The organism is Betaproteobacteria bacterium, from assembly GCA_016720065.1.
Taxonomy (GTDB): Bacteria; Pseudomonadota; Gammaproteobacteria; order Burkholderiales; family Rhodocyclaceae; genus SSSZ01.
Genome location: JADJXY010000002.1, coordinates 1 through 55,446 on the forward strand (window position 1 = coordinate 1; position 55,446 = coordinate 55,446).

Sequence of the window (55,446 nt, forward strand, 5' to 3'; positions counted from 1 at the left end):
TCGAGGGTGAGGAAGAGGCAGATCTGGGGCTGCTGCTGGCCGTGCAGGACGTCGCGGTAGGCTTCGCGCAGGGCGTGGGCGAGAACCTTGTTTGCGTACGAAGCGGCCAGTGGCTCGACGAAGAGGTACTGTCCGTCCTTTGGCCTCGGAGGCGCGGTGGAGCCCATGACCGTGCCGACGAGGGCCAGGGGCATCGCCGGCTCCGGGCTGCAAGCGGCGCCCTTGCCGCGCCGGGAGAATCTTGCGGCCGAGGATGTCGGAGATGTGCTCCTGATCGGCCGGCGGCAGTTGCAGGCTGGTGCGGCCGGTGGCTGAGGTCAGCTGGCCACCTGGGCGGGTGAGGGCCACGTTGCTCACCGCCCTCGGCGCAGTGGGCGAATCGTGGTGCTCGGCCTTGAGGAAACTTGCGCCGGGCCGGAGTGTTGAAATAGAGGTCGCGCATTTCGACGACCGTGCCGGCCACGAGGGCGGCGGTTCCGGGTGGCGCCGGGCGTGCCGGGCCAGCTTCCAGGCGTGGGTGGCGTCGCGCTCGCGGCTGGTGAGGCTGAGGCGGGCGACGGAGGCCACTGAGGCCAGGGCTTCGCCGCGGAAACCGAGGTGCCCACCCGCTCCAGGTCTTCCAGGGAGGCGATCTTGGAGGTGGCGTGACGGGTGAGGGCCAGGGCCAGTTCGTCCCGGGCGATGCCGCGCCGTCGTCGGTGACGTGGATGAGTTTGACGCCCCCTTCTTCCAGGGCCACCTGAACGACCATGCCGCCGGCGTCGAGGCTGTTTTCCAGGGAGTTCCTGGAGCACCGAGGCCGGGCCGCTCGACAACTTGCCGGCAGCGATCTGGCTGACCAGCAGGTCGGGAAGCGGGCGGATGGCGGGCATGGGCGGATTATACCTGGGGTAGAATGGGCGCTTTTGGGGCAGGGAGCAGGGGCGGAGCAACACCCCGGCCTCCGCAATGCCCTCCACGCTCCCTTTCCTCTCTGCCTCGTTCCCACCCACCCCCTATGGAAATCCTCGCCCAGTTCCTCGACATCGTCCTGCACCTGGACAAGCATCTGGCCCTGTGGTGCAGCAGTACGGGCTGTGGATTTACGCCATTCTCTTCATCATCATCTTTTCCGAAACCGGCTTCGTCGTCTTTCCTTCCTGCCGGGCGATTCGCTCCTCTTCGTGGCCGGCGCGCTGGCGGCCATCGGCGAGGGGGCATGGATATCGGCGTGCTGATGGCGGTTCTTCTCGCTGGCGGCCGTCGCCGGCAATACGGTCAATTACCAGATCGGCCGCATTGGGGCCAAGGGTCTTCCAGTGGCAGGGGTCGCGGCTCTTCAACCGCGACGCCATGGTCAGAGACCCACGCCTTCTACGAGAAGCACGGCGGCAAGACCCCGGTGATCTCGCGTTTCCTGCCGCTCTTTCGCACCTTCGCGCCCTTTGTCGCCGGCGTCGGCGAAATGACTTACGGCCGCTTTACGCTCTTCAACGTCATCGGGGCGGTGAGCTGGGTGGTGTCCCTCTGCCTCCTGGGCTACTGGTTCGGCAATTTCCCTGGATCAGAAGAATCTCTCCCTGGTGATCATCGCCATCATCGTCTTTTCCTGGTGCCCATCGTCATCGGCTACGTGAAAGGCCGGCAGGCGGCCAAGGTCCATGGCTGAAGGGGAGCGGAGCGGCGGGCATTCGGCGGGGGTGTGATGCGCCTGTTCGTCGTCCTGTTGGCGCTCGTCCTGGCCGGCTGCGCCACCAGGTGGGGGCGACGGCCACCGGGAAACCCAGTTCGACGCCCAAGTATCTGGCCAAGAGCGAGATCGACCGCATCGCTGACGCGGGCCGCGATGAAGTCTACGTAAGCCTGATGCTCCTCGCCGACAAGCTCTACCGCCGTAACCCGCGGGAATGGAAGAAGGTCGGAATGGCCAGCCGCGAGGCCGCCCTGGCGCGCCTGAAGGTGCGCTCGGTACCGCCGCCGGAACTGGAAGGGCGCCGGGAGGGTGCTGCGGCGCTTCAGGCCTTCCGCGAGGAGTACGCCGGGGATCGGGTGGCCGCCCTCATGTTCGGCCTGCTCACCATGGCCGACGAGGCGTTCGAACACAAGGAGGAATTTTCCTCCTCGACAGCCTGGACGAGCAGAAGCTTTACAACTTTGCCCGCAATCTGGAAATCGCGGTGTGGAAACTTGGCTCGGCACGGGACGCGGCCGGGGAGCCGATGCTGCTGTCCAACGAACTCGATCCCGCCAACCGCAATCTCTCTTTCGAGCGGGAATTCGGCCGCAGCATCGGCCTGCTGGACTTCCTGTCCCGGGTCATGGCCGACCGCAATGGCCGTACCGTGACGCGCTTCACCCAGTCGGTGGCGACCGCCATCTTCCTCCCCGTGGGGTTTTTGAAATGAAACAGATCGTCGTCCTTATCTCCGGCCGGGGCAGCAATATGGAAGCCCTCGTCCGCGCCCGGGACCGGGGGGAACTGCCTGGCAGGATCGCTGCCGTCATCAGTAACCGGCCCCAGGCCGCCGGCCTGGAAACCGCTGCCCGGGCCGGTATCGCCACGGACTGCGTCGATCACCGAGCCTTCGCCGGCCGCGAGGAATTCGACCTGGCCCTGGCGGAGTGCATCGATCGTCACCAGCCCGATCTGGTCGTGCTGGCCGGCTTCATGCGCATCCTGGGCGAAGGCTTCGTGCGGCGCTACGCGGGGCGCCTGGTCAATATCCATCCCTCGCTTCTGCCGGCCTTTCCGGGACTCCATACCCATCGCCGAGCCCTGGAGGAGGGGGTGCGGGTGCACATGGGTGCACGGTGCATTTCGTCACTCCGGCCCTGGATCACGGACCCATCGTCATCCAGGCCGCCGTCCCGGTCCTGGACGATGACGACGAGGATCGTCTCGCGGCGAGGGTGCTGGCCCAGGAACACCGCATCTATCCCCTGGCCGTGCGCTGGTTCGTCGAAGGGCGGCTCACGGTGGTCGATGGCCGGGTGCGCGTGGCCGGGGGCAGGCGGAGAGCGCTGCCCTGGTGTCCCCTTCCTTGCCCGAGCTGCGGTGAATACGGTGCTCACTGCCGTTCCGCCACCCCTATTCTCATAGGCGCTGAAATCGCATGCCTTTCGCGTTCCTGGCTGCCTTGATCGGTTCTCTTTCCATCCATGCCGCCGCCCTGTTTCTGCCGGAGGTCGATCTGGCGCCGGGAGCGGAGCCCCCGCCCCTGACAGCGGAAATCGTCCCTCCGCCCAAGCCGATCGACCCGCCCGCCCCCAGGCGGTGGAGGCGCCTCGACCCAAGAGCCCCCGCCCCGCCGGCCGACCCCGGCCCGTCACACAGCCTGTAACACCGCCCGAGGTGCCGGGAGCAGTGAGCCAGCACGCTGCGGAAGCCGCTTCGCCGCCGCTTGCGGAGCCGACGGTCCAGGCAACTCCCCCGGCCGCCACGCCGGAAGTGCCCGTCGTGCCTGTCCTCGCGGCCAGCGGACGCATCCGCTTCGCCGTCTATCGCGGGGAGCGGGGATTCGAGGTCGGGCGGGCGGAGCACGCCTGGGAATTTGCCGAGGGCCGCTATCGTCTGAGCACCCTGACCGAAACCTCGGGTCTCGCCGCCCTGTTCCGCCCCGTACGGGTGGAACTGGAAAGCCGCGGCGTCCTGACCGCCCGGGGACTGCGGCCCGAACGCTTCGAGACGCGGCGCAACGGCGCGGCGACGCGGGAAAATGCCGCCTTCGACTGGAGCGCCGGGGAGGTGATCCTGGAGCGGGACGGTCGGCGCCTCGCCGTGAGTGAGGGCGCGCAGGATCTGGCATCCTTTCCCTACCAGTTCGCCTACCTGGCGGGCCTGGAGAAGGGCCACGTCCTGACCGTGGTCAGCGGCCGCAAGCTGGAGCGCTACGCCTTCGACGCTCTGGGTGAAGAGGAGGTGACCGTACCGGCGGGCACTTTCCGAACCCTGCACCTCAAGGTCCTGGGCGAGTCGGTGACCGAACTCTGGTTGGCGCCCGAGCGCGGTTTCGTTCCGGTCAAGATTCGCCACATCGACAAGAAGGGCGACTCCTACGAGGAGCACGCCGTCGAACTGGGAAGCCCATGAAAGCCCGTTTCACTCCCCCTCTTCGCCCACGCCATAGCGCTTCTCGCCGAGGTCCTGCGTTTCGAGCACCCCGCCGATGGCGTCGTTTCGCGCTACTTCCGCGAGCACCGGCAACTCGGCCACGCCGACCGCGCCTTCGTCGCCGAGGCGGTCTTCGCCGTCCTGCGTCGGCGCCGCAGTCTGGAAGCGCGCTGTCGGGGAGAGGCCACGCCGCGGCGTCTCCTGCTGGCTGCCCTGGTCACGGTCTTCGGCTGGAACCGCCGTCAATTGGAGCAGGTGCTGCGGGCCGCCGAAGCCGATTGGCTGGGCGAGGCCAAGGCGCTGGACGAAGCTTCGCTACCGGCCGCGGTGCGGGCCGACCTGCCGGACTGGCTGTACGAGGCCCTGCAGGGTCAGTACGGCGAAGAGGCCACCCAGACCCTGGCAGCGGCGCTCAATCAGCCGGCACCCCTGGACCTGCGGGTCAACACCCTGAAGGCGGAGCGCGAAGCCGTTCTCGCCCGCCTGGACGCCGACGGCATCGGCGCCCGGCCAGGCGCATTGTCGCCCTGGGCCGTGCGCCTCGCAGACAAACCGGCCCTCGCCCGGCACCCGCTCTTTCTGGAAGGCGCGGTCGAGGTCCAGGACGAGGGCAGCCAGCTTCTCGGCTTGCTGCTCGCGCCGCGGCGGGGGGAGATGGTGGTCGATTTCTGTGCCGGAGCGGGGGGCAAGACCCTGCTCCTGGGCGCCCTCATGAAGAACACCGGCCGCCTCTACGCCTTCGATGTTTCCGAGCGCCGGCTGGCCAATCTGAAGCCGCGCCTCGCCCGATCAGGCCTCTCCAACGTGCATCCGGTGCGCATCGAGCACGAGCGCGACGCCCGGGTGCGCCGTCTGGCGGGAAAGGTTGACCGGGTGCTGGTCGATGCGCCTTGTTCCGGACTCGGCACCCTGCGGCGCAATCCCGACCTCAAGTGGCGCCAGGACGCGGGGGCGGTGGCGGAACTTGGGCTCAAGCAGGCCGCCATTCTGAAATCCGCGGCGAGCCTGCTGCGTCCCGGCGGGCGCCTTGTTTACGCGACCTGCAGCCTGCTCCAGGCGGAAAACGACGCCATCGTCGATGCCTTCCTCCTTGAGCACCCGGACTTCCGCCCGGTGGCGGCGGACGAGATCCTTGCCCGGCAGGGCATCGGACTGCCCGGAGAACGACTCCGGCTCCTGCCGCAGATTCACGCCTGTGACGGCTTTTTCGCCGCCGTGCTGGAGAAGGCGCCATGAACGAAATGCAAGCCCTGCGCCTCCTTTCGGACTTGTGGGCGGATTTGCGCGATCCCGATTTCGTCTGGCAGGTCGTCGCCCTGTTCGTCTCCCTGGGCGTCGCCGCACTCGTCGCCCGGGCCTGGCGCAGCCGCGGGGTGAGCGCCCGCAGGCGCTGCACGCGGCGGGTTCCCGGCTGGCATTTCCCCTCACCGCCATGGCCCTGGCCGGGGTGGCCCAGATCGGGCTGCGCGGGGTCATCCACGTCAATCTGCTCAAGGTCGCCGTGCCTCTCCTGGGGTCCATGGCCCTGGTGCGCGGCATCGTCTATGTCCTGCGCCGCAGCTTTCCCGAAGCTGCCTGGCTCGCCGCCTGGGAAAGAATGCTGGCCTTCCTCATCTGGGGATGGCTCGCCCTGTATATCACCGACCTCGCGCCCACCGTCATCCATGGCCTGGAGCAGGTCAGTCTCTCGGTAGGACGCACATCCCTCAATCTGTGGATGATCCTGCACGGCCTGGTGACGGTCTTCCTCACCGTCGTCGCCGCCCTGTGGATCGGCGGCGTGGTCGAGAGCCGGCTGATGGGATTCGGCGACCTCGACAGCAGCCTGCGCATCGTCGCCGTAAGGGTGGTGAAGGCGCTCCTGACTGTCTTTGCCCTGCTGCTCAGCCTGACCCTGGTGGGTATCGACATGACGGCCCTCTCGGTCTTCACCGGGGCGCTGGGCGTCGGTCTTGGCCTCGGGCTCCAGAAGATCGCCAGCAATTACGTGGCGGGCTTCATCATCCTGCTCGACCGTTCGATTCGCATCGGCAATCCCATCCAGACCGACGCCAACACCGGCGGCGTGGTCACCAAGATCACCACCCGCTACACGGTCCTGCGCAGCGGCGGCGGCACCGAGTTCATCGTCCCCAATGAAGTTCTGGTCAGTAACATCGTGCAGAACCAGACCTACTCCGACACGCAGGTCCGTCTCTCCACGACGGTAGGCGTCGCCTACGGCAGCGACCTCGATCAGGTCAGGGAAATCCTGGTGGGGGTCGCCGCGGCCCATCCCCGCGTTTTGCCGGACCCGGCACCCGGCGTCGCCCTGCTGCGCTTCGGCGAAAGCAGCCTGGACCTTGAACTGGGCTTCTGGATCGACGACCCGGAAGAAGGTACCGGGAACATCCGCTCGGAAATCAACTTCGCCATTTGGCGGGCCTTCCGCGATGCGGGAATCGACATCCCCTTCCCCCAGCGGGAAGTGCGCTTGCTGCAATAGGGTCGACCGAGGTTTTCTGCTTGCGACCGCAGGGCAAAAAAACCCCGCCGAAGCGGGGTAACAGGGAGGTCTCGAAAAGGGGATTTCGAGAGGAGGGTAATCGTTCAGCGTCGGCGGCGACGCAGGATGGCCCGGGCGGCATAGAGGGCGACGCCCGTCGCGATGCCTGCGGCGACGGCGCGGAGCAGTTCCGCGTTACCGTCGGCGAGCCAGTCGAGGCCGCTTACGCCGAGAAAGACGCCGAGGCTTTCGCTGATCGGCAGGCTGTCGCTGAAGGACATGTCAGAGGACTTTCCGGAGCTCGGCGGCGATTTGTCCTGCATTGCCGGACTCTTGCTCAAACAGGTAACGCCGGGCGGCGTCGAGAAATTCCTGGCGGTTTTGGTCGTTCATGTTGTTTTTCTCTGGGGAAAGCGATTTGCGATGGATGGCATTCTAGGGATGGCCGGGCAAGCGGTCTGTGGCGATTGCGTGGGGAGGCCGTAACCGGCCTTGATGCGCTGTGACCGACTGTGACGGTCAGCCCGGTTGCCGCTGTGGCCAGCTCAGGGTGAGCCGTGCTCCCCCAGGGCGAGACGTCCGACCGGGCCGTACCGCCATGCAGCTCCATCACGCGTCGCGCAATGGCCAGCCCCAGCCCGTAACCTCCCGTGGATCGGTCGCGGGACCGGTCGAGGCGGGTAAAGGCAGAGAAGACGTGTTCCCGGTCTTCGGCAGGAATGCCGATGCCGTCGTCGTCGACGTGGATGGACAACATCGAGTCAGCCCGTTCCAGGCGAACGGCCACCCGTTCCTTGGCGTACTTGAAGGCGTTGCGCAACAGGTTGCGCAGGGCGTAAGGGCAGGCCTTACGGTCGATGTCGGCGGAAAAATCCTCCGGCAGGTCGGCCAGATCGAGGAGACTTCCAGGTGGCGACCCAGGACGCGCATGGTTTCCACCTGCCCGCTCAGCCAGTCGGCCATCGGGACGTGGGTGAAATGAGGGCGGGGGCTTCTCGTTCGAGGCGCGCGTAGGTGAGGCTGGTGTCGATGAGGTTGTCGAGTTCGTCGAGGTCGCCCTCCATCATGGCCCACAGGCGATCCCGCTCGTCGGCCGAATCGGTCTCCGAGAGCATTTCCAGGGCAAAGCGCAGGCGGGCGATGGGGGTGCGCAGTTCGTGGGATATGCCGGAAGAAAGTTCCTTGTGGGTGGCGATGAGCTGCTGGATGCGCTCCGCCATGCCGTTCAGGGTATAGGCGAGGGGGGCGAACAACTGGCTGCGGGCAGTGGGGGCCCGGGCCTCCAGGTTGCCGTCGCCGAAATCCCGGGCCGTCTGCCGCAGGGCCTCCAGGTCGCGCCAGACGGGACGAATCCAGAACCACAGCGCGACGGCGAAGATCAGGCCGGTCAGGCTCCAGGTGAGAAGTCGCAGGCGCAGATCCAAGGGGATGCGCTCCGGGATTTCCTGATTGCGTCCTGCCGCCAGGGGGCCAACCACGAGTACCTTGCTGGTGTTGCCCAGGCGGTGATACATCACGTCGCCGTCGTGGTCGATGGCAATGTCCCCGGCATCGAGCTTCAGGACCTGGGAGGCGGTGAGGACACGGTCGAGGGAAATGCGCTCGACGATGTCCAGATGGTAGGAAAATTTTTCGTCGAGGATCTTGATCTGCTTTTCCCAGTTGTTGCGGGAGTGCCGGAAAAGCTCGTTCTCGATCAGGGTGATGGTGCCCCGCATGAAGCGCCGCGCGTAGTCGTCGGTGATGCCCCGCTGGGCGGTGGAGATGACGAAATCGGCGGTGAAGGCGATGGCGACGAAGGAACCCATCGCCAGCAGGTAGAAATTGAAGAAGAGCTTGGAAAGACTGTAGCGACCGCCCCGCCAGCGCGGCATCGAGACCCGGAACAGCGAGCGCATCGGGCTCGGTCCGGGGCTGCGCTCAGTTCCAGTCATGCTTGCTGAACAGGTAGCCCTTTCCCCGCACGGTCTTGATCCGGGTGGGGTTTTCGGGATCGTCGTTGAGCTTTTTGCGCAGACGGGAGATGCGGGCGTCGATGGAACGGTCGAGACCGTCGAAGCCGATGCCGCGGAGTTCCTGCAGGAGATCGTCGCGGGAAAGCACGTTGCCTGCGTGGCAGGCGAGGAGCCAGAGGAGGTCGAACTCGGCCGTGGTCAGGTCGATGGATTGCTCCCCCAGGGTGGCGGTGCGGGTAGCCTGGCTGATGCGGAACTGGCCGAAAATCTTTTCCTCGCCACTGCCGGGCGCTGCTTCGGGGGCGGCCGGGAGGCGGCGCAGGAGCGCCTTGATGCGGGCCAGCAGCACCCGCGGCTGGACAGGCTTGGCGATGTAATCGTCAGCCCCCATTTCGAGACCCAGAATCTGGTCGAAATCCTCGTCCCGGGCAGTGAGCATGAGAATCACGCCGCGGTAGGCGTGGCGCACGGCGCGGCAGACCTCGAAGCCGTCCTTGCCCGGGAGCATGACGTCCAGGATGACGAGGTCGGGCTGCTCCGCCAGGATGCGGGTCTCGGCGGTGTCGCCCCGGCCTTCGATGGCGACATCAAAATCGTTGCGGGTGAGGTATTCGGAGGTCAGTCCGGCGAGGCGTTCGTCGTCTTCGACGAGGAGGATGCGAGCAATCATGGCGCCTAGTGTAGCGTTCCCTGGGGCCTGCTTCAAAACCCTCATGGGCGCGGGGTATCCGGAGCATCGGCCATGCCTTAGAATGGTTCGTCGGATTTTGCTGGAGCTTGTGTGGATTTCCTGTTTTCCGGGGTGTTCGATCTGCCCTGGTGGGCCTACTGTCTGGTGGCCCTCGGCCTCACCCATGTGACCATTGCGGCGGTCACCATTTTTCTGCATCGCTGCCAGGCGCACCGGGCTTTGGAACTGGGGCCGCTGCCTTCGCATTTTTTCCGTTTCTGGCTGTGGCTGACCACCGGCATGATTACGCGAGAGTGGGCTGCCATCCACCGCAAGCACCACGCCAAATGCGAGACCCCGGACGACCCCCATAGCCCCCAGGTTCTGGGCCTCAATCGGGTGCTTTGGGCAGGGGTGTTCCTCTATGTGCGGGAATCCCACAATCGCGAAACTGTCGCCCGCTACGGCCACGGCACGCCCGACGACTGGCTGGAGCACAGACTCTATACCCCCTGGCACAAGTTTGGTGTCGTCCTCATGGCGATGATCGATCTGGCCCTGTTCGGCTTCCTGCCAGGGATTTCGATCTGGGCGGTCCAGATGGTCTGGATTCCGTTCTGGGCCGCCGGGGTCATCAATGGCGTAGGGCATTTCTGGGGGGTATCGCAATTTCGGCTGCGCCGATGCCTCGACCAATATCCTGCCCTGGGGCATCCTGATCGGGGGCGAGGAACTGCACAACAACCATCATGCCTACGCCACCTCCGCCAAGCTTTCCAGTCGCTGGTACGAATTCGACATCGGCTGGTTCTACATCCGTCTGCTGGCCCTGCTTGGCCAGGCCCGGGTGAAAAAGGTGGCGCCCCTGCCGCGCCTGGGTGTACCGCGGGCCGAGGTGGACCTGGATACGCTCCAGGCAGTCATCGCCTGCCGCTACGATGTTTTGGCGCGCTACGCCCGTTCCTTGGCCGAAGTCTACCGTCAGGAAATCGAGGGTTTGGCCGACCGGGCTCAATTCAAGGGCCTGAAGCGCTGGTTGGACGTAGATGCCGGTGCCGTACCTGCGGAGTGGCGCGGGCGTCTGGACGCCCTGCTGGCACGGAGCCAGTCCCTGGCGACGCTCTACGCCATGCGGGAGGAGTTGGCCCAGGTCTGGAGCCGGACCAACGCCAGCGCGGAGCAACTGGTAGGTGCTTTGCAAGCCTGGTGCCAAAAGGCTGACGCTTCGAGCATTGCCCAGCTCAGGGAGCTTTCCGTGAGGGTACGCAGCTATGCGCCGGTGTGATTGGGCGGTCCTGACGCAGGTGCCGACGCGGGCCTGGTTCGCGACGCTGGCCCTGGGCGCCTTCGGGCTGGTGGCGGTGGGAATGGAACTGCAGACGCTCCTGCGGCTGGCGCCTTGTCCTTTGTGCATCTTCCAGCGCCTGCTCTATCTGGTGATCGGCGTGCTTGGGCTGGCGGGGTTTCTCCTGCCCGGACTGCGCTTGCTGTGGTGTGGCGTCGTCGTCCTGGCGGGCCTGGGCGGTGCCGGTGTCGCGGCTTACCAGAGCTGGATGCAGGCCTTCCCTCATCTGGCGACCGAATGCGGTTTCACCGATCCGACGGCCATAGAGCGTCTGGTCGACACCCTGGGGATGGCCTGGCCGGGACTCTTCTTGGCGACGGGCTTTTGTACCAGCCGCGATTGGGAGTTCCTGGGGCTTTCCATGGCCAACTGGTCCTTTTTCGTCTTTCTGGGCATGGCAGGATTTGCCCTGGTCCTGATGCGCTACGGCAGGAGCGGGCAATAAAAAACCCGCCTATGGGGCGGGTTTTCAGTGGGGCAGCAAGGCCTTACTTCAGTTTTACTTCCTTGAAGGCCACATGCTTGCGGACCTTGGGGTCGTACTTCACGAACTCCAGCTTCTCAGGCGTCGTGCGCTTGTTCTTGGAGGTGGTGTAGAAGTAGCCGGTGCCGGCCGTGGATTCCAGCTTGATTTTTTCGCGACCGCCTTTAGCCATTTCGCTCTTCCTTTATCTATCAGACTTCGCCACGGGCACGCAGATCGGCCAGGACGACGTCGATGCCGTTCTTGTCGATGATGCGCAGGCCGGCGTTGGAAACGCGCAGGCGGATGAAGCGGTTTTCACTTTCGACCCAGAACCGGCGGTATTGCAGATTGGGCAGGAAGCGGCGCTTCGTTTTGTTGTTGGCGTGGGAAACGTTGTTCCCAACCATCGGGCTCTTGCCCGTCACTTGGCAGACTCGCGCCATGAGGGTGCTCCAGTTCCGGTAATTCGTTAGAGGAAAGCCCGCGATTTTAGCGGAGCACCAGGGGCATAAGCAAGTTTTTTGTTCTTGTCAAAGGAGTCCCCGCTCTGAGAAAGAGAGGGGATTACCCGTTCCGGCCACGATGAAGTGGTCGAGAACCTTGACCTCGACCAGGGCGAGGGCGTCCTTCAGGTTGCGGGTGATGGCCTCATCGGCCCGTGACGGTTCGGCGACGCCCGAGGGGTGGTTGTGGGCCAGGATGACCGCGGCGGCATTGTGGCGCAGGGCAGCCTTTACCACCTCCCGGGGATAGACCGAGGTGCCGGTGAGGCTGCCGCGGAAGAGTTCCTCGCTGGCGATCAGGCGATTCTGGGCGTCGAGCCACAGGGCCACGAAGGCCTCGTGGGGGCGTCCGGCGAGGTGGAGTCGCAGCCAGTCCCGCACCGCGCCGGGGGAGGTGAAGGCGTCCCGGGCGACCAGTTCCTGGGCCAGGGCGCGGCGGGCAAGTTCGAAACTGGCTTTCAACTGGGCTGCCTTGGCGGTGCCGATGCCGGAAACCTTGGCCAGGTCGTCGAGAGGAGCCTCGACCAGTTTCTCCAGGCGCCCGCCGTAGCGTTGCAGAAGATCCCGGGCGAGGTCGACGGCGCTTTTTCCCCGCACTCCGACCCGCAGGTAGATGGCGAGGAGTTCCGCGTCGGAAAGGGCGCCGGGACCGAGGCGGAGCAGGCGTTCCCGGGGCGGTCGCCCTCGGGCCAGTCGGTGATGGCCATGGGATTTCCAGTAGAATGGTCCGCATCGCATTCTACTGGCAAGACAATGGAATTGCATGGCAAGCGCATCGTTCTTGGGGTGACCGGCGGCATCGCGGCCTACAAGGCGGCGGAACTGGTCCGCCTGCTGGTCAAGGTGGGGGCTGAGGTGCAGGTGGCCATGACCGAGGCGGCGACCCACTTCGTCACGACCACCACCTTTCAGGCGCTCTCCGGGCGGCCGGTGTTCGTCGATCAGTGGGACGACCGCCGTGCCAAAGGCATGGCCCATATCGACCTTTCCCGGCAGGCCGACTGCATCGTCGTGGCGCCGGCTTCGGCGGATTTCCTGGCGCGCATCGCCCACGGCCTGGCCGACGACCTGCTCGCCACCCTGGTGTTGGCTCGGGACTGCCCCCTTCTTGTGGCGCCGGCCATGAACCGGCAGATGTGGGAAAACCCGGCGACCCGCCGCAATGTGGCGACCCTGGCCGGCGATGGCGTCGCCATCCTGGGCCCCGCTTGCGGCGAGCAGGCCTGTGGCGAGGTCGGCGAGGGCCGCATGGTCGAAGCCGAAGAAATCTTCCAGGCCCTGGTGGCCTTCTTCACCCCCAAGGTGCTCGCCGGCCGGCGGGTGCTTCTGACGGCGGGGCCGACGTTCGAGGCCATCGACGCCGTGCGCGGCATCACCAATCTCTCCTCCGGGCGCATGGGCTACGCGGTGGCCCAGGCGGCACAGCGGGCGGGGGCGGCGGTGACCCTGGTTTCCGGTCCGGTGGAACTGGCTTCGCCGGCGGGGGTCGAGCGCATCGCCGTGCGCAGCGCCCTCGACATGCACCGGGAAGTGATGGCCCGGGCGGCAGGCTGCGACATTTTCATCGGCGTCGCCGCGGTGGCCGACTACCGCCCCGCGGCGCCGGCCGGGTACAAATTGAAGAAGGACGCGGGCGGAGCGCCGCCGGTGGAACTGCTCGAAAACCCCGACATCCTGGCCGAGGTCGCCGCCTTGACGAATCCGCCCTTCTGCGTGGGCTTCGCGGCCGAGAGCGGCAACCTGGAGGAGTACGCCCGGAAGAAGCGGGAGAAGAAGAAAATCCCCCTCATTGCCGCCAATCTGATCCAGGATGGCTTCGGCGGTGACGACAACCGGCTGGTCCTGCTGGATGACGCGGGAGTCCATCCCCTCGCCCCCGGTCCCAAGGCGCTCCTGGCGCGGCAATTGGTGGAACACATTGCTCAACTTCTGGAAAAACGCTGATGCATCGTATCGACGTCCGCATTCTTGATCCCCGTCTGAAGGATTCGCCCCCCCACTACGCCACCCCGGGCTCGGCCGGACTCGATCTGCGGGCCTGTCTGGAGGCGCCGCTCCACTTGCCCCCCGGCGGCACCATCCTGGTCCCTACAGGCATGGCCATCCATCTGGCCGACCCCGGGCTTGCCGCCATGATCCTGCCCCGTTCGGGGCTGGGGCACAAATACGGCATCGTGCTGGGCAATCTCGTCGGCTTGATCGATTCCGACTACCAGGGGGAGTTGATGGTGTCGGTGTGGAATCGGGGCAGGGAGTCCTTCACCCTCAATCCCCTCGATCGCATCGCCCAACTGGTGGTCGTTCCCGTCCTGCAGGTGGGCTTCAACGTGGTCGATGAATTCGACGTATCGGTGCGCGGGGTGGGTGGATTCGGGAGCACCGGCAAGTCATGAGGGCGGGGCTGGCCGGGGTGCTGATCCTGGTCGCCGGGGCGGTGATGGCCGCCGACGATGCCGAGGTCGCCCGCGGCGAGGAACTGGTCATGGGGCGTTGCTTCCTGTGCCACGGTGTTTCCGGTGACAGTTCAAGCCCCCTCTACCCCAAGATTGCCGGTCAGCACCCGAGCTATCTGCACAAGCAGATGCGCAATTACCTTTCCGGCGAACGGGAAGGAACCGACATGCGCAAGGCCCTGGCCGGGCTGGGCGATGCCGACCTCCGGGCCCTGGCGCTCTACTATAGCCGCCAGCCCACGACCCGCGGCAATTCTTCCTACCCCCAGATGCGTGAGGCGGGTGAACGTCTATTCCGCGAAGGCAATCCCGCCACCGGCCTGAAGCCCTGCAAGGAGTGCCATGGCGACGAAGGGGGTGGAACGGACAAGACGCCTCGGCTGGCCGGGCAGCACGCCCTGTATATCGAGACCCAGTTGAGTCTTTTCGAAGAGCGGCGACGCACCAACGACAACGAGAAGATGCACGACGTGGCCAAGCGCCTTTCCATCGACGAGATGCGGGCGGTGGCCGAGTACCTGCGCGGTCTCTGACGGGCACCGGGGGACCACCCCGGCATCTGCCTGCCAGGGTAGGTATGCACGAAAACGCATAGGTTGTCGGGCGGCGACCTGTCCCAACCTCTGCTCCAGGTCGGACAGGTGTTCAGTCCTGGAACGCAGCGATTCTCGTAATGTCCATGCACATCATAGGGTTATGAGCACACGCCGGAGGCTACCAGGGTGGCCCACTCGGCGTCGGTGAACAGCCGGGAGGTGGAAATGAAGGAGCGGCCCTCCGGGCGGTCCAGGGAGAAGTCGCCACCGCCGTGGCAGTTCCTGACGTCGATGATGATCTGGGTGTGCTTGGTGAACTCGTACTGGGACTTGCTGATGTAGAAGGGGCAGCCGCCGATTTCGCCCAGGCATTCGTCGTTCGCCGAAACGACGAGGTCGCCCGGCAGCAGGCAGTTTGCCGCGCTGTTGTCGCAGCAGCCGCCAGATTGGTAAAACATGAGCGCGGAGTTGTGCTTCTTCTTCAGGAATTCGATGAATTCCAGGGCAGCCGGGGTGGCGATGACGCGATCGACCATGGAGACCTCCGATAGAAAAGGGGGCGGTTGCCCGCCCCCTTGGGATTGCCGCAGTTCCGGGTTCTCCGCTTAGAAGAAGCCCAGCTTCTGCTCGGAGTAGCTGACCAGCAGGTTCTTGGTTTGCTGGTAGTGGTCGAGCATCATCTTGTGGGTTTCGCGACCGATGCCGGACTCCTTGTAGCCGCCGAAGGCAGCGTGAGCCGGGTAGGCGTGGTAGCAGTTGGTCCACACCCGGCCGGCCTTGATGCCGCGACCGACGCGGAAGGCGCGGTTGCCGTTGCGGCTCCACACGCCGGAGCCCAGGCCATAGATGGTGTCGTTGGCGATTTCCAGGGCGTGGGCTTCGTCCTTGAAGGTGGTCACGGCCAGCACGGGCCCGAAGATCTCTTCCTGGAAGATGCGCATCTTGTTGTGGCCCTTGAACAGGGTCGGCTGGATGTAGTAGCCGTCGGCGATATCACCGCCCAGATGGGCGCGCTCGCCGCCGATGAGGCACTGGGCGCCTTCCTGCTTGCCGATGGCCAGGTACTCGCTGATCTTGTTGATCTGGTCCATGGAGGCCTGGGCACCGATCATGGTTTCGGTATCCAGCGGGCTGCCTTGCTTGATGGCGGCGACGCGGGGCAGGACGCGCTCGATGAACTTGTCGTAGATCGATTCCTGGATCAGGGCGCGGGACGGGCAGGTACAAACTTCGCCCTGGTTGAAGGCGAAGAGCACCATGCCTTCGATGGCCTTGTCGAGGAAGCCGTCGTCGGCAGCCATCACATCTTCGAAGAAGATGTTGGGGGACTTGCCGCCCAGTTCCAGGGTGGCGGGGATCAGGTTGTTGGCAGCGGCCTGGCCGATGATCTTGCCGGTGGCGGTGGAGCCAGTGAAGGCGATCTTGGCGATGCGCTTGCTGGTGGCGAGCGGCATGCCGGCTTCGCGGCCAAAACCGTTGATCACGTTCAGCACGCCCGGGGGAAGCAGGTCGGCGATCAGTTCGACCATGATCAGGATGGAGATCGGGGTCGACTCGGCCGGCTTCAGGACGATGCAGTTGCCGGCACCAATGGCGGGAGCCAGCTTCCAGGCGGCCATGAGCAGCGGGAAGTTCCAGGGGATGATCTGGCCGACGACACCCAGGGGTTCGTGGAAGTGATAGGCGACGGTGTTTTCGTCGATATCGGAGATGCCGCCTTCCTGAGCCCGCAGGCAGCCGGCGAAGTAGCGGAAGTGATCGGCAGCCAGGGGAACGTCGGCAGCCAGGGTTTCGCGGATGGGCTTGCCGTTGTCGACGGTTTCGGCGTAGGCCAGGGTTTCCAGGTTCTGCTCGATACGATCGGCGATCTTCAGGAGCAGGGTGGAACGTTCGATTGCGGAAGCGCGGCCCCACTTGTCGGCGGCGGCGTGGGCGGCGTCCAGGGCCAGCTCGACGTCTTCGGCGCTGGAACGGGCGGCCTTGGTGTAGACCTTGCCATTGATGGGGGTGATGACGTCGAAGTATTCGCCCTTGGTCGGGGCGACCCACTTGCCGCCAATGAAGTTATCGTACTTGGCCTTGTAGGCGATCTTGGCGCCAGCGGCGCCGGGTGCAGCGTAAAGCATGGTGTCTCCTTTTGAACGGTTCAGAGATTGCCGTGAAACAGCTTGATCCTTGTGGCAACGAGCGTGCCAGGCAAATTTGGAGCACTTTTTTTGAGCGGGTGCGGCAGGGGAATTCGAGTATGCTTGCCCGATGGGCGTCCATCTGAATTACCGCTTCGAACCTGGTTCTGCGGCCATCCCGGGGGAGGAAGGCCTGCAACTCGAAAACCCGCTATTTCGCATCCTCGCCGCCGTGCGCGAGGGGGGGTCGATCAGCTGTGCCGCCAAGACCCTCGGGCTGTCCTATCGCTACGTGTGGGGCTTCCTCAAGGAGCAGGAAACTGCATTGGGTCGGCCCTTGCTGGCCGGCCGGGCGGGGCAGTCGGCGCGTCTTTCCGAATTCGGGGAGCGTCTGGTGTGGGCCGAGCGTCGCGCCCACGCCCGGCTGATGCCCCGGGCGGAGGAACTCGCCGCCCAGCTCGACAACGAGCTTCTTCTTGCCGTGAAGCCCGAGTTGCGCCCCTTGCTCGTGAGCACCAGCCACGACCTGCTTTTTTCCGCCCTGCGGGACCGGGTGCGGCAGCGGGCCGAGGTGCTGCTGGAATTCGAATACCTGGGCAGCGCTAAGGCCCTGGATCGCCTCAACCGGGGCGAATGCGCCCTGGCAGGGGTGCACATGCCCTTGAACGACCTGCATCTCTGCCAGCGGGGCTCGGTCGTCCATTCCCGCATTGGCCGTCGCCTCAAGCTGGGGGATCACAAACTCATCCGCTTCGCCACCCGCAGCCAGGGCTTCATGGTGTCGCGGGGCAACCCCCTGGGCATCCGCTCGGTCGGCGATCTGCGCCGTCCTGGGGTGCACTTCGTCAATCGCCAGGCCGGTTCGGGAACTCGGGTGCTGTTCGATGAATTTCTCGTGCAGCACGGGGTGCCGGGCATGGCCATCGAGGGCTACGGCGACGTGGAAACCACCCATCTGGCGGTAGCGGCCTGCGTGGCGGCCGGGGTCGCCAATTGCGGTTTCGGCCTCAAGGCGGCGGCGGCCCGTTTCGGCCTGGGCTTCGTTCCCATGGTGGACGAGCAGTTCTTCCTCGTGTGCCACAAGCCGGTGCTGGACAGCGCCCCCCTGCAGGCCATCCTGGAGGTCCTGCGTTCGGCCGAATTCCGTTCCCTGGCGGCTACGGTTCCAGGCTACGCGGCCGACGAGGCAGGCCAGATCATCTCCCTGCGGCGGACCCTGCCCTGGTACAAGTGACGATCGGCGGGCGATGCGCCGGATCAGGAGTCTTCGGGGTGGACCAGGCGGATATTAGGCGTCGCTTTCGCGTGGGGTGCTGCGGCGGCCAGGCGCTGGGCGAGATCCTGGCTCAGCATGTCGATGCGGTGAAGATGGATCGAATCCCGCAGCACATTGGCCACCAGATCCCCGACGGAGACGTCGACGCCGCAGTCGAGGAAGGTCGTGGTGTGGAGGAGCGCGATGTGGGCCCAGGCTTCAGGGCTCAACTTGGCGATGAATTCATCCCGGAACGAGTGCCGCGCACTGGCCAGGCATTCGTCCATCAGACGCGAAGGATCGCCGACCTGGGGCAGCAGGAGGGCGAGCCTGATGCAGGCGCGTTCGCGCAATTCGTCCAGATCCATGTGGCTGCTCCCGGGGCGGCCACAGAAGGCCGATAGCGCCATGGTAGCGGCGCGCCGGGCGGAAGATCAATCGAATTGGCGGGCGTAGGAAGCGTCGTTGTAGAGGCCTTCGCCGAAGCGCTCGCGTCCGAAGTCGGCGATGATGCGCTGGCCTTCCGGCGAGGCGACGAAAGCGATGAAACGTTCCGCGGTATCCCGCCCCGCCGTGGCGCCCGGGGGGGCGACGATGGCGTGGTAGGTGTTGACCAGAACCCGGTCGCCGCGCAGGAGGATGGTCAAGTTCGGGGAGACACCCTTCTCCATGATCCAGGTGCTCGAATCGCTCATGAAGTAGGCCCCCTCCGCGTTGGCGCGCTTGAGGCTGGCGGTCATGAAGTCCTTGGTGACGATGTACCAGGCGCCCTGGGGTTCGACCCCTGCGGTCTTCCAGATCTGCATTTCCTTCTGGTGGGTGCCCGAATTGTCCCCCCGGGAAACGAAGGGGCTGCCGGCGGCGGCAATCTTGCGGTAAGCCTCCGAGGCGCCGCCGGCCTTGGCTATTCCTGCCGGATCGGCGGCCGGGCCGACCAGATAGAACTCGTTCGAGCCGATCAGCGTCTTTTTCGCGGCCCAGCCGTCGGCGATGGCTTTGTCCACCTGGGCCGGGGCATGGACCATGACCATGTCAACCTTCTTGTCGCGCAGCAGGTTGAGGGACTGGCCGGTGCCGGCCTTGATCCACACCATGCGGGCGTCGGCCTGGCGGGCGAAAGCCTCGGCCAGGGTCTTCAGCAGGCCCAGTTCCCCGGGGCTGCCGGTGGCCAGGGAGAAACTGTCCCGACCCGACCCGTAGATCGTCCCGCCGTCGTCAGCGGCGAGGGTTGGGATTCCCGCCATCAGGGCCGACGCGGCGAGGATGGCGCGCAGGAAGGCCTTCATCGCCCGCCTCACTTTTTGGCGTTGGGGAAGAAGAGCTGCTGGCCGTCGATCTTGTAGTCAGCGATGGTCTTCTGGCCGTCGGCGGAAACGACCCAGTCGACGAACTGCTGACCCAGGTCGGCCTTGACGTGGGGGTGCTTGGCCGGATTGACCAGAATCACGCCGTATTGATTGAAGAGCCGCTGGTCACCTTCGACGACGATGGTCAAATCCTGGCGATTCTTGAACGACAGCCAGGTGCCGCGGTCAGCCAGCAGGTAGGCGTTCATCGACGCCGCGGTATTGAGGGCGGGGCCCATGCCGGAGCCGGTCTCCTTGTACCAGGGGCCCTTGGCCGTCTCGAGGTTGATGGCGGCTGCCTTCCATAGGCGCAGTTCGGCGGCGTGAGTGCCGCTCTTGTCGCCGCGGGAGACGAAGGCTGCCTTGGCGGCCTCGACCTTCTTCAGGGCCTCGACGATATCCTTGCCGCCGCTGACCGTGGCAGGGTCGGCCTTGGGGCCCACCAGGATGAAGTCGTTGTACATGACTTCCTTGCGCTCGACGCCCCAGCCTTCGGCGATGAATTTCTCCTCGGCGGCCTTGTCATGCACGAAGACCACGTCGGCGTCCCCGCGGCGGGCCTGGTCGAGGGCCTGGCCGGTGCCCAGGGCCACCACGCGGACCTTGATCCCCGTCTTCTGCTCGAAGACCGGCAGCAGATGCTTGAAGAGCCCCGACTGCTCGGTGGAAGTGGTGGACGACACGACGATGAATTTTTCGTCGGCCTGGGCGGATAGGGGGGCGATTGCCAGGGCAAGCAGGGAGGAGAGCAAGGCACGGCGCAGGGAGTTCAAGGCGGGCTCCGGTCGGGATGAACAAGAGCCGCAGGGTAGCGCGGGGGGCAATTCGGGTTAAGGGCACTTGCCGTGGACCTGTGCAACGCATTGCATAGGATGCGCCGCCGTGCTGTCGATAAAAAATCCTTTATTACAGAGGTTTTGGTTGATTGTCCTGCGCAGTCAGCCGGATCGACGGCACCGGGGTGGCAAAAATAGGCGACGGAAGTTGCCGTCGGCTCGGGTCAGCCCAGCATATCCGCCCAGATGTTCTGCGCCCACCCCAGCGCCACCTTGGCCTCGATCTCGTTGCGCGCCGCCGAGACGCCGCCGGCGCCCTTGACGGGCTGGACCAGTCGGGTGGCGGCGTCGTACTGATGCACCGAGGCGACATGGATGGCGTTCTTGGCGTCCACGAAGCTGTAGCAGGTGTTCATCACCACCGGCGCCGGATTGGGCGCCTCGCCGGCCAGCAGATTGAGGATGGCGGCGACGGCGAGCTTGGCCTGCTGGTTGGCCATGTGGCCGGACTTGGGCATGCCCGGGGCGAGGAAGATGGCGTCGCCCAGGACGTGGATGCCCGGGGTGCCGAGCGATTCCATCGACAGCCAGTCGATTTCCACCCAGCGCTGATTGACGAGCTTCAGGCCGCTGCGGGCCGCGATGTCACCGGCCCGGTGGGGCGGGACGATGTTGAGCACGTCGGCGCGCAGCTTGTCGAAGTCCAGGATGGCGGTGGCGTTCGCGACGTCCACATCCTTCACCTCACTGTTGGGGCGGTATTCGACGATGCCCTTGTAGAGATCGCCCCAGGCCTTGGAGAACAGGCCCTTCTTGGAAACGATTTCCTCGTTGGCGTCGAGGATGATGACCTTGGATCTGGGCTTGTGCTGCTTGAAGTAGTCGGCCACCAGGCTGGCGCGTTCGTAGGGGCCGGGGGGGCAACGATAGGGGGCCTTGGGGATGGCCAGGGCGTAGACGCCGCCGTCGGGCATCGCTTCCAGTTGTTTCCTCAGGGCCACCGTCTGGGGGCCGGCCTTCCAGGCGTGGAGGATCTTCCCCTGGGCGTCCGGCTTGTTCAGCCCGGGGATCTGGTCCCACAGGAAATCGATGCCCGGCGAGAGCACCAGGCGGTCGTAGGAGAGTTCGCTGCCGCTGTTGAGGCGCAGGGTGCGTTTGGTGGCATCGATGGCGGCCGCTTCGTCGCGCAGGACGCGCACGCCCCACTTGCTCCTCAGGGTGTCGTAGCTGTGGGTGATGTCAGCCAGGGTCTTGAGGCCGCCGATGACCAGATTGGACATGGGGCAGGAGACGAAATCCGTGTTGCGTTCCACCAGGGTGACCTGAACCGCGCCGCCGCTCCACAGGCGCAGGTACTTGGCCGCCGTGGCGCCGCCGTAGCCGCCGCCGACCACCACCACATGGCCGCCGGCCCGGGTGCCGCCGGCGCAGCCGTAGAGGGCGGCGAGCGCGGAAGCGGCGGCACCGGCCTTGAGAAATTCGCGTCTTTGCATGGTCGGCTCCTTTACTTGCGGGCGGCGAAATAGCCGGCGATGAGTTCCAGTTGCTCGTCGCTGTAGCCCTTGGTGATCTGATGCATGATCGTGGCGGGCTTGGTGCCGTTCTTGAATTCGGCAAGCTTGCGCAGAAGCTTTTCCTTGTCCACGCCGGCCAGGGGTTCGATGCCGCTCTCCGGCACGGCACGGCCGTCGGTGTTGTGGCAGTTGGCGCAGGTGGCAGCCAGGGAGCGGGCCAGCTGGGGGTCGGCGGCGTGGCTGCCCGCCGCGAGGGTCAGGGCAGCGATCAAAAGGGCGGGGTGGCGAGCTTGCATGACTTCTCCTGGGACAGGAAGGCGGCAGCCTTGGGTACGAGGTGACGGGAGAGTATAGGGCAGCCGCGGGCGTGGGTCATCGGCCCGGGATGCAGGTCTGGGAGACCGGGCCTGGGAGAGGGTATGCGCTACCGGCCGGCAGGCGTTCGCGAGGGTCGGGGCGCGACCGCCCGGCGGCTATACTCCCCGCCATCGCCAGAACCCTTTCGTCAGGAGGATTCAGTATGAGCCCATTGTCCCGCGCCCTAGACCCTGAGCGCCCTGCACGCGCTGTCGCCAGGAACGTCCTTGGCGCGGCCGGACGGGCTTACGGGGCCTGGCGGCCCTTGCTGGGTGCCGTTTTGGTGCTGAGCTTCGGCTCGGCCGCCGCGGACACGGCGCAGCGGGCCGAGCAGATCGTCGCCGAGCGTTGCCACCTGTGCCACGGCCGCGACGGACAGTCAGCCAGCGCCGTCTATCCGCGCCTTGCCGGCCAGAATGCCGAATACGTGGCCAAACAGCTGGCCGATTTCAAGAGCGGCAAGCGCAAGAGCGACACCATGAAGCCCCAGGCGGAGCCGCTGACGGAAGGGGAAATGCAGGCCCTGGGCGCCTTCTTCGCCGCCCGGAAACCTCCCCCGCGCAGCGCTCGGGACAGCGACCTGGTGGCTGTGGGGCGCTATCTCTTCACCCAGGGGAACAGCTTTTCCGGCGTGCCCGCCTGTGCCACCTGCCACGGCCCCAAGGCCGCCGGAACGCCCCAGTTGCCGCGCCTCGCCGGGCAGCACCCGCGCTACATCGAAGACCAGCTCGCCCAGTTCAACAAGCGGGAACGCACCAACGACAACGCCGTGATGCACACCATCGCATCCAAGCTCACCGAACTGGAAACGCACGCCCTGGCGGAGTATCTGGCGACGCTCGATTAGTGTGAGAGACGCAAGGCGTCTGCGTTACCTCACCTCGCGCGCAAGGTTCAGAAAAATGGCCAGACCGGGGGAGTCGCGGTATGGGCCTGCCTTTCCGGAGGCAGTTGGGATTGCTGAACCCTTGGGTTCCGCCCTGAGGGCGTGTGACTTTCTCTTGTCTCGCCAAGAGAAAGTCACCAAAGAGAAGGCGACCCCAGGGTCGACGCCGGGCGTTGCCCGGTCCCTTGCGCTACTCGGGCATCCGGGCGGGTCGCTAAACTCGCCCCCTGCGGGGGCTCAGACAACGCGACCCGAAGGCCCCCGGAACCCCTGCGTTGCTCAGCGTCTTCCATGGGGGGAAGGTCGTCCGGGAACGGACTGATGTGCGCCTTCTCTGGCAGCCTCAGTCTGGAGCGTGGGTGAAATGCGACTGACTGTTTCAGCCCGGCCGTATTTGGGCCCCTTGAGAGGAGCCGAGCAAAGCAGGGGGCTTGGGGGAAGTCGGCTCGCGTTGTCTGAGCCCCCAAAGGGGGCGAGTTTAGCGAGACGCCCAAGGCCCCGAGTAGCGCAGGGAAGCCCCCGCAGGGGGCCTCCGACCCAGGGGTGGTTTTTTCTTTGGCTACTTTCTTTTTGCCACCCAAAAGAAAGTACGGCCGCGCCTCCAGCGCGGAAACCATGGGTTCAGAAAAGCGGCCAGACCGTGGAGCCACCGAATGGCCCGGTTCCTCCGGGGACAGTCGGGGATGCCGAACGCTCCCTTTTCGGCCCCTACGTCCCGCCCGGCGTGCCCGCCCCGTTGCAGAAGCGCAGTTCCTGCGGATAGGGGAAGAAGTCTTCCACGTGCCCTTCGCGGATCTTGCGCTGGGACTCTTGCCAGAAGGCGGGGGAAAGCAGGTCGGCGTGGTGTTTCATGAACACCTTGCGCAGCACCGGCGAGGCGAGGAGGAAGGTGCTGAACTCTTCGGGGAAGACGTCGTTCTTCCGGACCGTGTACCAGACCTCGCCGGACATCTCGGTTTCGAAATCCGGGGCGGGCGGAATCTTGCGGAAATTGCAATCCGTCATGTATTCGATTTCGTCGTAGTCGTAGAACACGACCCGGCCGTAGCGGGTGATGCCGAAGTTTTTCCACAGCATGTCGCCGGGGAAGATGTTGGCCTGGGCCAATTCACGGATGGCGCTGCCGTATTCGCGGATGGCGTGCTCCAGGCCCTCGATGTTGTTGGTGCGCTCCATCTTCTCCAGGTGGATGTTGAGGGGCTCCATGCGCCGCTCGATGAAGAGGTGCTTGATGATGATGCTGTCGCCGGCGATCTCGAAGGTGGAGGGGGCCAGGGTGCGCAGTTCCTCCATCAGTTCTTCGGTGAAGCGCTTGACCGGGAAGGCGACATTGGAGAACTCCAGGGTGTCGGCCATACGGCCTACCCGGTCCACCTGCTTGACCATCATGTACTTGCGCTTGACCGTCGCGTGGTCCATCTCTTTGGAGCTGCCGAAGACGTCCTTGATGATCTTGAAGACGTAGGGGTAGGAGGGCAGGGTGAAGACCAGCATGACCAGGCCGCGGATGCCGGGGGCGATGATGAAGTCGTCTTCGGAGTGGTGCAGGTGGTAGATCATGTCGCGGAAGAACATGGTCTTGCCCTGCTTGCCCAGGCCCAGCATGGTGTAGATCTCGGAGCGGGGCTTGCCCGGCATGATGGAGCGCAGGAACTGCACGTAGCCCGAGGGGGCGTCCATCTCGACCATGAAGTAGGCGCGGGAGAGGGAGAAGAGCAGGCCGATGCGCCAGGCGTCGAGCAGGATGGTGTCGAGAACCAGCTTGCCGTTCGCGTCGTGCAGCACGGGAATGGTGAAGGGGTATTCGTGCTGCCCGTTGATGCACTTGCCGATGACGTAGGCCGCCTTGTTGCGGTAGAAGGCCGAGGAGAGTATTTGGATCTGGAAATTCACCTCCCGGGCCGGCATGCCGTTGAGAAAGCTCGCCGCCATGCGGTAGAGGGATTCCACGTCCCGGTCCAGGTTGGCGAATTCCCGATTCCACTTGAAGTCGAGGAAGATCTGCCGCGCCACGCCGCGCAGTCCCTCCGGGTGGGAGTAATAGCAGCGGTAGGTGGGCTCGCCGTCCCCCTCGATGTATTCGGTGGACACTGCCGGGCGGACGAAGATGAAATCGTTGTTGAAATAGCTGCGGTGGAGAATCTTGGTGGTGACGGAATTGAAGAAGGTCTCGGCCAGTTCCGGCTGCTTGTGGTTGAGGAGCAGACCGATGTACAGGAGCTTGACCTGCTGCCAGGTGCCTTCGTCGACCTTGCCGGTGTCGAACTCGGTGCGCAGGCGTTCGACGCATTCGTCCACCCGGTCGTCGTAGAAACGAATCCGCTCCCGTACCGCACGATGCACCCCCAGCCAGTCTCCCTCTTCGAAGCGCACCTTGGCATCGCGGCAAGTCTGGCGGAACAGGCTGTAGTGCTTGTTGAATCCCTGGATCATGGCCAGCGCGATCTGGTGGGCGCTGGTGCCATAGAGGCCGACGGATATGTTCATGAGGTCCGCTGCTGGAGAAAAAGCGGATTCTAAACCTTTGCCCTGCCCCCTATGGCAGGCAGCGGCTGGAGAGGCGCTCGGCCAGCGCCTCCGCGCTCATGGGGCGGCCAAAATGGTAGCCCTGGGCGTATCGGCAGCCGAGGCGGGCGAGGGCCTCGGCCTGTTCGGCCGATTCGATGCCCTCGGCGATGACCTGGAGTTCGAGTTCCTGGGCGATGGCGATGATGGCCCGCACCACGGCGGCGTCGCTGCGGTCGCTGTGCACGCTGCTGACGAAGGAGCGGTCGATCTTGAGGCGGTCGATGGGCATGCGCTTCAAATAGGCGAGGCTGGAGTAGCCGGTGCCGAAATCGTCGATGGCCAGGCTGATGCCCAGGCGCGCCAGTTCGTCCAGTGCCCCCAGCGCATCGCTGCCGCCGTCCATGAGCAGGCTTTCGGTGATTTCCAGTTCGATCAGATCGGGGGTCAGCCGATGGCGGCGGAAAGTATCGAGGACGGTCTCCACGAAGTTGGAATGGGTGAGTTGAGCGACGGAAAGGTTGACCGCCACGGGGAGCCGGAATCCCGCATCGCGCCAGATCGCCGCCTGGCGACAGGCCTGGTCGAGAACCCAGGCCCCCATGGGGATGATGAGCCCCGAGGTCTCGGCAACCGGGATGAAGCGCCCGGGGCTCACGGCCCCCAGCTCCGGGTGGCGCCAGCGCAGAAGCGCCTCGCAGGCGACGATGCGGCCGCCGGGGAGCTCCACCTGGGGCTGGAAGTTCAGACAGAACTCCCCCTTTTCGGCGGCGACGGCCAGATACCTTTCCAGGGACATCCGCTCCCGCGCGTGCTCGGCCATGTCGCTGCTGAAAAAAGCGAACTGGCCACGCCCCCGCTCCTTGGCGGCGTAGAGGGCGAGGTCCGCATTCTTGAGCAGGGCCACGGCGTCGTCGCCCTCGTGGGGGAAGAAGGCAATGCCGGCCGAGGCTCGCACCGAGAGTTCGCCGTTGATCATGGCGATGGGGCGGCGCAGGTTTTCCAGCAGGCGGCCGATGCGCCCGCCTACCTGGGCGAGGTCCGGCGCCTCGGGAATGACGACGATGAATTCGTCGCCCCCCTGGCGCGCCACCACGGCCGGGTCGGGAAATTCCTGCCGCAGGCGCCGTGCCACTTCGATCAGCACCTTGTCCCCTGCCTGGTGCCCCATGGAGTCGTTGATGTTCTTGAAAAAGTCGAGATCGAGGTAGACCACCGCCACGCTGCTGCCATCGTCCCGCGCCCGGGCCAGCAGTTCGGTCAGCCGCTCGGCCAGGAGGAAGCGATTGGCCAGGCTGGTGAGGCTGTCCCGGGTGGCGAGGAACTGGATCATTTCCTCCTGCTGTTTACGGTCGGTGATGTCGGTAATGGAACCCGCCATGCGCCGGGCCACGCCGTCTTCGTCGAAATGGGCGATGCCCCGCGACAGGCCCCAGGCCCAGGTGCCATCGGCGCGGCGGATGCGATACTCGCACTCGAAATGCGGCGTCTTGCCGCGCAGGTGGCGGGTGTTGGCGTCGCTGTACTTGGCCCGGTCCTCCGGGTGAACCAGATCCAGCCACTCGTCGGTGGTCTTCACGGCAAAATCCTGGGGATAGCCGAGGATGTTGAGCAGGCGCGGCGAGAGGAAGAGATTCTTGGTGACGGGATTCCACTCCCAGATGCCGTCCGCCGCCCCCTTGAGGGCGAGGGAAAAGCCCGTCTCGCTTGCTTCCAGGCCGCTGATGGCGCCGTCGTCGGTGACCGAAACGTCGTGCACCATCCACAGGAAAGTCGGCGGGGTGGTCGGCAGGGGGGCCAGGCTGGCCTCGACGCGGTGGCGGCGGTGTGGCGTCAGCAATTCGTAGCGCTGCTTTTTGCCGGCGGGGAAGTCCTCCGCCCGTCCCGGCGTGGCGATGCGCCGACCGACCAGGTCCGGCAGGAAACACCCGATGACTTCGGCGCTGCTGCGATCCATGTCGGCGAGCAGGCGTTCGTTGATATGGAGAATGCGCAGATCGCCGCCCAGCAGCGCCGCGCCGGTCGGGAGGTGATCGACCATTTGCTGCCAGGTTGTGCCGGCGGTTTTTGACGTCATGGACGTGTCATCCAGTATTCCTCCCGTCGCTGGGGGTGGCCCGGCGACGCGGTATCGCCTCTCGTGGTTCAGCAGGCGGCGGCCGATGACTCCACGCCCCGTGCTCCGTAGAAGAATAGCGCTTTTCTGCGCCGCTTGTGTCATTTGCCGTCCGTAACCACTGTTTTCGCGGGCGACGCGGGCGGGCATCGCCGGCTTCGCCCGTCGGGTCCGGCAAAGGGGCGGGGGAGCGTTCGCGAAAAGCGTGCCTTGGCGGAAAAGTTTGATCCGCTGTAAGGCTGGGGAAAGTTGCCCCCGTATAATTCTGCATGCAGAAAAAAGCCTCGGGCGCCGCCGTGCCCGGCCCGCCCTTTCCGCTGCCCGTCTCTGCCTTGCGGGCAGCTCACCTGACCACTATTCCGAGGTAAGCATGGCCACTGGGAAGTCGAAGATCATTTATACCCTCACGGACGAGGCGCCGCTCCTGGCGACCTGTGCCTTCCTTCCCGTGGTCCGCGCCTTCACCGGTCCGGCCGGGATCGACATAGAAAAGGCCGACATTTCCGTATCTGCCCGTGTGCTGGCCGAGTTTCCCGAATTTCTGAGCGAGCAACAGCGGGTGCCCAACACCCTGGCGGAACTGGGCAAGAAGACGCTGGAGCCCGACGCCAATATCATCAAGCTGCCCAACATCAGCGCCTCCGTGGCCCAGTTGAAGGCCTGCATCAAGGAACTGCAGGAGAAGGGCTTCAACTTGCCCGACTACCCGGAAAACCCCGCCAGCGAGGCCGACAAGGCGCTCAGGATCCGCTACGGCAAGTGTCTGGGTTCCGCCGTCAATCCGGTGCTGCGCGAAGGCAACTCGGACCGCCGCGCGCCGATGGCCGTCAAGAATTACGCCAAGAAGCGTCCGCACTCCATGGGCGAATGGAAGCAGTGGTCCCAGACCCACGTTTCCCACATGGAACACGGTGACTTCTACCACGGCGAAAAGTCGATGACCCTCGACAAGCCGCGCTCGGTGCGCATGGAACTGATCGCCAAGGGCGGCAAGACCACGGTGTTGAAGCCCAAGCTCTCCCTGCTCGCAGGCGAGATCATCGATTCGATGTTCATGAGCAAGAAGGCGCTGTGCGAGTTCTACGAGCAGACTCTGGAAGATTGCCGCGAGGCCGGCATCCTCTACTCGCTGCACGTCAAGGCGACGATGATGAAGGTCTCGCACCCCATCGTCTTCGGCCACTGCGTCAAGATTTACTACAAGGACGCCTTCGAGAAGCACGGCAAGACCTTCGACGAACTGGGCATCAACGTCAATAACGGCATGGTGGACCTCTACGAGAAGATCAAGGCCCTGCCGGAATCCAAGCGCGACGAGATCATCCGCGACCTGCACGCCTGCCAGGAACACCGGCCGCGTCTGGCCATGGTCGATTCGGCCAAGGGCATCACCAATTTCCACTCGCCCAACGACATCATCGTCGACGCCTCCATGCCGGCCATGATCCGCCAGGGCGGCAAGATGTGGGGTGCCGACGGCAAGCAGTACGACAGCAAGTGCGTCATGCCGGAATCGACCTTTGCCCGCATTTACCAGGAGATGATCAACTTCTGCAAATGGCACGGCAACTTCGATCCCAAGACCATGGGCACGGTGCCCAACGTCGGCCTCATGGCCCAGCAGGCCGAGGAATACGGCTCCCACGACAAGACCTTCGAGGTTGCCGAAGACGGCATCGCCAACATCGTCGATATCGACAGTGGTGAAGTGCTGCTTACCCAGAACGTGGAAGCCGGCGACATCTGGCGCATGTGCCAGGTCAAGGACGCGCCGATCCGCGACTGGGTCAAGCTGGCCGTCACCCGCGCCCGCAATTCCAGCACCCCCGCCGTCTTCTGGCTCGATCCCTATCGTCCCCACGAAAATGAGCTGATCAAGAAGGTCGAGACCTACCTCAAGGATTACGACACCACCGGCCTCGACATCAGGATCATGTCCCAGGTGCGCGCCATGCGCTTCACCCTGGAGCGCGTTGCCCGCGGCCTCGACACCATCTCGGTCACCGGCAACATCCTGCGCGACTACCTCACCGACCTCTTCCCCATCATGGAGCTGGGTACCTCGGCCAAGATGCTGTCCATCGTTCCCCTCATGAACGGCGGCGGCATGTACGAGACCGGCGCCGGCGGCTCGGCCCCCAAGCACGTGCAGCAACTGGTGCAGGAGAACCACCTGCGCTGGGATTCCCTGGGCGAATTCCTGGCCCTGGCCGTGTCCCTGGAGGAACTGGGCATCAAGGAAAACAATCCCCGCGCCAAGCTCCTGGCCAAGACCCTGGACGCCGCCACCGGCAAGCTCCTCGACAACAACAAGTCGCCCTCGCCCAAGACCGGCGAACTGGACAACCGCGGTTCCCAGTTCTACCTGGCCATGTACTGGGCCCAGGAGCTGGCGGAGCAGGGCGAGGACAAGGCCCTGGCCGCCCACTTCGCACCCCTGGCCAGCAGCCTGAGCGAGAGCGAAGGGCAGATCATCGCCGAGCTCAAGATGGTGCAGGGCAAGCCGGCGGACATCGGTGGCTACTACCGCGCCGACGCCGAGAAGTGCAAGGCCGTCATGCGGCCCAGCCCGACGCTCAACGCGGTGCTGAAGGCCTTCAGCGCCTGAGCGCCCGTGGGCGCCCTGGCCGCCGTCCATGGCGTGCCCGGGTGCCCCGGCGACTTCGGTCCGGTGGAAGCGAAAACCCGCTTCACCGGGCCCGCTTCTTTGGTGTTAAGTCCAATGGCCTAGGCTGACAGAGGCGCCGGGTTTGCCGCATAATCCCCGCTCGTGCGGGGCGCAGGACAACCCTCTCCCGGCATCGCCCGCAAGGGATACTGACGCAAACCCAGGTCGTCCAAAACAACGCAAATGGAGTGGATATGTCGCACATCAAGGTTCCGCAAGGTGGTCAGAAAATCGTCCCGGGGCAGGCTATCCCGGACAATCCCATCATCCCGTTCATCGAAGGTGACGGCATCGGCATCGACATCACGCCGGTGATGATCAAGGTCATCGACGCCGCCGTCGACAAGGCCTACGGGGGCAAAAAGAAGATTCACTGGATGGAAGTCTACGCCGGCGAAAAATCCACCCGCCTCTACGGTCCCGACGAGTGGCTGCCCAAGGAAACCTTCGATGCCTTGAAGGAATACTCCGTCTCCATCAAGGGCCCCATGACCACCCCGGTGGGCGGCGGCATCCGCTCCCTCAACGTGGCCCTGCGCCAGGAACTGGACCTCTACCAGTGCGTGCGCCCGGTGCAGTACTTCAAGGGCGTGCCGTCCCCGCTCAAGCACCCGGAACTGACCAATATGGTCATCTTCCGCGAGAACACCGAAGACATCTACGCCGGCATCGAGTGGGCCAACGGCTCCGAAGGCGTCAAGAAGGTCATCAAGTTCCTGCAGGACGAAATGGGCGTCAAGAAGATCCGCTTCCCGGAAAGCTCCGGCATCGGCATCAAGCCGATTTCCGTCGAAGGCACTCAGCGCCTGGTGCGCGCAGCCCTCAAGTACGCCGTCGCCAATGACCGCAAATCGGTGACCATCGTGCACAAGGGCAATATCATGAAATTCACGGAAGGCCTCTTCCGTGACGCCGCCTACGAGCTGGCCCAGAAGGAATTCGGCGCCGAGCCCATCGACGGCGGCCCGTGGTGTCATTTCACCAACCCCAATACCGGCCGTGAAATCGTCGTCAAGGACGCCATCGCCGACGCCTTCCTGCAGCAGATACTGCTGCGCCCGGCGGAGTACGACACCATCGTCACCACCAACCTGAACGGCGATTACATCTCCGACGCCCTGGCCGCCCAGGTCGGCGGCATCGGCATCGCGCCGGGGGCCAACATCTCCGACAAGTACGCCTGCTTCGAAGCCACCCACGGCACCGCGCCCAAGTACGCCGGCCTGGACAAGGTGAACCCCGGTTCCCTCATCCTCTCCGCCGAAATGATGCTGCGCCACCTGGGCTGGGTCGAAGCCGCCAACCTGGTCATCAAGTCCATGGAAGCGGCCATCGGCGACAAGCAGGTCACCTACGACTTCGCCCGCCTCATGGAAGGCGCCAACGAGCTGTCCTGTTCCGCCTTCGGCGACGCCATGATCGCCCGCATGTAAGCGTCTCGCGCTTCACGCTCGAAGCCCCCGCCAGTCGGGGGCTTCGTATTTTCGGCCGGACTGACTCCGGGTGCTGTCCGCCGGACGGTGAAGGTTAATAGCCGGCCCATGCCCGATTGGCCTCTACTCGTAGTGCGACCACATGCGAAGGACGCGGACAATGCGCTCCTTGGCAAAGACCTCGTAGACCAAACGGTGCTGAATGTTGATGCGTCGCGAGTAGGTGCCGGCAAGGTCGCCGACGAGCTTTTCATAGGGTGGCGGATTCTGGAACGGATCGGCAGCGAGCACCGCCAACAGATCCAGCGCTTTGTCCTTGAGGCCCGCCAGAGCGAGCTTCTTGGCGTCCTTCTGCGCGTGCTTCGAATAGACGACGTGCCAACTCACCACTCAAGGTCCTGGGTACTCTTGTCGAGAGGCTCGGCCATACCTTCCTTGATTGATTCGCGCATGCCAGGAACAGAGAGCAAATAGAGTGTCTCCTGAATAGCGTCCCAGTCTTCGGTTGAGAGCAGAACCGCACTAGCCCGCTTCCCTGCGATGAGAATAGGCTGATGTGATTCGGCCGCCTGGTCGATGAGGCGATATAGGTTGGCGCGAGCTTCGGTCGCGGTAAGGGCTGCCATGTTCGATCTCCTACAGGCGAAGTCGTAACGGTACGGATTTGCGTACGTCGCGTCAATGCACTAGTCAAGACTGCCAATGTCTTTCCTGGCATCTGGCCAAGCCATTAGTCGAGGCACGCGTTCTCACGGGCGGCGTCCCGCCGAGTGGTGTAAGAGCTGAAGGTGTTGAGTTTGCCGTTGGGGGTCCTGCAGGGCTCCCACGGCGGGCTTACGGCGCTTGCCGTAGCGGGTCCGGTTGAACGAGGGGTAGGCGGCACTGCGTGCGGCATGGTGTGGCACACCTTTGACCGAGCAACTACTCAGCCTGTTTGAACTGAACAATGTTGCCCTCGGGGTCCCAACCGTCAAGGACGATATGGCCGCGAAAGTGCCAGGCTCCAGCCTCGGGCTTGAGGTAGCCGCCTGTAGCCTCGGCTGCGCTGCGAACCTGCGCCAGGCTGTTGACGACGAAGGTAGGCTTGAAGGGCGTTTCTTCTCTTGGTTCCGGCGGCTTCGTGATGGTGATTCCTGCGGCGTACTTCCGTGGGATGGTGTGAATCACTAGCTCGTAGATTTTGTTCCGGAGAAGATCGTGAGACGAGTCCGATTCGATGACTTCAAGGCCCAGCGTCTGCTGGTAGAAGGCAGAGACACGCTTCTTGCTCTTGGCGAAAACAACGAGGCCTTGTTGAGGCATGTTCTGTTCCCTGAGATTGATGGCGGTGGCATAACGAGGCTGTAGAAAAACCCATTTTTCCAACCCCTGCCCCGCATTGGCAGGATTTTTTGCAGGCGGGTGGCGGCCGGTTGGAATCCGGGGTGAAGCGGTGGAAATGCTGATCGCGAGCCAGCCGCGGGGGCCGGAAGGCAGTGCTTGGGAGATTGGGGAGAAGTCACGCGGGCCGTTCATCGGCTGATCCTCATCCGGCGTACCCATGGTGGGCCAGCTTTTCGATGTTGTGGACCACGCAGTAGAGCTTCCACTGTCCATCCACCTTGGCGCGCCCCCGCAGGGTAAAACGATCCATCCGCTTGTTGCCCCGCACGTTGCCGAACACCGGCTCCACGGTGGCGAAACGCCGGCCATAGCGGCGTCGGCCTTCCTCGCTGTCGATGGCCTGCTTCATCCGGTCGGTATGGCTCTCCGTGGCGCCGGGCGCCTTGCCCCGGAAGAAACAGACCTGTCGGACCAGGGTCTTCTCCGGGGTTCTCAGGCATCGCGCCCGCAGTTCGCAGGGCACACAGTCCCGCTGGGCGCCGGTGAACTTGGTGGCCAGGTGGCCGTTGTGGATGCAGTTCGACCCGTTCTGGTAAAGGGCCTTGCCCGCCGGGCAGAGGCAGGTGCCCGCCTCGGGGTCGTAGTCGAAATCGGCCGGCCGGAAGCGCTTGGCTGCTTTCGGCGGCTTGCCCTTGTCGTAGAGCGGATCAGGCTTGGCCCGGTGGCGGCCCTGGTCCTGAAAGCGCTCGTCCCGCTGGCGCATGCCGGCATCGGCGATGAGGGCCGGGACGGCGGCCTCGGCCAAGGCCTTCAGATTGGCCTCGCTGTGATAGCCGGCATCGGCGGTGATGAGCGTCTCCGGCGTACGCAGTGATCGGGTCGCCTCCACCACCGGCAGCAGCAATTCCTGCTCGGAACCGGTGCCGTGGGCCTGAGCATCGACGATGACCTGGGCCTGCGCATCCACCGCCGCCACCCCGGTATAACCCTGGATGACCCCCTTGCTGGTGGCCATCTTGGCGGACTCGTTGTCGGTTTGGTTGGAGAGCCGCACGGCGCCCTTGGCGCCGGTGCGATCCTTGGGGTGGGCAGTGAGCCATTCCCGGTTCTTCTTGGCCTCCGCCTGCAGCCGGGCCAGTTGCCGAGCCTCCCGGTCGGAAGGTCCGCCGTCGCCGCCGGCATCGGCCTCGCGGTGGCGATCCAGCATCTTCTTCGCCGCGGCCTCCATCTTCTCGGCCCGGCGCAGGAAATCCGCCCGGGTGCCGCTCCTCGTCTTGCTCGCGTTGCTGGGGAGCTTCACCCCATCGATGGCGAACATCTCCCGACCGATGAGTCCCTGGCGATCGCAGATGGTCAGCACCTGGGCGAAGAGTTGGGCGGCCAGGTCGCCCAGATTGGCGACGAAGGCGGCCAGGGTGGTGAAATGGGGTTGGGAATCACCGGATAGCGCCATGAACACGACGTTCTCCCGGCAGGCCGCTTCGATCCGACGGGAGCCGACGATGCCCCGGCTGTAGGCGAGCAGCACGACCTTGAGGAGTACCGCTGGGGCATAGGCGCTGGCGCCCTGCTGGTCATTGCGGTAGCGGGCTTCCAGGGCCGAGAGGTCAAGCTCGTGATCCACCAGGTAGTTCAGGGCATGCTCGAAGGTGCCGGGAACGAGTTGCTGGTCGAAATCGACCGGCAACAGTTTCAGCCCCTTATGCACCGGCTTGAATCGCGCCATTCCCGCCTCCACGAAATGCATTCGACATTGTGCGATTTTGCCAGGACTGGCGGCGGTTTGGGGGTTTTTCTACAGCCTCAACGTTTAGTCGATGCCGTATTCGGCCAATATCCTGGGATCATGTCCAATATCCTGGCGGATCGGACATGCGGCAAGCCTTGCGTAAGGCGAAAAACTGGCGTACAACTGTTTGTCCATACAGCTATTGTCTCCCGTGAAACCGGACACCCCTTCCTCTTCCGATCAACCCGCACCGAGGTTACTCGACCAGGTGCGGCGCGCGATTCGCATACGTCATTACAGCATACGCACGGAAGAGGCTTATGTCTATTGGGTGCGTTGGTTCGTGCGTTTCCACGGGTTGCGTCACCCCCGCAGCGTCTCCAGGGGCGGGCGCCGGGCGTGGGGGCACCACGGTCATGGCTCTTGGCCCGCGTTGCGACGCATCGAAGGGAAATTGGGGGTGTGCTCTCCCGCTCACTCCAGCGCCAAACCGCGCACGCGCCTCACCAGGGCCTCGCCGGCTGCGGGAGCCGGCCGGCGCTGGGCTCCTCAGCGGTTGAGTTTCCGCATGCGCTCCGAGGGGGTGATGATGTCGGTGAGGCGGATGCCGAATTTGTCGTTGACCACCACCACCTCACCCTGGGCGATCAGGGTGCCATTCACCAGTACGTCCATGGGTTCGCCGGCCATGGCGTCGAGTTCCACCACCGAGCCGTGGGCGAGTTGCAGCAGGTTCTTGATGGTGATCTTGGTGCGGCCGAGTTCCACCGTGATCTGGACCGGGATGTCCAGGATCATGTCCAGGTCGTTGAGCACCCCGGCGCTACCGCCGGGGTCGCCGAAGGAGGGGAAGATGTTGGCGGGCTGGGCGGCCGCGGCGCTGGGGGCGTCTTCGACCGTCTGCTCCGCCATGGCGGCGGCCCAATCGTCCTCGCTGATCTGGCCGTCGTCTTCCGCGACGGTGTTTTCGCTTGCTTCCATTTCGTCAGCCATGGTTGTCTCCCGGCGCCGCTTCGCCCTGTTGTGCCTCTGCGGAGATGAATCGTTCGATCTTGAGGGCGTACTGCCCGTTCTGCTGGCCGTAGCGGCATTCCATCAGGGGAATGTTGTCCACGTGGGCGACCACCCGGTCGGGGATGTTGATGGGAATCACATCGCCGATCTTGAGCTTAAGGATTTGCCCCAGGCTGATTTCCGCCCGCCCCAGGTGGGCGGCGATTTCCACCTCGGCGCCCTGGAGCTGCTTGCGCAGGGTGGTGATCCAGCGCTTGTCGGTGGAGAGCTGGTCGCTCTGCATGGTGCTGTAGAGCAGGTCGCGGATCGGCTCCAGCATGGAATAGGGAAAGCAGATGTGCATGTCCGCCGTGGCGCCGCCGAATTCCAGGGTGAAGGTGGTTGAAACCACGATTTCCGACGGGGTGGCGATATTGGCGAACTGCGAATTCATTTCCGAGCGGACGTACTCGAACTGGATGTCGCACACCGGCTTCCAGGATTTGCCGTATTCGTTGAACACCACGGTCAGCAGGCCCTGGATGATGCGCTGCTCGGTGGGGGTGAAATCGCGCCCCTCGACACGGGTATGAAAGCGGCCGTCGCCGCCGAACATATTGTCCACCACCAGGAAGACCAGATTGGGGTCGAAGACGAAGAGCGCCGTTCCGCGCAGGGGTTTGGCCACCACCAGGTTGAGGTTGGTGGGGACCACCAGGTTGCGGATGAACTCGCTGTATTTCTGCACGCGGATCGGGCCCACCGAAATTTCCGCATTGCGGTGCATGTAGTTGAACAGGCCGATGCGCAGATAGCGGGCGAAGCGCTCGTTGATGAGCTCCATGGTCGGCATGCGACCGCGGACGATGCGCTCCTGGGTGCCCAGGTTGTAGTTGCGGACGCCGCCACCTTCCTCGCCGCCGGATTCGGGTTCGTCGACCTCCCCGGTGACCCCTTTCAGGAGGGCATCGACCTCGTCCTGGGAGAGAAAGTCGCCGGCCATGGCCCCTACTGGATGATGAAGGAGGTGAACAACACGGACTTGGCCGGCCCTTCTTCGGAGATCTTTTCGCCCTTCTTGTTGCGCTTGGGTGGTTCGAGCACGTCGTTGACCGTTTCCAGCAACTCTGCGGCGAGCTTTTCCTTGCCTTCCCGGCTGATGAGTTCGGAAGCCTTCTTGCCCGAGAGGAGCAGGGTGATGTTGTTGCGAATCTTGGGCATGTGGGCCTTCAGCGCTGCGTCGGCGGCGGGATCCTCGAACTCGACGGAGAGCGCGACCTGGAGGTACTGGTCGCCGGTCTCCGGCACCAGATTGACGGTGAAGGGTTCCAGCGTGGCGAAGATGGGATGGGCCTCCTTCTCCTTCTTCTTGTCCTTTTTCTTGGGCTTGGCGGATTCTTCGGCCACATCCTCTTCGTCGGCGTGTTCATCACCGCCCTTCTTCAGGAGGAAGAAGGCGGCACCCCCACCCCCAAGGACGAGGAGCAGCACCACCGCCACGATGATGATGAGCAGTTTCTTGCTTTTCTTGGGTGCTGCCGCCTGGTCTTCACCTTCGGCGGGCTTTGCGTCTTTGGCCATCTAGCTGTCCCCGTTCTTGAATGTCTCCCCGCGGCGCAGGGCTCAGGCGAAGAGATCCACCATGCCCCTGCCCCGTTGCATCGGAAGGGGAACCGCGCCCCCGCCCGGTGCGTCGCCGGTCGCGGCAAGTATAGCCGCATCATTGCCGAAGCGGGGACTGGCAGGGCTTTCCGGCCAGTTCCCGCTGCGCTCGTGTTGCGCCTGGGCGCCCACGTGGGTCTGGCCCAGATCGATGCCGGCGCCGGCCAGCATTTCCCGCAGCCGGGGCAGGGCGTCGGCGATGGCCTGGCGCACTTCGGCATGGGGCGAGGTGAAGCTCGCGCTCGCCTGGTCGCCGCTCAGGTTGAGGGTGATCTGCAGGGGCCCCAGCTCGGGGGGATTGACATTGATGCGGGCCGTCTGCTCGTCGTGGCGGGCCATCCACACCACCCGGTTGCCCAGATCGTCGCCCCAGCGGGGGTGGGCGACGGGGGTCTCCAGGCCCGTGGCGGTGGGGGTGTCGGGTGTCGCGTGCCGCAAGGGCAGGGTGGCGTTCAGGGCAGCGGCCGCCGGGGGCGTTTCCGCCGGGGCGCCGGCCGCCGCCGCAGGCAGCGCCTCCGGCAAGGAGGCGGCAAGTTTTGCCGCCGGGATGTCGCTGCCGGGGAGGTTCATGCCGGCCACGGGACTGGGCAGGGCCGCGGGGAGGATGCCGCCCGCCGCGGAAGCGGGGTCTTGCTCGGCGCGAGCGGTGGCGCCGCGCTGGGCGCCGGGCTCGATGCCCTGCGCGGTCGGCGGGCCACCGCGCAGGGGAAGGCTGCGGGCGAGGTCCGGGTCGATGGGAAGATCGGCGCGGGCCGGGGGGCGGGGAAGGGCGGCATCCGGGGGCAGCGGCAGCCCCAGGGCGGCCAGGGCCGCGGGATCAGGGCCGGAAAGGGAAGCAGCGGGGTCCAGGGATGCAGTTTCTTCGTCCGCAGTCAGCGGCGCTTCGCCTTTGGCCTCGCCCTGGGCGGCCAGGGCCGGGGGCAGGGGAATGCCCATCTGGGCGAGGAAGAGGGCGGCAAAGCCACCGGTCGCAGGGTCCGCCGCGACGGCGTTGGGACCGGCAGGCAGGGGGGTACCCGGGGCGGGCGGGGTGCTGACGGCGGGAATGGCCATGGACAGTCCTCGGGCGACGAAGAAGATGGCAGCGAATCAGCAAGAGACATGCCAGTTCCGCCGGAGTTGCCGCGACTGGCGCGGTGGATCACGGCCGGCTCAGGCGTCGTCGGGCGTTTGTCCTTCCCGCGCACGGGCGGCGTACTCGTCCTGTTCCTTCTGTTCCTGCCGGTTGTCGCGGTAGCGCTCCCGCGCCTCGTGACGGTCGGAAAGGGTATCGATGGCCTTGAGGCGCTTGTTCTGCTCCTTCCACGCGGCCTGCCCGGCGGCGGTGCCCCGTTCCGAATCGGCCACGGCCCTCGCCTGCTGCCGGATGGCGTCGTCGATGCGGGCCATGAAGTCCTGAAAATTGCGCAGGGCCATCGGCGTGAGCCCGCCGGAAACGGCTTCGCGGTAGCGCTGGGCGTATTCCTCCCGGTACTGCTCCAGGAGCTCAAGGCGGCTGCGGGCGCTCTGCTCGGCGGCGATGAGACGGCCCAGACGACGGGTCGCCTCGTCGGTCCGGGTCTGCATCAGGTCCAGCAGGGGTTGCAGGGTGAAGGGGCGGCTCACGGGGGGGCTGGCGTTCAGAGCAGGGAGCGCAACTGCGCGGCGCTGGCGGCGAAGTCGGCCCGTTCGGCCAGCGGTTGCTGCAGGAAGGCCTCCATGCGCGGATAGAGGGCGATGGCCTGGTCGAGGACCGGGTCCGAGCCGGCCACGTAGGCGCCCACTGAAATCAAATCCCGTGAACGCTGGTAGCGGGCAAAGAGCACCTTGAAGCGGCGGATGAGGTCCAGGTGGCCCGGCTCCACCAGACTGACCAGGGCGCGGCTGATGGATTGCTCGACATCCACCGCCGGGTAGTGGCCCGCGTCGGCCAGGGCGCGGGAGAGGACGACGTGGCCGTCGAGAATGGCGCGGGCCGCGTCGGCGATGGGGTCCTGCTGGTCGTCGCCTTCGGTGAGCACGGTATAGAAAGCGGTGATGGAGCCGCCCCCTTCGGGCCCGTTGCCGGCCCGCTCGACCAGTTGCGGCAGGCGGGCGAAGACCGAGGGCGGGTAGCCCCGGGTGGCGGGCGGTTCGCCGATGGCCAGGGCGATTTCGCGCTGGGCCATGGCGTAGCGGGTGAGGGAATCCATGATGAGCAGGACCTGCTTGCCCTGGTCACGGAAGTGCTCGGCGATGGTCGTGGCGTAGGCCGCGCCCTGCAGGCGCATGAGGGGGCCGGTGTCGGCCGGGGCGGCGACGACCACGGCCCGGGTCATGCCTGCTTCTCCCAGGATCTGGTCGATGAATTCCTTCACCTCGCGGCCCCGCTCGCCGATCAGGCCGACGACGATCACATCGGCCTCGGTGTAGCGGGCCATCATGCCCAGGAGTACGGACTTGCCGACGCCGGAACCGGCGAAGAGGCCCATGCGCTGCCCGCGGCCGACGGTGAGCAGGGCGTTGATGACGCGGATCCCCACGTCCAGGGGCTGGGCGATGGCGGCCCGGGCCATGGGATTGGTGGGCCGGCTTTGCAGGGGGCGCAGTTGCTGGCTGACCAGGGGGCCGCGCCCGTCCAGGGGGCGTCCGACGCCATCCACCACCCGGCCCAGGAGCCCTTCGCCTACCGGCACCTGCTTGGCCCGGTCGATGGCGCGGCGGCGCTGGGGAATGGCGGCACCCACCCGGGGCGGCAGCCCGGGGGTCTCGAAGGCCACCACCTGGGCGCCCGGCGAGAGGCCATAGACGTCGTCGGAAGGCATGAGATAGAGCTTCTCGCCGGCAAAGCCCACCACCTCCGCCTCGACCGGGGTGCCGCCCGAGGGCAGCACGCGGCAGGAACTGCCCAGGGGGAGCTTGAGTCCGGCGGCTTCCATCACCAGACCGTTGATGCGGGTCAGTCGGCCGCTCGGCCACAGAGGCTGTGCCCCGGCGGCGGAATTCTGGCAGTTGGCGAGAAATTGCCGCCAGCGTCCGGCGTGGTCGGGAAGCCCGCTCACCGCTCCTCCCGCCGTTCCTCGGCGGGCGCCGCGCCGACGGCTTCCAGGACCCGCTTCCAGCGCATCTCCAGGCTGGCGTCCACTTCGCTGGTGCCGGCCTTGACGAGGCAGCCGCCAGGCGTGATGTCGCGGTCGTCCAGGATCTGCCAGCCGGAATGGGAAAAGGATTCCCCCAGGTGGGCGCGCAGGCTGGCGCCGTCGTCCGGATGGACGTGGACGACCACGTGGCCGTGGTGCAGGGGCAGGGCGGCAAGGGCCTCGCGCACCACCGGGAGCAGGGCATCCCGGTCCACGGCCAGGGTCTTTCGCAGCACTTGACCCGCCAGTTCCACGGCCAGGGCGAGGACCTCGTCGGCCAGGGTCTGATCGATGTTCCCCAGGGACTGGGAGAAGTTTTCGGCCAGGGCGGCGAAGCGCTCGGCCGCCTCTCTCGCCTCGGCCAGACCCTCGGCGTGACCCGCCTGGTAGCCCTCTTCACGCCCGCCGGCCCGGGCTTCTTCGTGGATGCGCTCGATGTCCTCGGCGGTGGGCAGGGCCACCCCGGCGACGTCTTCCCCCCTGTCCGGGAGGGGCTCCGGCTCCGGCTGCGGCGGCGCCGCGACGGGCTCGGGCGCCTCACCCAGGTCGAAGGCGTCGGCCTGCCAGCGGCGGTAGCTGTCGAGTTGTTCCTTGGGGATATAGGCCGGCATGGAAGACCCGCAGGGGGCTTAGAGCATCTGCTCGCCGCCGGCGCCGCCCAGGACGATCTGGCCCTCGTCGGCAAGGCGGCGGACGGTCTTGAGGATTTCCTTCTGCTCCGCCTCGACCTCGGAAACCCGCACCGGCCCTTTGGATTCCAGATCTTCCCGCAGCATCTCGGCAGCGCGCTGGGACATATTGCGGAAAATCTTCTCGCGCAGGGCTTCGTTGGCGCCCTTGAGAGCCAGGACCAGGGAGTCGGACTGCACCTCGCGCAGGATGATCTGAATCGAGCGGTCGTCGATATCCATCAGGTTCTCGAAGACGAACATTTCGTCGAGAATCTTTTGGGCGAGGTCCGGGTCGTACTCGCGGATGGCGTCGATGACCGAGGTTTCGTTGGCGGTGCCGATGAAGTTGAGGATTTCCGCCACCGTGCGCACCCCGCCCAGGGCGGTCTTCTTCATGGTTGCCGATCCGGCCAGGATGCGCGCCATGGCGTCGTTCAGCTCGCGCAGGGCCGCGGGCTGGATGCCTTCCAGGGTGGCGATGCGCAGCACCACGTCGTTCCTGAGGCGCTCGGTGAAGTGGTTGAGGATTTCGCTGGAATGGTCGTGTTCCAGGTGCACCAGGATGGTGGCGATGATCTGGGGGTGCTCGTTCTTGACCAGATCGGCCACCGTGGCGGCGTCCATCCACTTCAGGCCCTCGATGCCCGAAGTCTCGCCCCCCTGCAGGATGCGGGAAATGAGGTTGGACGCCTTGTCGTCCCCCAAGGCCTTGGTCAGGACCGAGCGGATGTAGTTGTCGGTATCGACGTGTACCGAAGCGTGCTCGACGGCGATGGTGTGGAATTCGTCCAGCACCGCCTCGACCTTGGCCCGGGGAACCGATTTGAGCGCGGCCATGGCGTGCCCCAGCTTCTGGACCTCGCGGGGGCCCAGATGCTTGAGCACTTCGGCGGCGTGGTCTTCGCCCAGGGCGATGAGCAGGGTGGCGCTTTTTTCGACGCCTTCTTCCGCACTAGCCATTGGCACCCATCCAGTCCTTGATGATGTTGGCTACCGCCTTGGGGTCGGCCTGGGCGATGTCGCGGGCCTTCTGCAGCTTGGCGGCGTAGTGGTCGATGGTCACCTTGTCCTCGCCTTCCAGGCCGGCGGCCAGGGGGCTGCCCTCGCCCAGGATTTCGCCGGCCAGCCCCGCCTCGGCGGCGGCTGCGGCGGCGACCTCGGCGGGGGAAGGGAACATGGTCTTCAGGAGCGGCTGCACGATCTTGAAGTAGATGAAGGCCAGGATGGCGGCAATCAGCAGGTACTTGGCCAGCTCCCGGGCCATGGAGACATTTTCCGGATCTTTCCAGATCGGCAGGCCAGCGTCGCTCTTGTCGCTGGCGGTGAAGGGAGCGTTGGCCACCGACAGGGTGTCGCCCCGATCCTTGGAAAAGCCCATGGCTTCGCGGACGAGGTCGTTGATCTGTTTCATTTCCCCTTCCGGCAGGGCCTTGGCGGCGGATTTGCCGTCCTTGCCCGTTTCCAGCCGGTGATTGACCACCACAGCGGCCGAGAGGCGGCGAATGGCCCCCATGTTCTGTTTGGTGTAGCGGACGGTCTTGTCCACCTCGTAATTGACCGTGTTGTTCTTGGTGGTGCTGATGGGCTGGCCGGCTGCGGCCATGGGCGCGCTGATGCCGGCGACCTGCACCTTGCCGGCAAGGTCGCCGGGCTTGGCCGCCTGGCCCGGGGCGGCGCCGGTGGGCGGCGTGGTCAGGGGGGCCGTGGCGGGGACCGGCGGCTGATTGGTGAGGGCGCCAGGGACGCCGCCCGGGGTCTGGTTGACCGCCGCCGATTCGCTGCTCTGCTGGCTGCGGATGGCCGTGTTCTCGGGGGTGTTGTTGGGGCGGTAGCTTTCGGCGGTCTGTTCGCTCTGGGAAAAATCGATGTCGGCTGCCACCTGGACCTTGTAATTGTCCCCGCCCAGGACCGGCTTCAGGATGGCGTCGATGCGGGCGATGACGCTGGCCTCCACCTCGCGCATGTACTTGAGCTGGGCCGGGTCGAGGCCGGCCTCGGTGAGTTTGCTCTTGAGCTGCGAGAGCAGGCTGCCGTTCTGGTCCAGGACGGTGACGTTGGAGATGGGCAATTGCGGCACGCTGGCCGCCACCAGATTGGTGATGCCCACCACCTGGGCCGCATCGAGAACGCGCCCCGGGTAGAGGGTGACCAGGACGGACGCGGTGGGCTTTTGCTCCTCGCGCACGAAGACCGAGGGCTTGGGGATGGCGAGATGGACGCGGGCCGCCTGGACCGAGCCGATGGACATGATGGTGCGGGCCAGCTCGCCTTCCAGCCCGCGCTGATAATTGACCTGTTCGGCAAACTGGCTGATGCCGAATTTCTGCCCCTCCATGAGCTCGAAGCCGACCATGCCGCCGCGGGGCAGTCCCTGGGAGGCGAGCTTGAGGCGCACCTCGTGCACCTTGTCGGAGGGCACGAGAATGGCGCCGCTGTCCGACATGCGATGGGGAATGTTCTGTTGCTCCAGGGCGGCGATGATGGCGCCGCCGTCCTTTTCCGAAAGATTGGAGAAGAGCACCTTGAAGTCGCCGTGCTTGGCCCACAGGGCAGCGCCCACCAGGATGGCGACGATGGCGGCGAGGGCGGCGGCAAACATCATCTTCTGACGACTGTCGAGACGACCGAGGGCCTCGCGCAGGCGGTCCAGCGCTCCGACGGTCGGCGCGGCCCCCGCAGTGGTATCAGTCGTCGCTGCCATCTAAGCCGGTAAAACCCTGAAAAACAGAAGAAGAATCAATCGGGAAGCCCCATTTTGCTAGAAATATTCTATATTAGCCGGGCCGAAATGCCGCCAAACTTTTTGATGCCCCCCGCCGCTCCCGCGATTGCCGATACTGACAGCAAGACTGCCGAACTGCAACGGGCCTTCGACCTGTTCAACCAGGTCTCGGCAGAACTGACCACTGCCTACGGCGCCCTGCAGGACCGCGTCGCCTCCCTGACCGAAGAACTCGCTGTAGCCAATGGCGAACTGCGCCGCCAATACCAGGAGAAGGAAGCCCTGTCGGAGCGCCTGTCGCTGCTCCTCGATGCCCTGCCGGCCGGGGTGGTGGTGCTCGACGGCGGTGCCCGGGTCACCCAGGCCAACCCGGCGGCCCGCGCCCTGTTCGGCGAGGCGGTGCTGGGCAGCCATTGGGGCGACGTCGCCCGCGCCCACCTGGACCCGACCCTGGCGGTGGGCGAATGGCTGGTGGGCGAGCGCCGCGTGAGCCTCGCCGAAAGCGCCCTGGCGGCCAGCGGCGGCAAGATTCTCCTGGTGCACGACGTCACCGCCGCCCACGGCATGAAGACCGAACTCGAACGCCACCAGCGCCTCGCCGCCATGGGCGAGATGGCCGCCTCGCTGGCCCATCAGCTGCGCACCCCCCTGGCCGCCGCCCTGCTCTACAGCGGTAATCTCGGCCAGCCCGGCCTGGCCGATGAAACCCGGGCCCGCTTCGCCGACAAGGCGACGGGCCAATTGCGCCGCCTGGAGCGGCTCATCCAGGACGTGCTGCTCTTCGCCCGGGGCGAAACCCTGGGCCGCGACGTGTTTCCCGTGGCCGAGCTTCTGGCCGACGCCGCGGCCACCGTCGAGCCGCTGCTGCGCGAGCAGGGTGTGGCCTTCACCCTGCGCGACGACAGCGCCGGTGCCGTGCTGGTGGGGGGGCGCAAAGCCCTCTTCGGCGCCCTGGTGAGTCTCCTGGAGAACGCCCAGCAGGCTCTTGCCGGGGGCGGCAAAATTTGCCTCTCCGCCAGCCTGAGCGGCGACGGCCTTGCCCTTTCGGTGGCGGATGACGGGCCCGGGATCGGCGCTGAACTGCGGGACCGCATCTTCGAACCCTTTTTCACCACCCGCGGCCTGGGCACCGGCCTCGGGTTGCCCATCGCCCTGGGGGTCGCCCGGGCCCACGGCGGCAGTATCGAACTTCGCTCCCAGCCCGGGGCGGGGGCCGAATTCATCGTCCACCTCCCCGTCGCGCCGCCGGAGACCGCCAGCCCATGACCGATTCCGCCCTGCCCATCCTGGTGGTCGAAGACGACCCCTGCCTGCGGGAGGCCCTGTGCGACACCCTGGAACTGGCCGGCCGCGCCTTCGTTGCCGCCGATGGCGGCGAGGCTGCCCTGCGGGCCCTGGAAGCCCAGGCCTTTTCCATCGTGGTGAGCGACGTGCGCATGCTGCCCATGGACGGCATCGCGCTGCTCAAGGCGGTGCGGCAGCGCCTGCCCCACCTGCCGGTGGTGCTGATGACCGCCTTCGCCGAAGTGGAAAAGGCCGTGGATGCCATGCGTTCGGGGGCCTGCGACTTCCTGCTCAAGCCCTTCGAACCCGCCGCGCTCCTCGCCGTCATCGACCGCTACCGCTTGCCGGGCAGCGACGGAGAAGCCGGCGTGATCGCGGAGGACGCGGCAAGCCGCGAACTCTTCGGCCTGGCCGGGCGGGTCGCCCTGACCGACGCCACGGTCCTCCTGGACGGTGAGTCCGGCGTCGGCAAGGAGGTCGTCGCCCGCCACATTCATCGCCATTCCGCCCGCCGGACCGGCCCTTTCGTCGCCATCAACTGCGCCGCCATCCCCGAGAGTCTCCTGGAAGCGACCCTCTTCGGCTACGAAAAGGGAGCCTTCACCGGCGCCCAGCAGGCCCAGGCGGGCAAGTTCGAGCAGGCCCAGAAGGGCACCCTGCTCCTCGACGAAGTGACGGAAATGCCCCTCGGCCTCCAGGCCAAGCTCCTGCGTGTGCTGCAGGAGCGGGAAGTGGAGCGGGTGGGGGGCAAGCAGCCCGTGGCCCTGGATATCCGCATCGTCGCCACCACCAACCGCAATCTGGGCGAGGCGGTCGCCAAGGGCATTTTCCGCGAGGATCTTTACTACCGGCTCAACGTCTTTCCGGTCAGCATCCCCGCCCTGCGCCAGCGACCGGCCGACATCGTTCCCCTGGCGCGGCGCTTCGTTGCCGTCCATGGCGCGCGCTTCGGCCGTCCGGCCATGGTCCTGACGAGTGGAGCCGAGGCCGCCCTGCGCGCCTATCCCTGGCCGGGCAACGTGCGGGAACTGGAAAACGTCGTCCAGAGAGCATTGATCCTTGCCCCCGGCACCCGCATCGAAGTCGAGCACCTGGGCCTCGCCGACCTGCCTCCGCTCTCCAGAACGACGACGGGGGAGCCGGAGCGGGCGGACAACATGAAGGATCTGGAGCGCGAGCACATCCTGCGCACCCTGGCCGAAGTGGGGGGCTCGCGCAAACTGGCGGTGGAACGCCTGGGGATATCGGAGCGCACCTTGCGCTACAAGCTGCAGCAGTACCGGGACGAAGGGTTTTTTTCCGAGTGATCTGGCCCGGGCTTTGCTAGCATGAGGGGGTGAGCGGAGGCCGCCGTCGGCCGGGAGCAGGAACCATGGACACCAAGGGAATCGAAGACATGTTGGGCGTGCTGCGGGCCACCGCAGCCCAGGCGGCTGGAAAGCCCGCCGAATCAGCCGCTTCGGCGGGCGGTGCTGATTTTTCCCAGGTGCTCAGGCAGTCCATCGACAAGGTCAATGCCGCCCAGGTCCAGGCCCAGGGGATGGCGGAAAAAATTGCCGGTGGCGATACCTCCCAGAACCTGCACGAAGTCATGATCGCCCTGCAGACCGCCAGCGTTTCCTTCCAGGAGATGGTCCAGGTGCGCAATAAACTGGTGAATGCCTACCAGGACATCATGAACATGCAGGTCTGACGCCCTGCGAGGTTGTGGCGGTTCCAGGCGGGGATTCCTTCCGCCAAGTGGCTATTCCGGCGGACGCGCGCCTTCCAGCATGTCCAGTTCCTTGCGGTATGTCGCTGTCTCGATTTCCAGCAGGCCGAGGACGGTGTGAAAGAGATTGTCGTGGGTGAATCGCTGCTGCAGTTTCTTGGCCAGGGCGGGGACATCCACATCCCGGTTGGATGGGCCAAACCAAAGGATCGCCGGTACGTGAAGCTGGCTGTCGGGGGCGATCGCGCGGGGCAGTCCGTGCAGGTAGATGCCTCGTTCGCCCAGGGATTCGCCGTGATCGCTCACGTAGAAAAGCGCAGTGTCGAACCTTGAGTCGTTGCGCTTGAGCAGCTCGATGACCTGCCCCAGGAAATGGTCCGTGTACAGAATGGCATTGTCGTAGGCGTTGCCGATCTCCTCGGCGCTGCAACGGTTCAGATCCTTGTCGTGGCAAGCCGGACGAAATTTTTCGAATTCGGGCGGGTAGCGTCGATAGTAGGCGGGGCCGTGATTTCCCATTTGGTGGAGGACGATCAGGATGTCTCCCTTGGGGCGTGAATCGATATAGTCCTGCAGGGACGTCAGCATTCCCACGTCGCGACATTCGTCGTCACAGCGCGGATTGTTTTTCGGGGTCCGGTAATCGACGTAGGGAACTCGAAGCGCCACGCCTTTTGAGCTTGAATTGTTGTCCAGCCACAGGACGTTCACGCCGGCTCGCTGGGCGATGTCCAGCAGGTTTTCCTGCTGCAGCGCAAGCTGGGGATCGAATTTCTCCATCCCGAGGGCAGAGAACATGCAGGGCACCGATACCGCGGTGGAAGAGCCGCAGGCCCAGAAGTTCGTGAAGCTCAACCCCTTTTCCTGCCGCAAACGGGGGGTCGTATCCCTTGCGTAGCCATTGATGGAGAGCCGATCGACGCGTGCCGTTTCGCCAACCACCAGGAGGATCAGTTCGCGTCCCGCATCGTTCGCGGCGAGGTGGGAGTCGCTCGCGATGGGCTGTACGGTGTTGGTGTCGGCGGTCCCCGCGAGACCGGCTTTACCGTGGCGGACTGCGGCAACCAGCGGGGCTGCAGGATTGGCATAGGCGCGCAATGCCTTGTGCTCCCGCAGGAAGGAGGCAAAAAAATCGCCGGCGGCGACAAGCGAGAGGCCTGTGATCGCGGTCAGGACGGCGACCAAAGTCAGGCGGTGCAGGATTTCCTTTCGCCATCCGAGCCATTTCAGGGGGATCAGCCAGAGCAGTGTTGCCGGCCCCAGGCCCAGGAAGAGGATGTAAGCGAGCAACTTGGGAGTGACGAGATCCAGGGCCTCGTCCCATTGCGTCTCGGCTGCATTGCGCAACATGTCCCCATTGATCGCTACGCCAAAGCTGTCCATGAAATAGGCGCACACCGCGGCCACAAGGCACAGGAGCGTCAGGATGGGCTTCGCAGCACGGCCGAGCGTGAAAGGGGCGAGCAGAAGGGCGGTGACGGCGATCAGTGATACGGCCAGGGAAGCGATGGCGAGTAGGGTCGTCCCATGGGGCGGAAAGACTGCCACGACGCGCGAGAAGAACGCCGCATTGGCGCAGGCAACCCAAAAGCATGCCACCGCGAGAAGCATGGTGTGGGAAGACATTGCCCGGCGGCACAGGCGGGAAATCATCCTGGAAGCCTCTGTTGGACGAGCCCGACGCTGTATTCGTCGGGGGGGCGTGTGGCGCGAAGGGACGCCGTGGCGGGCTCGTGCCTGCGCGGCAGCGTGACCAAACCCGGTGCCCGCGCGGATGCGCCGGCGGGCTGGTGGCGATGCCCGCCGAGGGGCGATGAGCGGGCATGTGCGGTGTGCCGAAACACCCTGAATCTGTCCAGCCGAGGCCTTGGCGCAAGGGCTTTCACGGCTGGGGGCCGGGCTCCCGGGTCCGGAAACCCTGGCGCTCCAGGCGTGTGACGAAACGCTCCACCAGTGCTCGTTGCGCGCGCGAGAGTTCGACGAACTCGCAGCCCAGACGCACGTGGGCGAGTCCGGATTCCGCCGTGTGGGGGGCAAGGCTGCGCACGACCAGATCAGCCGCGACGACCCCCGCTTCCGGCAATTCGATGCGACAGCGGCCGGTGTGGGTGCCCGGCGGGAGGAGGGGCGCCAGGGATTCGGGCAGGGCGAGGCAGGCGCCTCCCCCGCTGATGTCCAGAATGCGCAGGACTTCGGTCAGGGGGGCCACCTCCGGACGAGGCAATTCAAGCCGACAGGTGAGCGTCGGCGCCAGGGGGGTATCGAGCCGGAAATACTCCCGCCTCTGCAAGCGCAGGAGCGAAGCGGGCAGGGGGGCCGCAAGGGCGGGCTTGCCCTCGTGGTTCACGGCTTCCAGGCGGGAAAGATAAAACTGGACCTTCACCCGATCCTGGCGGGCGGCGACGATCAGTTTTTGGGTGGACAGCGCCTGATCGTTGGCCCCGGCGCTGTTGCCGGGGTCGAGAATCAGGCGGTCGGCGGCGTCGTCCACGGCGAGGACGCTGGAAAGAAAGAAGTGGCCGGCGGCATCGTAGTAGACCGTCACCAGGGCCTTCTGACGCAGCAGGGCGCGCAGGACGAAGAGAATTTCCGTCCTGCGCTGCAGGAGATAGGGGCCGAAGCGGTCGCCGTGCTCCAGTTCCAGGTCGGCGAGCGGCGGGAGGTGCGGGGAATGCGGGGGAGAGGCGGTCAAGATCGGCACGCTCCTGGAGGGCAGAGGAGCGAGTTTACCCCAGCCCGGCCCGCTCACAGCGGCTCGGTCTCGCCCTGTTCCAGGCGGTAGAGCCAGGCCAGCAGTTCGGCGACGGCCCGGTAGAGCTGGGGGGGAATGTGCTGGTCCAGGTCCACCTGCATGAGCAGGGAGACGAGTTCCGGCGACTCATGCACGTAGACGCCGTGCTCCCGGGCGCGGGAAATGATTTCTTCGGCCACCAGGCCCCGTCCCCGGGCGACGACCCGGGGGGCGGCGTCGGTCTGGCGGTAGGCCAGGGCGACCGCCTCGCGCTGGGGATCATTCTCCGGAGGCGGCATGATCGAAGTGCAGCCCGGCAAGGCTCAGGCCGGCGTCGGCCAGGCGGTGGGCGAGAAGATTTCCCTTGCCGCTCAGCAGGGCGGTGGTGGTGGCGTCACCGGCACTCAGGCTCAAATCCACCCCGCCCTGGGCATCGAGACGCAGGGTGGCGTCGATGGCGCCCAGGCGAGGCAGGGTGAGGCGCAGCCGGGTGGTCCAGCGGCGGCTGTCGGCGCCCTCCTCCCCCGGGCGCGACTGCGGCGCATCCTCGATGTCCCACTCCAGGGTCTGGCCCGGCCAGATTTGCCCCTGCCAGGACAGGACCTGGGTGGCCAGGGCGTCGAGCTGTTGCTGCACCAGGGGCGTCAGGGTCGCCGGCAACCCCGGGGCCATGGCCTGCTGCCCCTCGCGCAGGGCGGCGGTGCTTGCCGAGGGCGACTCGGCCGGGGCGGGCGAAGCGGGGACGGAGCTCTCCGCCAGGGCAGCCCTGGCTGTGGCCCCCGCGGCGGGGGCAAGGGAAGGCGCTTCGGCCTGAAGCGCGGTGCCCTCCGTCGCCTGGGCCGGCGGAGGAGGCGCGACCACCGGGGTCGACAGGCGCCCCTGGGGTTCCTCCAGCAGCGCCGCGGTGGGCATCTGCCCGGCGACCCAGCGGGCCTGGTGGGATTCGTAGAACAGGCCGCTCTTGACCACGGCTTCTTGCAGGACCGGGGCCAGTTGGGCGGCGTCGCCCGGCGCTCCGCTCAGGAGGGGGCGGCTGGCGTTGAGGGGGGCAGGAGGCGCCCGGTCTCCGGGGGCACCGATTTCGGACATGAGGGTGCCGATCAGGCGGGCGGCGGGGCTCAGGGTGGTGGCGACCGAATCGCCGGGGGTCTTCGCCGTCTGGGTGCTGCGCTCGGCTACGGCGGCGAGGACGAGGCGATTGCCGCGTTCGACCACCTCCAGTTCCAGGGTGTCGCCAGGCTTGGCCGCGAAGGGCAGGGCGAGGGTGACTTCGCGCTGGGCCACGGCGGCCCGGTAGGTGCCATTGGGAAGGAGGGCCTGGATTTCCGCCAGGATGCGCTGGCCGGGAACCAGGTCGCTGAGGACGTCCTTGAGTTGCTGGGCCGGAATGGCCGGCTGTGGCGCCGCGGGTTGCTCGGGGAGTACGAGCCGCAGCCGGGCGGCGACGTCGGCGGGGATCATCGGGCTGCCGGGTTGCTCAGGGTCTCCAGCAGGCGACCCACGTCAGCCAGCCAGGGGCCGGCGTGTCCGGACAGGGCGGCATGGCGATCCAGGGTGGCAGCCAGGAGCGACTTGGCCTCGGCGCGTTCGGCGGCGTCCAGGGCCGGGGGACTCGTCTGGGCGAAAGCTTCGAAAAGAAGCTGGTGGCGGGAGGACTCCTCGGCCAATGCCTCCCACTGGCCGCCCTGGGCCAGACTCAGGAGCCGCTCCGCGTGCCCGGCGAGCGCCCGGAGGCTGTCCAGGTAGGCGGCCATGGCCAATCAGGGGGCGGTGCCGGCGGCGGGGCCTTCGCTGACCTTGTCGCCGATTTCGACCCAGGCCGAATGGATTTCGCCCAGCAGGCGGGAGACCTCGTCCAGCGCGGCGAGGTCGTTGTGCAGATTGGCGTGCAGGAGGCGCCGCCCCATGTAGTCGTAGAGGGCGCAGAGGTCTTCGGAAAGCTTGCCGCCCCCTTCGAGATTGATGCTCGCCCGCAGGCCGTTCTGGATGATGTCGATGGCCTTGGAGATGGCCATGCCCTTTTTGGGAATGTCGCCGGCTTCCATGCCGTAGCGGGCGCCGGCCAGGGCCTGCCTGGCCCCGTCGAAGAGCATCAGGATGAGCTGGTAGGGGCTCGCCGAGCGGACGGCGGTTTCCAGCCCGACGGTTTCGTAGGCTTTGAGCGGATTGAGCTGGGACGCGAACATGGGGGCTATCTTAACCGATCAGCCGAGGCTGGCCAGTTGTTGCGTCAGGTAGGCGGACTGGGTCTGCAACTGGCTCATGAGTTTGTCCAGGGCCGTGAACTGCTTGGAATAGCGCGCCTCGACAGCATCGACCCGGCGCTGCAACTCCTCGCGCCGCGTCTCCAGGTTGTCGATGAGCGTATCCAGGGACGCCTGGCGGATGGTGATCGTTCCCTCCAGGTCCACCAGGGCTTCGGCGGCGGTCTGGAAGGCCGAACCGAAGGCGGTGACGGTGCTGCTGACGCCGCTCAGGTTGGCCGCCAGGGCTTCGGAGAATTCGTCTTCGTCCAGGAGCAGACTGCCGTCGGATTGCAACGAGATGCCCAGGTCGGCCAGGGTGGGGTAGGCGGTGCTGATGCCGCTGGGGGAGGAAAAGAGCACTTCCCGCAGCTTGTTATTGACCGTGCTGACCGTGCCGTCGCCGGTCAGGACCGAGCCGGACTGGGTCGTGGTGTCGTACTTGGTGAGTTCCTTGGACAGGCTGTTCAGATCGTTCCAGGCGGTGACGAAGGCCTGGATGCGCTCGATCATGCCGGCGTTGTCGTTGCCGATATTCAGTGTCGTGGCGTCGGTCGGTTGCAGCGGGTCGTGGGCCTTCTTGAGGGTGAGGGTCACCCCGGTCATGGCCTCGGACAGGGTATTGGTAGAGGACGTGACCAGAACGCCTTCCACGTAGGCCTCGGCATCCTGGGCGGCGGCTTTCTCGGTGAAGGCGACGCTGGGGCTGATGGGGTCGTAGGTGAGGCCCACCAGACCGCCCGAGCCGGTGAGGCGGATGGTGTTTTCCACGCCGGTCTCGTCGCTGGTGAGCATGAGTTGCTTGCCACCGGCGCCGTTGATGATGGTGGCCGAGATGCCCGCGTCGGCATCGTTGATCGCTGCCCGCAGTTCCTCGATGGTGCTGCCGGTGAAATTGATGGTGACGGGCGAAGTGCCGCTCTTGGCGACAAAGCTGCCGCCGGAGATGTTCCCCAGTTCCAGGGTCAGCGTCCCCGCCGAGACCGAGGGGGCGGTGGCGGAAAGGAGCTTGTTGGCCTGGGCAAGCCGTTCCACGCGCAGCGAGAAGCTGCCCGGGGCGGCATAGCCGGTGGCCGAAGCGGAGGCGTACTCCTCGTCGGCCACGGTGGCGGAAAAGCCCTTGAAGCCGGCCTCGGTGGCGATGTCCTCGGCGGCGCTGGCGAAGGTCTCGACAGCGCTCTGGATACGCCCGATGGCCGAAAGCTGGTTCTTGAAGCTGGTCTGGCGGGTATTGAGCTGGGTGATGGGCACGCTTTCGGCGGCCACCAGTTTGCTCAGGAGGGAACTGAGATCGATCCCGGTTCCCACTCCGAGGGATGAGACGCTGGGCATGGCGCCCTCCTTGCCGCGGGACCGCCGCCGGTCAGGCGGTCTGCTTGATGATGAGTCCCTGAAGCTTGTCCAGGGCCTTGGCCAGTTCGACCACTTCCTTGGACGGCATCTGCCGGATGACTTCCTTGGTTTCCTTGTCGACGACCTTGATGACGCGAATGCCACTATCTTCATCGACCGAGAACTGTACATCGCTGGCGGCGCTTTCGACGAATTTCTTTACCCGCTCCACGGCGTCGCGCACCGTCTTGGCGTCGGGCTCGTCGCGGGCCTCGGACTTCTGGGCATTGACCGCCACCGAGCGCTTATCCACGGCGGCGACGACGGATTCCTGACCGTCGACGCCTTGCACGCGGGCGCTGGCGGCGTCGTGAGGCAGGTTGGCTTCGGTCCGAGCTCCCTGACCAGGCAGGGGCAGCGGAACGACGCCCTGGGCGGTAACCGATGAGATGGCCATGATGTTCCCCTGTGTGTTGCGGCGAATCGGCCCCGGCCTGCGCGGCGGGGGCCGATCCGGTCTTCCTTAGGTCGTTCCCGCCGTGCTTAGCGGAGCAGGCTGAGGACGTTGTTGGGAATCGCGTTGGCCTGGGACACCATCGCCGTGCCGGCCTGCTGCAGAATCTGGTAGCGGGTCAGCGAAGCGGTTTCGGAAGCGAAGTCCGCGTCCATGATCCGGCTGCGGGCAGCGGTCTGGTTCTCACGGGCCGACTCCAGATAGGTGATGGTGCTGTTCAGGCGGGAATTGACGCCACCGATGGTGGAACGCTGGGAGGCCATGGAGTTGATCCAGGCATCGACACTGGACAGAGCCGTCGAGGCGCCGCCGGTGGTGGAGACGTCGGTCCCGGTGATGTCGGTGCTGGTGAAGGTGGCCGACAGGGTATCGGAAGCGTTGGAGCCGACCTGGAAGGTGAAGCTGCCGAAGACGCTGGTGCCGTTGATCTGGGCGGCGCCCTGGACCCGGTTGGCTTCCGCCTGGAGTTGCGAGAATTCGTTGTTGATGAAGCCGCGCTCCGTGTCGCCGATGGCGCCGTTGAGCGACTGGGTGGCCAGTTCGCGCATGCGCTGCAACATTTCGCTGACGCTGGCCAGTGCGCTGTCGGCCGTCTGGGCGTAGGAAATGCCGTCGGAGGCGTTGCGCATGGCGACGGTCAGGCCGCGGGACTGCGCTTCCATCTTGGAGGCAACTGCCAGACCGGCGGCGTCGTCCAGGGAGGAGTTAACCCGCAGGCCGGAAGACAGGCGCTCGATGGCGGTGGAAAGGCCCATCGCATTCTTGTTCAGATGGCGTTGGGAGTTGAGCGAATAAACGTTGGTAAAGACGATTGAGGCAGGCATTTGGATTCTCCTCGGTTCCGGTGACTGAATCTCCGATGGGTCGAAGATGTTGCGGGATTGCTCCCTTGGACCCAATTACGACGCCCTGGAAAGAAACTTTAGGCCCTTCTTCACATTTTTGAGTGCCCCCGCCCGCCGCGTTCCCCGGGGGCGCAGTTGCCCCGCAGTTGTCTCTTTCGCGGGAGTGCTACACTCGCCGCGGATAAAAAAGTGAGGACGAGGACGCGCAATGAGCCAGCAGGACGCCGAGTTGGCCCGGGTCGAGGAGGAGGTGCGCGCCGCCCTGGCCCAGCGCCCCGACCTGGCGGGTCTGTGGGCGGCCCTGGGCCTGGTGCGCATCGACCGGGGCGACTTGGCCGGCGGGGTCGAACATCTGGCCCGGGCGGCTTCCCTGGCGCCGGACGACGGGCGCATCCAGTCCGACTACGGTGCCGCCCTCACCACGGCCGGGCGCGCCGCCGACGCCGAAACCGTGCTGTGCCGTGCCCTTGCTTTGGCTGGCGGGGACGACAATCTGCACTTCAATCTGGCCCGCAGCCTGCATGTGCAGGGCCGGACCGACGAGGCCCTGGTCGCTCTGGAACGGGTGCGGGAGCGGGCCGACGACGTCCTCAAGCTCTCCGGCGATCTCTACAAGGAAAAGGGCGACTGGCAGCGGGCGGCGAGCGACTATTTCGCCGCCCTGCGCCTGCGCCCCGAGCATCCCGCCTACCTCAACGACCTGGGTGTGCTCCTGGAGCTGAACGGTGGTGCCGGTGAGCATCTGGCCCTCTGGCAGCGGCTGACCGCGGAGGGGGATGCCCATCCCGTCGCCTGGTTCTTCCTGGGCAACGCCCTGGCGGCCCAGTCGAGGATGAGCGAGGCCCTGGCGGCCTACGAACGCGCTACGGCCCTGGACCCCGATTTCGCCGAGGCCCTCAACAACCGCGCCCTGGTCCTGGGCAAACTGGGGCGGGAAGACGAAGCGCTGGCCTGCCTCGGGCGGGCCACCGAAATCGATCCCGGCCTGGTGGCGGCCCGCACCAATCTGGGCTGCATCCTCTCCCGCAACAATGCCCTGGCCGAGGCCGAAGCCATGCTGGCCCGGGCGGTGGCCCTCGACCCGAGCTCCACCGACGCCCGGG

At 65.8% G+C, this 55,446-nt stretch carries 54 protein-coding genes and 5 pseudogenes (1 of these 59 only partly in view); 20 read left to right on the forward strand and 39 right to left on the reverse strand.

Translation table 11 applies throughout. From position 1 onward, the window contains the following. The coding region (gene mutL / locus IPM73_03095; protein MBK8917063.1) for a DNA mismatch repair protein MutL at positions 1-194 on the reverse strand (194 nt) is incomplete at its 3' end. Positions 195-997: 803 nt separating this feature from the next. On the opposite strand from mutL, the pseudogene IPM73_03100 reads away from it, so the two are divergent. From IPM73_03100 to IPM73_03125, 6 genes and pseudogenes are all read left to right on the forward strand, one after another. Continuing rightward, positions 998-1,616 (forward strand): annotated as a pseudogene (locus IPM73_03100) (DedA family protein). Between the two features lie 540 nt (positions 1,617-2,156). Next, complete coding sequence (locus IPM73_03105; protein MBK8917064.1) at positions 2,157-2,384, forward strand: hypothetical protein; 228 nt, start codon at positions 2,157-2,159, stop codon at positions 2,382-2,384. Continuing rightward, positions 2,381-3,120, forward strand: a pseudogene (locus IPM73_03110) (phosphoribosylglycinamide formyltransferase). The gene IPM73_03105 and the pseudogene IPM73_03110 overlap by 4 nt, the downstream one beginning before the upstream one ends. A 223-nt stretch (positions 3,121-3,343) precedes the next feature. Further along, positions 3,344-4,069 (forward strand): DUF3108 domain-containing protein, encoded by a 726-nt coding sequence (locus tag IPM73_03115; protein ID MBK8917065.1) that lies wholly within the window; start codon positions 3,344-3,346, stop codon positions 4,067-4,069. Between the two features lie 33 nt (positions 4,070-4,102). Continuing rightward, positions 4,103-5,326, forward strand: a complete 1,224-nt coding sequence (locus IPM73_03120; protein MBK8917066.1) for an RsmB/NOP family class I SAM-dependent RNA methyltransferase — start codon at positions 4,103-4,105, stop codon at positions 5,324-5,326. A gap of 196 nt (positions 5,327-5,522) precedes the next feature. Further along, complete coding sequence (locus tag IPM73_03125) at positions 5,523-6,575, forward strand: mechanosensitive ion channel (protein ID MBK8917067.1); 1,053 nt, start codon at positions 5,523-5,525, stop codon at positions 6,573-6,575. Positions 6,576-6,679: 104 nt separating this feature from the next. On the opposite strand, the gene IPM73_03130 is transcribed toward IPM73_03125, so the two are convergent. The 4 genes from IPM73_03130 to IPM73_03145 are packed head-to-tail and all read right to left on the reverse strand — an operon-like array spanning position 6,680 to position 9,200. Continuing rightward, complete coding sequence (locus IPM73_03130; protein ID MBK8917068.1) at positions 6,680-6,856, reverse strand: hypothetical protein; 177 nt, start codon at positions 6,854-6,856, stop codon at positions 6,680-6,682. 56 nt (positions 6,857-6,912) lie between these two features. Further along, complete coding sequence (locus IPM73_03135) at positions 6,913-7,530, reverse strand: ATP-binding protein (GenBank protein MBK8917069.1); 618 nt, start codon at positions 7,528-7,530, stop codon at positions 6,913-6,915. Then, positions 7,523-8,473 (reverse strand): hypothetical protein, encoded by a 951-nt coding sequence (locus tag IPM73_03140; GenBank protein MBK8917070.1) that lies wholly within the window; start codon positions 8,471-8,473, stop codon positions 7,523-7,525. Before IPM73_03140 ends, IPM73_03135 begins: the two co-directional genes overlap by 8 nt. Before the next feature lie 22 nt (positions 8,474-8,495). Next, the gene (locus tag IPM73_03145) at positions 8,496-9,200 is read right to left on the reverse strand and encodes a winged helix-turn-helix domain-containing protein (protein MBK8917071.1); all 705 of its coding nucleotides are present in this window, start codon (positions 9,198-9,200) and stop codon (positions 8,496-8,498) included. Between the two features lie 120 nt (positions 9,201-9,320). Between IPM73_03145 and IPM73_03150 the strand changes: the two are divergent. After that, positions 9,321-10,485: pseudogene (locus IPM73_03150) on the forward strand (fatty acid desaturase). Next, a complete protein-coding gene (locus IPM73_03155) occupies positions 10,472-10,990 on the forward strand; it encodes a disulfide bond formation protein B (protein MBK8917072.1) in 519 nt (172 codons plus the stop codon). Before IPM73_03150 ends, IPM73_03155 begins: the two are co-directional and overlap by 14 nt. Positions 10,991-11,033: 43 nt before the next feature. On the opposite strand, the gene rpmG is transcribed toward IPM73_03155, so the two are convergent. The 3 genes and pseudogenes from rpmG to radC all read right to left on the reverse strand — a co-directional run bounded on the left by rpmG (position 11,034) and on the right by radC (position 12,221). Then, on the reverse strand, positions 11,034-11,201 hold the full coding sequence (rpmG, locus tag IPM73_03160; GenBank protein MBK8917073.1) for a 50S ribosomal protein L33: 168 nt from the start codon (positions 11,199-11,201) through the stop codon (positions 11,034-11,036). Between the two features lie 19 nt (positions 11,202-11,220). Next, a complete protein-coding gene (gene rpmB, locus IPM73_03165) occupies positions 11,221-11,454 on the reverse strand; it encodes a 50S ribosomal protein L28 (protein MBK8917074.1) in 234 nt (77 codons plus the stop codon). Positions 11,455-11,541: 87 nt separating this feature from the next. After that, positions 11,542-12,221: pseudogene (radC, locus tag IPM73_03170) on the reverse strand (DNA repair protein RadC). Between the two features lie 46 nt (positions 12,222-12,267). On the opposite strand from radC, the gene coaBC reads away from it, so the two are divergent. Genes coaBC through IPM73_03185 form a run of 3 tightly spaced genes read left to right on the forward strand, consistent with a single transcriptional unit; the run spans position 12,268 to position 14,500 of the window. Further along, positions 12,268-13,458 carry a bifunctional phosphopantothenoylcysteine decarboxylase/phosphopantothenate--cysteine ligase CoaBC gene (gene coaBC, locus IPM73_03175; GenBank protein ID MBK8917075.1) on the forward strand — a complete coding sequence of 397 codons (1,191 nt, stop codon included), beginning with the start codon at positions 12,268-12,270 and terminating at the stop codon, positions 13,456-13,458. Beyond that, a complete protein-coding gene (gene dut, locus IPM73_03180) occupies positions 13,458-13,907 on the forward strand; it encodes a dUTP diphosphatase (protein ID MBK8917076.1) in 450 nt (149 codons plus the stop codon). The genes coaBC and dut overlap by 1 nt, the downstream gene beginning before the upstream one ends. Beyond that, positions 13,904-14,500: a cytochrome c4 gene (locus IPM73_03185; GenBank protein ID MBK8917077.1), complete on the forward strand. Its 597-nt coding sequence runs from the start codon at positions 13,904-13,906 to the stop codon at positions 14,498-14,500. The genes dut and IPM73_03185 overlap by 4 nt, the downstream gene beginning before the upstream one ends. A 161-nt stretch (positions 14,501-14,661) precedes the next feature. On the opposite strand, the gene IPM73_03190 is transcribed toward IPM73_03185, so the two are convergent. Next, positions 14,662-15,039, reverse strand: coding sequence for a DUF779 domain-containing protein (locus tag IPM73_03190; GenBank protein ID MBK8917078.1), 378 nt, complete (start codon positions 15,037-15,039; stop codon positions 14,662-14,664). 69 nt (positions 15,040-15,108) lie between these two features. Beyond that, positions 15,109-16,629: an aldehyde dehydrogenase family protein gene (locus IPM73_03195; protein MBK8917079.1), complete on the reverse strand. Its 1,521-nt coding sequence runs from the start codon at positions 16,627-16,629 to the stop codon at positions 15,109-15,111. A gap of 130 nt (positions 16,630-16,759) precedes the next feature. Here IPM73_03195 and IPM73_03200 point away from each other — a divergent pair, with 130 nt between their 5' ends. Continuing rightward, positions 16,760-17,863, forward strand: a complete 1,104-nt coding sequence (locus tag IPM73_03200) for a helix-turn-helix transcriptional regulator (GenBank protein MBK8917080.1) — start codon at positions 16,760-16,762, stop codon at positions 17,861-17,863. Positions 17,864-17,886: 23 nt separating this feature from the next. Here IPM73_03200 and IPM73_03205 read toward each other — a convergent pair whose 3' ends face one another. From IPM73_03205 to IPM73_03225, 5 genes are all read right to left on the reverse strand, one after another. Further along, the gene (locus IPM73_03205) at positions 17,887-18,252 is read right to left on the reverse strand and encodes a hypothetical protein (GenBank protein MBK8917081.1); all 366 of its coding nucleotides are present in this window, start codon (positions 18,250-18,252) and stop codon (positions 17,887-17,889) included. Between the two features lie 66 nt (positions 18,253-18,318). Beyond that, positions 18,319-19,170, reverse strand: a complete 852-nt coding sequence (locus IPM73_03210) for a substrate-binding domain-containing protein (protein MBK8917082.1) — start codon at positions 19,168-19,170, stop codon at positions 18,319-18,321. Positions 19,171-19,178: 8 nt separating this feature from the next. Next, positions 19,179-20,003, reverse strand: a complete 825-nt coding sequence (locus IPM73_03215) for a substrate-binding domain-containing protein (protein ID MBK8917083.1) — start codon at positions 20,001-20,003, stop codon at positions 19,179-19,181. Positions 20,004-20,230: 227 nt separating this feature from the next. Next, entirely contained in the window at positions 20,231-21,499 is a 1,269-nt protein-coding gene (locus IPM73_03220) for an FAD-dependent oxidoreductase (GenBank protein ID MBK8917084.1), read from the reverse strand. Between the two features lie 11 nt (positions 21,500-21,510). Then, positions 21,511-21,816: a cytochrome C gene (locus IPM73_03225; GenBank protein MBK8917085.1), complete on the reverse strand. Its 306-nt coding sequence runs from the start codon at positions 21,814-21,816 to the stop codon at positions 21,511-21,513. 224 nt (positions 21,817-22,040) lie between these two features. On the opposite strand from IPM73_03225, the gene IPM73_03230 reads away from it, so the two are divergent. Continuing rightward, positions 22,041-22,724, forward strand: coding sequence for a cytochrome c4 (locus IPM73_03230; protein ID MBK8917086.1), 684 nt, complete (start codon positions 22,041-22,043; stop codon positions 22,722-22,724). Between the two features lie 747 nt (positions 22,725-23,471). Here the strand turns inward: IPM73_03230 and aceK are convergent. Both aceK and IPM73_03240 read right to left on the reverse strand, forming a co-directional pair. After that, positions 23,472-25,250, reverse strand: a complete 1,779-nt coding sequence (aceK, locus tag IPM73_03235; GenBank protein MBK8917087.1) for a bifunctional isocitrate dehydrogenase kinase/phosphatase — start codon at positions 25,248-25,250, stop codon at positions 23,472-23,474. Between the two features lie 49 nt (positions 25,251-25,299). Next, entirely contained in the window at positions 25,300-27,345 is a 2,046-nt protein-coding gene (locus IPM73_03240) for an EAL domain-containing protein (protein MBK8917088.1), read from the reverse strand. 409 nt (positions 27,346-27,754) lie between these two features. Between IPM73_03240 and IPM73_03245 the strand changes: the two genes are divergently transcribed. Together IPM73_03245 and icd are read left to right on the forward strand one after the other, a co-directional pair. Continuing rightward, positions 27,755-29,992, forward strand: coding sequence for an NADP-dependent isocitrate dehydrogenase (locus IPM73_03245; GenBank protein MBK8917089.1), 2,238 nt, complete (start codon positions 27,755-27,757; stop codon positions 29,990-29,992). A gap of 248 nt (positions 29,993-30,240) precedes the next feature. Then, complete coding sequence (gene icd, locus IPM73_03250) at positions 30,241-31,485, forward strand: NADP-dependent isocitrate dehydrogenase (GenBank protein ID MBK8917090.1); 1,245 nt, start codon at positions 30,241-30,243, stop codon at positions 31,483-31,485. A gap of 123 nt (positions 31,486-31,608) precedes the next feature. Here the strand turns inward: icd and IPM73_03255 are convergent, their stop codons facing one another. The 4 genes from IPM73_03255 to IPM73_03270 all read right to left on the reverse strand — a co-directional run bounded on the left by IPM73_03255 (position 31,609) and on the right by IPM73_03270 (position 34,534). Further along, positions 31,609-31,872, reverse strand: a complete 264-nt coding sequence (locus IPM73_03255) for a Txe/YoeB family addiction module toxin (GenBank protein MBK8917091.1) — start codon at positions 31,870-31,872, stop codon at positions 31,609-31,611. Beyond that, positions 31,869-32,111, reverse strand: coding sequence for a type II toxin-antitoxin system Phd/YefM family antitoxin (locus tag IPM73_03260; protein ID MBK8917092.1), 243 nt, complete (start codon positions 32,109-32,111; stop codon positions 31,869-31,871). Before IPM73_03260 ends, IPM73_03255 begins: the two co-directional genes overlap by 4 nt. Before the next feature lie 295 nt (positions 32,112-32,406). Beyond that, entirely contained in the window at positions 32,407-33,027 is a 621-nt protein-coding gene (locus IPM73_03265; protein ID MBK8917093.1) for a hypothetical protein, read from the reverse strand. Further along, positions 33,011-34,534, reverse strand: a complete 1,524-nt coding sequence (locus IPM73_03270) for an IS1182 family transposase (GenBank protein ID MBK8917094.1) — start codon at positions 34,532-34,534, stop codon at positions 33,011-33,013. Before IPM73_03270 ends, IPM73_03265 begins: the two co-directional genes overlap by 17 nt. A gap of 214 nt (positions 34,535-34,748) precedes the next feature. Here IPM73_03270 and IPM73_03275 point away from each other — a divergent pair. Further along, a pseudogene (locus IPM73_03275) lies at positions 34,749-34,922 on the forward strand (phage integrase N-terminal SAM-like domain-containing protein). Positions 34,923-35,086: 164 nt separating this feature from the next. Here IPM73_03275 and fliN read toward each other — a convergent pair. The 9 genes from fliN to fliF form a co-directional block, all read right to left on the reverse strand. After that, entirely contained in the window at positions 35,087-35,518 is a 432-nt protein-coding gene (fliN, locus tag IPM73_03280; protein MBK8917095.1) for a flagellar motor switch protein FliN, read from the reverse strand. Positions 35,519-35,522: 4 nt separating this feature from the next. Further along, positions 35,523-36,533 (reverse strand): flagellar motor switch protein FliM, encoded by a 1,011-nt coding sequence (gene fliM, locus IPM73_03285; GenBank protein MBK8917096.1) that lies wholly within the window; start codon positions 36,531-36,533, stop codon positions 35,523-35,525. A gap of 5 nt (positions 36,534-36,538) precedes the next feature. Continuing rightward, positions 36,539-37,111: a flagellar basal body-associated FliL family protein gene (locus IPM73_03290; protein ID MBK8917097.1), complete on the reverse strand. Its 573-nt coding sequence runs from the start codon at positions 37,109-37,111 to the stop codon at positions 36,539-36,541. Between the two features lie 42 nt (positions 37,112-37,153). Further along, on the reverse strand, positions 37,154-38,245 hold the full coding sequence (locus IPM73_03295) for a flagellar hook-length control protein FliK (protein ID MBK8917098.1): 1,092 nt from the start codon (positions 38,243-38,245) through the stop codon (positions 37,154-37,156). 99 nt (positions 38,246-38,344) lie between these two features. Beyond that, complete coding sequence (fliJ, locus tag IPM73_03300; GenBank protein ID MBK8917099.1) at positions 38,345-38,797, reverse strand: flagellar export protein FliJ; 453 nt, start codon at positions 38,795-38,797, stop codon at positions 38,345-38,347. 14 nt (positions 38,798-38,811) lie between these two features. Further along, positions 38,812-40,212, reverse strand: coding sequence for a flagellar protein export ATPase FliI (gene fliI / locus IPM73_03305; GenBank protein ID MBK8917100.1), 1,401 nt, complete (start codon positions 40,210-40,212; stop codon positions 38,812-38,814). Then, a complete protein-coding gene (locus IPM73_03310; GenBank protein MBK8917101.1) occupies positions 40,209-40,901 on the reverse strand; it encodes a flagellar assembly protein FliH in 693 nt (230 codons plus the stop codon). Before IPM73_03310 ends, fliI begins: the two co-directional genes overlap by 4 nt. An 18-nt stretch (positions 40,902-40,919) precedes the next feature. Continuing rightward, on the reverse strand, positions 40,920-41,921 hold the full coding sequence (fliG, locus tag IPM73_03315; protein ID MBK8917102.1) for a flagellar motor switch protein FliG: 1,002 nt from the start codon (positions 41,919-41,921) through the stop codon (positions 40,920-40,922). Next, entirely contained in the window at positions 41,914-43,662 is a 1,749-nt protein-coding gene (fliF, locus tag IPM73_03320; protein ID MBK8917103.1) for a flagellar M-ring protein FliF, read from the reverse strand. Before fliF ends, fliG begins: the two co-directional genes overlap by 8 nt. Positions 43,663-43,749: 87 nt before the next feature. On the opposite strand from fliF, the gene IPM73_03325 reads away from it, so the two are divergent. The 3 genes from IPM73_03325 (at position 43,750) to fliE (ending at position 46,660) form a co-directional block, all read left to right on the forward strand. Further along, entirely contained in the window at positions 43,750-44,949 is a 1,200-nt protein-coding gene (locus IPM73_03325) for a PAS domain-containing protein (GenBank protein ID MBK8917104.1), read from the forward strand. Further along, complete coding sequence (locus IPM73_03330; GenBank protein MBK8917105.1) at positions 44,946-46,274, forward strand: sigma-54-dependent Fis family transcriptional regulator; 1,329 nt, start codon at positions 44,946-44,948, stop codon at positions 46,272-46,274. Before IPM73_03325 ends, IPM73_03330 begins: the two co-directional genes overlap by 4 nt. 65 nt (positions 46,275-46,339) lie before the next feature. Beyond that, the gene (gene fliE, locus IPM73_03335; protein MBK8917106.1) at positions 46,340-46,660 is read left to right on the forward strand and encodes a flagellar hook-basal body complex protein FliE; all 321 of its coding nucleotides are present in this window, start codon (positions 46,340-46,342) and stop codon (positions 46,658-46,660) included. A 51-nt stretch (positions 46,661-46,711) separates the two neighbouring features. On the opposite strand, the gene IPM73_03340 is transcribed toward fliE, so the two are convergent. The 9 genes from IPM73_03340 to IPM73_03380 all read right to left on the reverse strand — a co-directional run bounded on the left by IPM73_03340 (position 46,712) and on the right by IPM73_03380 (position 54,322). Beyond that, positions 46,712-48,331, reverse strand: a complete 1,620-nt coding sequence (locus IPM73_03340; protein ID MBK8917107.1) for a phosphoethanolamine--lipid A transferase — start codon at positions 48,329-48,331, stop codon at positions 46,712-46,714. Between the two features lie 229 nt (positions 48,332-48,560). Then, the gene (locus IPM73_03345; protein MBK8917108.1) at positions 48,561-49,370 is read right to left on the reverse strand and encodes a flagellar brake protein; all 810 of its coding nucleotides are present in this window, start codon (positions 49,368-49,370) and stop codon (positions 48,561-48,563) included. A 53-nt stretch (positions 49,371-49,423) separates the two neighbouring features. Further along, the gene (locus tag IPM73_03350) at positions 49,424-49,708 is read right to left on the reverse strand and encodes an EscU/YscU/HrcU family type III secretion system export apparatus switch protein (protein ID MBK8917109.1); all 285 of its coding nucleotides are present in this window, start codon (positions 49,706-49,708) and stop codon (positions 49,424-49,426) included. Further along, positions 49,689-50,870 (reverse strand): flagellar hook-length control protein FliK, encoded by a 1,182-nt coding sequence (locus IPM73_03355; protein MBK8917110.1) that lies wholly within the window; start codon positions 50,868-50,870, stop codon positions 49,689-49,691. Before IPM73_03355 ends, IPM73_03350 begins: the two co-directional genes overlap by 20 nt. Beyond that, a complete protein-coding gene (locus tag IPM73_03360; GenBank protein MBK8917111.1) occupies positions 50,867-51,163 on the reverse strand; it encodes a flagellar protein FliT in 297 nt (98 codons plus the stop codon). The genes IPM73_03355 and IPM73_03360 overlap by 4 nt, the downstream gene beginning before the upstream one ends. Before the next feature lie 6 nt (positions 51,164-51,169). After that, a complete protein-coding gene (gene fliS / locus IPM73_03365) occupies positions 51,170-51,595 on the reverse strand; it encodes a flagellar export chaperone FliS (GenBank protein MBK8917112.1) in 426 nt (141 codons plus the stop codon). An 18-nt stretch (positions 51,596-51,613) separates the two neighbouring features. Further along, positions 51,614-52,984, reverse strand: a complete 1,371-nt coding sequence (fliD, locus tag IPM73_03370) for a flagellar filament capping protein FliD (GenBank protein MBK8917113.1) — start codon at positions 52,982-52,984, stop codon at positions 51,614-51,616. Between the two features lie 31 nt (positions 52,985-53,015). After that, positions 53,016-53,441, reverse strand: coding sequence for a flagellar protein FlaG (locus IPM73_03375; protein ID MBK8917114.1), 426 nt, complete (start codon positions 53,439-53,441; stop codon positions 53,016-53,018). 86 nt (positions 53,442-53,527) lie between these two features. Next, positions 53,528-54,322 (reverse strand): flagellin FliC, encoded by a 795-nt coding sequence (locus IPM73_03380; protein MBK8917115.1) that lies wholly within the window; start codon positions 54,320-54,322, stop codon positions 53,528-53,530. 229 nt (positions 54,323-54,551) lie between these two features. On the opposite strand from IPM73_03380, the gene IPM73_03385 reads away from it, so the two are divergent. After that, positions 54,552-55,446: the beginning of a tetratricopeptide repeat protein gene (locus IPM73_03385; protein MBK8917116.1), read on the forward strand. Its footprint extends 1,079 nt past the window's final position; 895 of the gene's 1,974 nt are visible here — the first part of the coding sequence; it begins with the start codon at positions 54,552-54,554; its stop codon lies beyond the right edge, outside the window.

Coding starts and splice junctions, on each gene's coding strand:
- IPM73_03125 (MBK8917067.1), top strand. CDS start 5,523: ATGGCCCTGGCCGGGGTGGCCCAGATCGGGCTGCGCGGGGTCATCCAC.
- IPM73_03130 (MBK8917068.1), bottom strand. CDS start 6,856: ATGTCCTTCAGCGACAGCCTGCCGATCAGCGAAAGCCTCGGCGTCTTT.
- IPM73_03140 (MBK8917070.1), bottom strand. CDS start 8,473: ATGCGCTCGCTGTTCCGGGTCTCGATGCCGCGCTGGCGGGGCGGTCGC.
- IPM73_03145 (MBK8917071.1), bottom strand. CDS start 9,200: ATGATTGCTCGCATCCTCCTCGTCGAAGACGACGAACGCCTCGCCGGA.
- IPM73_03155 (MBK8917072.1), top strand. CDS start 10,472: ATGCGCCGGTGTGATTGGGCGGTCCTGACGCAGGTGCCGACGCGGGCC.
- rpmG (MBK8917073.1), bottom strand. CDS start 11,201: ATGGCTAAAGGCGGTCGCGAAAAAATCAAGCTGGAATCCACGGCCGGC.
- rpmB (MBK8917074.1), bottom strand. CDS start 11,454: ATGGCGCGAGTCTGCCAAGTGACGGGCAAGAGCCCGATGGTTGGGAAC.
- coaBC (MBK8917075.1), top strand. CDS start 12,268: ATGGAATTGCATGGCAAGCGCATCGTTCTTGGGGTGACCGGCGGCATC.
- dut (MBK8917076.1), top strand. CDS start 13,458: ATGCATCGTATCGACGTCCGCATTCTTGATCCCCGTCTGAAGGATTCG.
- IPM73_03185 (MBK8917077.1), top strand. CDS start 13,904: ATGAGGGCGGGGCTGGCCGGGGTGCTGATCCTGGTCGCCGGGGCGGTG.
- IPM73_03190 (MBK8917078.1), bottom strand. CDS start 15,039: ATGGTCGATCGCGTCATCGCCACCCCGGCTGCCCTGGAATTCATCGAA.
- IPM73_03195 (MBK8917079.1), bottom strand. CDS start 16,629: ATGCTTTACGCTGCACCCGGCGCCGCTGGCGCCAAGATCGCCTACAAG.
- IPM73_03200 (MBK8917080.1), top strand. CDS start 16,760: ATGGGCGTCCATCTGAATTACCGCTTCGAACCTGGTTCTGCGGCCATC.
- IPM73_03205 (MBK8917081.1), bottom strand. CDS start 18,252: ATGGATCTGGACGAATTGCGCGAACGCGCCTGCATCAGGCTCGCCCTC.
- IPM73_03210 (MBK8917082.1), bottom strand. CDS start 19,170: ATGAAGGCCTTCCTGCGCGCCATCCTCGCCGCGTCGGCCCTGATGGCG.
- IPM73_03220 (MBK8917084.1), bottom strand. CDS start 21,499: ATGCAAAGACGCGAATTTCTCAAGGCCGGTGCCGCCGCTTCCGCGCTC.
- IPM73_03225 (MBK8917085.1), bottom strand. CDS start 21,816: ATGCAAGCTCGCCACCCCGCCCTTTTGATCGCTGCCCTGACCCTCGCG.
- IPM73_03230 (MBK8917086.1), top strand. CDS start 22,041: ATGAGCCCATTGTCCCGCGCCCTAGACCCTGAGCGCCCTGCACGCGCT.
- aceK (MBK8917087.1), bottom strand. CDS start 25,250: ATGAACATATCCGTCGGCCTCTATGGCACCAGCGCCCACCAGATCGCG.
- IPM73_03240 (MBK8917088.1), bottom strand. CDS start 27,345: ATGACGTCAAAAACCGCCGGCACAACCTGGCAGCAAATGGTCGATCAC.
- IPM73_03245 (MBK8917089.1), top strand. CDS start 27,755: ATGGCCACTGGGAAGTCGAAGATCATTTATACCCTCACGGACGAGGCG.
- IPM73_03260 (MBK8917092.1), bottom strand. CDS start 32,111: ATGGCAGCCCTTACCGCGACCGAAGCTCGCGCCAACCTATATCGCCTC.
- IPM73_03265 (MBK8917093.1), bottom strand. CDS start 33,027: ATGGGTACGCCGGATGAGGATCAGCCGATGAACGGCCCGCGTGACTTC.
- IPM73_03270 (MBK8917094.1), bottom strand. CDS start 34,534: ATGGCGCGATTCAAGCCGGTGCATAAGGGGCTGAAACTGTTGCCGGTC.
- fliN (MBK8917095.1), bottom strand. CDS start 35,518: ATGGAAGCAAGCGAAAACACCGTCGCGGAAGACGACGGCCAGATCAGC.
- fliM (MBK8917096.1), bottom strand. CDS start 36,533: ATGGCCGGCGACTTTCTCTCCCAGGACGAGGTCGATGCCCTCCTGAAA.
- IPM73_03290 (MBK8917097.1), bottom strand. CDS start 37,111: ATGGCCAAAGACGCAAAGCCCGCCGAAGGTGAAGACCAGGCGGCAGCA.
- IPM73_03295 (MBK8917098.1), bottom strand. CDS start 38,245: ATGGCCATTCCCGCCGTCAGCACCCCGCCCGCCCCGGGTACCCCCCTG.
- IPM73_03310 (MBK8917101.1), bottom strand. CDS start 40,901: ATGCCGGCCTATATCCCCAAGGAACAACTCGACAGCTACCGCCGCTGG.
- fliG (MBK8917102.1), bottom strand. CDS start 41,921: ATGGCTAGTGCGGAAGAAGGCGTCGAAAAAAGCGCCACCCTGCTCATC.
- fliF (MBK8917103.1), bottom strand. CDS start 43,662: ATGGCAGCGACGACTGATACCACTGCGGGGGCCGCGCCGACCGTCGGA.
- IPM73_03325 (MBK8917104.1), top strand. CDS start 43,750: ATGCCGCCAAACTTTTTGATGCCCCCCGCCGCTCCCGCGATTGCCGAT.
- IPM73_03330 (MBK8917105.1), top strand. CDS start 44,946: ATGACCGATTCCGCCCTGCCCATCCTGGTGGTCGAAGACGACCCCTGC.
- fliE (MBK8917106.1), top strand. CDS start 46,340: ATGGACACCAAGGGAATCGAAGACATGTTGGGCGTGCTGCGGGCCACC.
- IPM73_03340 (MBK8917107.1), bottom strand. CDS start 48,331: ATGATTTCCCGCCTGTGCCGCCGGGCAATGTCTTCCCACACCATGCTT.
- IPM73_03350 (MBK8917109.1), bottom strand. CDS start 49,708: ATGCCGCCTCCGGAGAATGATCCCCAGCGCGAGGCGGTCGCCCTGGCC.
- IPM73_03355 (MBK8917110.1), bottom strand. CDS start 50,870: ATGATCCCCGCCGACGTCGCCGCCCGGCTGCGGCTCGTACTCCCCGAG.
- IPM73_03360 (MBK8917111.1), bottom strand. CDS start 51,163: ATGGCCGCCTACCTGGACAGCCTCCGGGCGCTCGCCGGGCACGCGGAG.
- fliS (MBK8917112.1), bottom strand. CDS start 51,595: ATGTTCGCGTCCCAGCTCAATCCGCTCAAAGCCTACGAAACCGTCGGG.
- fliD (MBK8917113.1), bottom strand. CDS start 52,984: ATGCCCAGCGTCTCATCCCTCGGAGTGGGAACCGGGATCGATCTCAGT.
- IPM73_03375 (MBK8917114.1), bottom strand. CDS start 53,441: ATGGCCATCTCATCGGTTACCGCCCAGGGCGTCGTTCCGCTGCCCCTG.
- IPM73_03380 (MBK8917115.1), bottom strand. CDS start 54,322: ATGCCTGCCTCAATCGTCTTTACCAACGTTTATTCGCTCAACTCCCAA.